This is a genomic window from Polyangium jinanense (assembly GCF_028435265.1).
Classification (GTDB): domain Bacteria; phylum Myxococcota_A; class Polyangia; order Polyangiales; family Polyangiaceae; genus Polyangium; species Polyangium jinanense.
On the sequence record NZ_JAGTJK010000020.1, the window covers coordinates 57,672 to 115,342 of the forward strand.

A 57,671-nucleotide genomic window follows, 5' to 3' on the forward strand; every position below is an offset into this window, starting at 1 on the left:
GACGCGACGTACTGCTTGTACGCGTTGATGGCCTGTTCGAGGTTGCCGGCCTCGGCGTGCGCGCGGGCGATGTTGAAGAGGACGTTCGGGTGCGGAAGGATCTCCTGCGCGCGCTCGAGCTCCTTGATGCCCTCGGGATAGTTGCCCTTGCTGATGAGCTCCATGCCGGCGCGGAAGTGCCGCCTCGCCTCGGTGCGCGCGTCGGCCATCGCGGGGCCCGCGGAGAGGGCGGTGGCGAAGGCGAGGGCGAGCGCGACGAGCACGCGCGTCGGGCGCGAGCGTCGTGGCTCCGTGGAGGAAGAGGGCGCGTCACGGTGGGCGGATGAGGGCTCGGACGACATGGCGGTTTCTCGGGGGCAAACCGCACTCTACACGAGCCGGCACCACGCCTCACCGCCATTTCAGCGAAGCGCGCGCGTCAGTAGGGATCACTTTTGTAGGGATCCGGCTTGTAGTTCGGATCCTTGTTCCCGCCGGTCTTCGTCGTCGTGACGGGCGCGGTGCGCACGGCGCCCGCGGTGGCGTCGAGCGTGACCTTCACCTTCTCCTCGACGACCGTGACCTTGATGGTCTTCGACTGGTAGCCCTTCTTCGACAGCGTGAGACTGTGCACGACGTCGGCCGCAGCGCCGGCGCCGCGGAACGTCACGTCGCAGGGCGTGCCGCCGCAGAGCGTCTCGCTGCCCTCCATGACGCTCGCGCCGGAAGGATCACTCTCGATGTGCACGACGCGATCGCCCGGACGCGCGGGCGCCTGCGGCGTGGTCTGCGTGGGCGTGGGCGGCGGCGTCGTCGCGGGCGAGGCGCTGCTCGCCGTCGTGTCGCCGGAGCCGCGCGTCTGCGTGAGCGTGATGATGATGCCCACGAAGCCGAGCACGAGGACGCCCGTGATCAACATGAACCGACGCTTGCCGCTCTGGCCGGAGAGCGCGTCGGGGTCGGGCAGGGACATCGGCTGCGAGGCCGTGAGCGGATCGCTGAGCGTGTTCGGGCCGCTGAACCCGAGCGCCGCGGGACGCGCGCCGGAGAGCGAGAGCGACGTCGAAGGGCCGCTGTCGCCGGGCGGACTTGAAAGCCTGCGCAGCGGGCCCGAGAGGCCGGTCGTGTCGCCGGGCGGGAAGCTGTCGAGGCTTCGCGGCCGGTGGAACGCGCCGGACTGCCCGTAGGCCTGGTACGGCCCCGTCATCATCTCCTCGACGCCGCCGCCGCAACGCTTCAGCGCGCTGAGCAGCTCGTCCATGGTCCCGAAGCGACGCTGCGGATCCTTCTCGAGACAGCGGAGGACAATCGCCTCCATCTCCTCGGAGATCGCGAGGTTCGGGTTGTAGTGGATCATCGGCGGCGGCAGGTCGTTCACGTGCGCCATGAGCGTGCCGACGCCGGGGCCCTTGTCGAAGGGCACCTTGCCGCAGAGCATCTCGTAGAGCATCACGCCGAGCGAGTAGATGTCGGTGCGTCCCGAGACCTCCGCGCCCACGATCTGCTCGGGCGCCATGTACTTCGGCGAACCCATGAACAGGCCTTGCTGCGTGAGGTCCTCCGCCTCGCCGGTCACGTCCTTGACGAGGCCGAAGTCGAGGACCTTGACGTTGTCCCGTTCGTCGCCGTGTTGCGTCAGGAGCACGTTGCCCGGCTTGAGATCGCGGTGCACGACGCCGATCTGGTGCGCCTCGCGCAGCGAGCGACAGATCTGCCGGGCGATGTGGCAGGTGCGGCCCTCGGGGAACGGGCCTTCCTCGCGCAGCACGCGGTGGAGCGTCTTGCCGTCGACGAACTCCATCGCGATGTAATAGATGTCGTCGCTCTGCCCGTAATCGAACACGGTGACGGTGTTCGGGTGCGTGAGCTTCGCGGCGATCGACGCTTCGAGGAAGAAGCGCTTGTGGAACTCCGGATCGCGGTCGCCCTCGTACTTCGGGGAGAGGACCTTGAGGGCGCAGATGCGTCCGAGCGGCGCTTGCTCGGCCCGGTACACCTTGCCCATGCCACCGCGGGCGATGACGCCGACGATCTTGAAGCGACCGTCGATGGTCATCCCGATGAGGGGATCCGGCGCGGCCCCCCTCGGGTCATCGACGCCCTCCGCCTGCTGGTCTTGTCGGGACGCGCCCATATGTGGAACCTGGGCCATCGGGTTTTGGATCCTCGGCGAGCGGCGGCCCCCTAAGGCACGCTCCGGTTGCGCGAAAAGTCTGCCGGTCGCGCGCTCTTGTGTCAATTGTGCTGACCACTCGCCCCGGTGAGGGGGCCCAGGTGATCAGCCGAGGGAGGTTCGTCCAGGGGGCGTCGGCGTCGACGGAACGACCTGCCCCGATGCAGGACCCGGGCCCGGCGGCGGCGTCGAAGGGTTGATGGGCGCGCGCGGCGCGGAAGCCGGCGCGTCGGCCGCGGTGAGATCCGGGAGCGGGATCGCCATCCCGACGCCGCTCGGCATGGCCGCGGCCTTGGGGATCATCGGGACCTGCGCGGAAGGCGGAGTCACGGCGAGCATCGCAGGCGTGCTCACCTTGCCCGGGGACAGCGGGCGCGTGTCGGAGCCCTCCACGAGCACACCGTCGACCTCCATCATGAGCGTCGCCGAGGTGACCACGATGTGCCGGCCGAGCCGCTTGACGAGCAGGACCGCGCGCGCGCCGGGCGACCAGCGCGGCAAGACACGCGCCTTGTCGGACTCCTCGTCGACGAGCCACCCGACGAGCTCCGAGCCCACGAGTTGCGACGACGTCGCGGCCACGAGCTTGCCGGCCTTCAGGCGATACCGGCTGTTCTTCGTCTCGAAGACCCGATCGCCGGACACGTCGGGGCGCAGCCTTCCCTCGAGGAAGGCGTCGATGCTCACGCGGACGACGCGATCGGTGTCGGGCTCGAGGAAGTTCATGGCGCCTCCCATGGGGGAACCCCGTCATGCCTCGATTATCACGCCCTGTCGCGGAGATACATCCCCCCGACGTGCAGATGCCGAGAGACCACGCCGGCCGCGTTCGGTCGCATGGTCTCCCGGGCTACCACCTGGAACGGGATCCGCAGGGGATCAGGGGACGCGGGCCACGACCGCGAGGACCGTGGTGTCGCTTCCGCGTTGACCGACCACCCAGATCCGATCCTCGTCGTCCGTGAAGAAGGGGAGCGACGTGCCGGCCGTGGCCGCCGAGAGGAACACGCCGGGCGTGCCCTCGGCCACGACGGCCCCGTTTTCCACGCGGTAGCGCTGCGCGACGACGTCGAGCGAGTCGAACGTCGTTCCATCGACGGGCTGGAACGCGAGCACGCCGGCGTCGTCGGCCCCGGGGCTGATCGCGGCGAGGCTGCCCGCATAACCCGGCAGCTTGAAGAGCGACGCGCCAGCGGTCGGCCCCGTGCCCCGCGCGACCTTCTCTGCCGCGTAGCCGCGCGCTTCTTGATCACCGCTCGCCTCCGACATCACCACGAACACGTTGCCCGCGTGATCCGCGGCGAGCGGTCCGGACGCGACGCCGAATGTATCGACTGCGATCGGCGCGCCGCACGTCGCGTCGCCATCGGGCACGAGCCTCGGCATCGACGCTACGGTGCCGCAGGCGTCCGCCGCGTAGAGCGCGTTCGTCTTCGTCGCGGCGTCGTTCACGGGCGAGATCCCCGTGTAGATCAGCCGCCCGAGCGTCCCGTCGCCCACGCCGACGCCCGCGTAGAACCCGTTCACCGGGTAACGCGTCGCGACGGTCGTGTCGTCGAGCAGGATGATCTCGCCCGTGAGATCGGAGGCCGTGTACGAGACGACCGTCCAGCCGAAGAAGGGCAGGTCGATCGCTTGAGCCCCAAGGAACGTCATCGCCGGGATCTTCGTGTCGACGTCGGCCTTCGTGATCGTGAGCTTGCCCGTGGCGCCCTCGGGCGGCGTGAGGCGCTCGATCGTCACGGAGCCGGGCGCGGGCGCGGCGCTCACCGCGACCGGGCCGCCGTGCCTGCCCCACGTCGAGGGCGAGCCAATGACCACGTCGGATTCGTACAGCCCGACGACGCAGAACCCCGTGTCCTTCACGGTGAAAAGATCCGCGTACGTCGCAGGGTCGAGGCACGCGCTGCTGCCGCCACCGCCCGCGCCGCCGCTGCCGCCGCTGCCGCCGCTGCCACCGCTTCCACCGGTGCCGCCGTTGCCGCCGCTCCCGTTCGAGTCGTCGCTGCACGCGACCATCATCAAGCTCGCGCCGATCGCGAGGGCGAGCGCGAGCCGCGCGCTCTTCCAGCGTTTTGATTCGTCGTTCATGTTCGTCTCCGCATGGGCGACACACCCGCGCCCTCGGGTCTCGTGGGCGGGATCGAGCGATCCCGCCGAAGAGCGGCGCCGGTGTGGGCATGGACGGAGAGACGCGGACGCGAGGGCCCCCGCGCCGCATGCTTCACCCCGGAGGCCGCGGTCGGGCCTCGACGCAGCAGGTTTCCTGGCTCCCGGATCGTCCTCGGGCGGACCTTCCCGCGCGTTCGCGCCTCCCCGGCTCGCACCAGGGAAGAGCTCTCCGCGCAGTGGATCTTCCGCCTTCGTCCCCGGCTACAGTGGCGGGGGCCGCGCCGGCGTTGGACCGGCTTCCCTGTTGTCCGGCGCGTGCGCCCGGCGAGCCTCGACTCGCCGCACGAACGCGCCCACTGCTCGAGATCGACGGGCCCCAGAATTTCCATCCCGGGGCCAGCACGGGGCGGCGTAGGCGATGAACGAGCGTGCAGTCAAGAAGAGGTTCATCGACCGGAGCGCTCGCTCACTCGCGGGCCTTTCGGGCGTGGGGAGGCGACCACGGGGGGGCCACAAACGGCGGCGGGAGGGGGGATGTAGGGGAGGGGCCACGGGCCGCCCGGGCCGCGCGGTGGGCCCGGACCGACCCCGAAACCCCGGAAAACGCTTGTCCGCGCGGGAAGGTACTCGTTCTTGAAAAGGACTCGTTGCGCTCTTGCCCGAGATGGACGACGCTTGTGGGAAACCAGCACCGTCCCGACCCACTGGGCAACGAGGCGGCTGACCCTCTTCTCGTCGTGACCAACAGAACTCCTCCCCCCCCGATCACTCCCGGAACGGTCATCAACGACCGATACGAAATCCGACAAAGCCTCGGCAAGGGTGGCATGGGCGAGGTCTTCCTCGCATTCGACCGATCGACGCAGCAAGAGGTCGCGCTGAAGGTCGTGCGCGAGGAATCGCGCATGCCTGGCGACGACGAGGCGCTGCGGCAAGAGCTTTTGCTCGCGCGATCGGTCGCCCATCCCAACGTTTGCAAGGTCTTCGATCTCGCCCCGAGCCTCTGGGGACCCATCCTCGTGATGGAGAAGATCGCCGGACAAACCCTCCACACGCACATCCGGAAGAAGAAAGCGCAAGGCGGCTACACCGCCGACGAGTTCCGGAAGATCGCGTCGGAGGTGTGCAGCGGCCTCGCGGCGATCCACGCGCAGGGGCTCGTGCACGGCGATCTCAAGCCGGGCAACGTGATGGTGAGCGAAGGCCGCACCGTCATCCTCGACTTCGGCTTCGCGCAGGAGCGCGCCCGCGCCTCGGCGCGCAGGCCCGGGGCGCCTCCGGACGGCGGCACGCCGAACTACATGTCGCCCGAGCGCCTGCGCAACGGCGGCGCCAGCGTCGACGACGACGTCTACGCCATGGTGCTCACGCTCTGGGAGATGTGGACCTGTCGCGTCCCCGAGCCGGGCTACAAGCCGCGCGCGCGGCCGATGCGCCAGCAGATCATGTTCGACGTGCCCGCGGGTCTCGCGACCGACGAGGTCAAGCAGATCTTCCGCGGCATGAACGAAGACCCGACGATGCGCCCCCAGGCGCGTCACCTTCGGTTCTTCAACCCGACGCAGCTCACGACGAGCCCGATCCAGCTCCCGCGCGAGCGCCTCGAGCCAGGGCCGCCGCCGGGCCGCGCCCAGACCGCCGCGTTCACGCCCGGCGCGCAGTCGCTGCTCATCACGTACGCGACGAACGCGCCGGAGATCGTCGGGCAGATCCTGCCCCTCGACAAACCGATCATGACCCTCGGGCGTCGCGCTGATCAGGATCTCGTGATCCCCGAGGCGACGGTGAGCGGCCAGCACGCGTTGCTCCGCTGCCAGTCGGGCTCGTGGACGATCGAGGACCTCGGCAGCACGAACGGCAGCTACGCGGAGTTCGGCTTCGAGCGCAAGAGCCAGATCACCTTCATGCACAACGGCGAGGTCCAGGTCGGCGAGTGCCGCCTGAAGCTCGTGAGCTTCGGCCCCGAGTCGCCCTCGCACAAGCGCGCGCGCCAGTACCTCGCGAAGCGCGACGGCCTCACGGGTCTGCTCGTGCGCGAGCACCTCATGAAGGCCATCGACGAGGACGGGCTCTTCGCCGAGTGGGCCGAGGTGAACGTGCAGGTCGCGCGTTACGAGCTGCGCGGCCCGAACCGGCAGGTGAGCGAGAGGCCGACGATCCTCGAGATGCTCGCGCTGCGCAAGGCTGCCCAGCGCGTCGTCGACCTGACGGAGATGCTCATGTTGAGCCTCACGCCCGTCGTCGCCGGCCGCACCGGGCCGCTCAAGTTCGTGGTGTCGATGGTCGGCCACTCCCTCGAAGAGGCCCGCCACGTCGTCGAGCAAGTCCTCTCCCAGGTGCAGGGCACGCTGCCGGATTCGCTCGAGCTCACCGCCACCATCGTCAAGGGCGAGCCGGGTCGACCGGCCCGGACCCTCCTCGACTAACCCCGTGTTCTCCCGGTGAAGAGCATCGGCCGACGATGATCAGGCCCCCGCTGTCGTCGAGCCCGCCGTCGCAGCCGTCCCCCTACCGCTACCTCGGTCGCGGCGGGGGCGAGCGACCCGTGCGCATGCAGATCATTTTCGCGCTCGTCGCGGGGATGATCCTCGTCGCCGTGCCCCTGTACCTCTGGCGCGGGCCGCGGCCCGACTCGATCCCCTCGGCGGATGCCGCCGTTGCGGACGCAGGCACGCCGGTCGACGCGAGCGCCCCGGTGTTCGTCGTCGACGCGGGCCCGCCGCCAGTCACCCTTTCCCCGTTCACCACGATTCGTTGCGAGAACCCGGGGCCCGGGAAGACCCCACCGGAGCGGTGCGATCACGTTACCTTCTTCGAGGACGGCCTCGCCCGCGCCATCCGCGAGAACACAGCGTGCGCGCCCACCGGAAAGTCGCAGACCACCGTGAGCTTCGTGCTGGAGATGGACTTCCGCACGAAGAAGACGAACCTCTTCGTCGGCAAGTCGTCGAGCATCAAGCGCGACAAAGCGAAGGAGCTGCTTCGCTGCGTCAAGCGCGCCATGCCGAAGCCCGACTGGCCCACGATCCCGCACCAGTACGTCCGCTACAAGGTGAACGTCGTCGCGACGTACCCGCCCGCGGACAAGCTCGGGCTCTAGCCCTCGCGGCGCTCCTCGTTTCGTCGCTCTCCTCGCCCCTCGCGGGGGCGGCCGAGGAGAGCGACGAAGCGCTGCCGCCGCCTTCGTATTCGCCGTACGAGCGCGAGACGATCAAGGCGGTCGTCGCGGCGCAGGGCAAGACGCTCGACGAGTCGCCCGAAGGCAAGACCATCGAGGCCGTCGACATCGTCACGCTCGACGTCATCGAGCAGCGCGATCCGGTCCCGAACTTCGTCAACATCTTCCACGCCACGACGCGCAAGTACGTCGTGCGCCGCGAGGTCCTCCTCGAACCGGGCCAGCCGTACAGGCAGGAGCTCGCCGACGAGACGGGGCGCAACCTCCGCAACATCCCGCAGTTCTCGCTCGTGCTCGTGTTCGCGGTGCGCGGCAGCAAGCCCGACCGCGTGCGGCTCGTCGTCGTCACGAAGGACGTCTGGAGCCTGCGCGTCGGCATGGGCTTTCGTATCGCCCGGGGTGGCTTCGAGTACCTGCTCGTCCAGCCGAGCGAAGAGAACCTCTTCGGCACGCACCACTCCGCGCTCGTGCAGGCGTACATCCAGCCCGAGACGTACGCCCTCGGCGCGCGCTACTCGATCCCGCGTGTCGGCGGCAGCCGCATTCTTCTCAAGGCCGAGGGCAACGTCGTGTGGAACCGCGAGAGCGGCAAACCCGAGGGCTCCTTCGGCGCGTTTCAGTACGGCCAGCCTCTCTACTCCACCCACGCCGAGTGGTCGTACATCGCGCAGATCAAGTGGCGCTACGAGATCGATCGCCGTTACGTCGGCGGCCGCCTCGCCACCTTCGACGCGAAGTCCACCGAGCAGGACGACGCGATCCCGTTCCGCTACCGCGCCGACGTGCTCGCGGGCTCGTACACACTCACGCGATCCTTCGGTCGTCGCACGAAGCACGACATCAGCGTGGGCGTCGAGGCGACCCGCCGCGTCTACCGGCAGGACGATCTCGCTCGGTATGCGCCCGACGCCGCGCGCGAGTTCGTCGACTTCGCCGTGCCGCGCAGCGACACGCGCATCGGCCCCTTCGCTCAGATCCGCGCCTACTCCACGCGCTTCATGCGCGTGCTCGACTTCAACACGCTCGGCTTGCAGGAGGACATCCGGCTCGGCCACGACCTCCTCCTGCGCGTCTATCCCGTCTTTGCCGGGATCGGATCGAGCCGCGATTTCTTCGGCGCCACGGCATCGGCGAGCTACACGGCGCCGATGGGGGACGGCATCGCGCGTATCTTCGCCGAGGGCATCGTCGAGGCGCAGCCCGACCGCATCGCCGACGCCTCGCTCGAAGCCGGCGCGCGCATCCAGACTCCGCGCACGGGCATCGGCCGGCTCGTCCTCGACGCGCGTATCCTTCGTCGCTTCCGCAACTACATGAACCGGCGCTCCGTGCTCGGCGGCGACACGCGGCTGCGTGGCTACACGACGCTCGCGTACATCGGCTCGGACGTGCTCACGTACAACCTCGAGTACCGCGCGCGCCCCTTCCAGCTCTTCTCGTTCCAGCTCGGCCCCGTCGCGTTCTTCGATGCCGGCGACGCGTTCGACGGGTTTGACGAGATGCGCATCAAGCACTCGGTCGGCGTGGGCGTGCGCGCCGTCTTCCCGCAGCTCGATCGCTCCGTCATGCGTGTCGACTGGGGGTTTCCCCTGACGCGCGCGTTCGCCCCCGAGGGCCCGTGGCCGGGTCAGTTCGTCGTCACGTTCCAGCAGGCGTTCCAGATGCCGCAGATCCCGCTGCGCACGACCGACTTCGACTTCTAGCGCTGCGCGGAAAGGGCCGATCGGATCCGCGCGACGTGCGCGTCGAACGACGCCCGAAGGGATGCCGGGACCGGCTCCTTCTCGAGCGCCTCCATGATGGCCCCGCGCGCGCGACCTGCGTGGATCGCGTGCCACGCTTGCTCCAGCGCGCGGCGGACGCGCGTCACGTCATCGACCGGCGCGTCCTTCTCCTTCGGCGTCCGCAGCGGCGCGTCGGCGCGTCGCGTGTGAAAGGCGATCGCGGCCTCCGAGCGCGCGCGATATCGCCCGGCCTCGAACGTCGCGACCTCGACGAACGCGGGCCGGATCGGATCGTCTTGCGGCATGGACACGCGTCCCACGAGATCGAGGTGTCCGTCCTCGTCGACGTCGGCGACCTCCGTCGGCGCGAGCGTCATCTCGACGTCGTATTGCGCCGATCCTGTCGGGAAGATCCGGTGCACCTCGAGCGTGCCGCCGCTGCCTCGCAGCACCACGTCGAGCGTTCCATCCCCGTTGAGATCCGTGAGCGCGCGAAACGCGCCGTCCTCGTAGCCGCCGCTCGCGCCGGGGACGAGTGCGGCAACGAGCTCCGTCGCGTGATCGGCTGCATCGCGCGGGCCCACGGCGAGCACCACGCCGTGCACCGTGGCAGCGCGCACGGCGAAGATCTTTCTTCCGAGGATGTCCACGCTTTCGTAGCCCCGGACGACCACGTCGCCGCCCCCGCGCGGCAGCTTGGCGCGGATCTCCGACGTTTTCTGCAGGCCGAGGGCCCTCGTCTCCTCGTCGATCGCGGAGAGTTTGACCTCGATGTCGGGCGGCGCAGCGAACGCCGTGAGGGGGGGCATTTCTCCGCCTCCCCAGGGTGAGACCCGGTGGTCCGAGGTGCACCCAGCGAAACCGATCGACGCCACGAGGACGAACAACCGCGCTGCCTTTTCTGCTACCGTTCGCCCTCGCATGCGCCTCTTGATCGCCGACAAGATGGACACCCAAGCGCTCGAGGAGCTCCGCATCCTGGGTGTCGAGATCATTTCCCGCCCGGAGCTTACCAAGGAGACGTTACCCGCGGCCCTCGAGGGCATCGGGATCCTCGTCGTTCGTTCGACCGAGGTGACGGCGCGCGCCATCGAGGCGGGTCGCCAGCTCAACCTCATCGTACGCGCGGGCGCCGGTGTGAACACGATCGACGTCGCCGCAGCGAGCGCGCGTGGCGTGTACGTCGCAAACTGTCCCGGCAAGAACGCGATCGCCGTCGCCGAGCTGACGATGGGCCTCGTGGTTGCGCTCGATCGACGCATCGTCGACGCCACGACGGATCTGCGCGCGGGCAAATGGGAGAAGACCCGCTACGCGCAAGCGGAAGGGCTCTACGGTCGACGCATCGGCGTCGCGGGGCTCGGCGCGGTCGGTCGCGAGGTCCTGCATCGCGCGCGTGGCTTTGGCCTCGAGCCGCATGCCTGGTCGCGCTCGCTCTCGCAGAACAAGGCGCAGCGACTCGATGTCGGGTTCGCCCGCAGCCTCGAAGAGCTCGCGGCGCGCTCGCACGTGCTCACGATTCACCTGCCGCTCGACAGCCGGACGCGCGGCATCGTTGGTCGCAACGTGCTCGAGGCGCTGCCGGACGGGGCCATCGTGGTGAACACCGCGCGCAGCGAGGTGATGGACTACGAGGCGCTCGAAGACGTGATCGCGAAGAAGGGATTGCGCGTTGGCCTCGACGTGTTCCCGAACGAGCCCGATCGCGGCACGGGCACGATCGAGCCTCGCATCTTCGGCCGGGGCCTCGTGTACGGGACGCCGCACATCGGCGCGTCGACCGAGCAGGCGCAGCGGGCGATCGCCATGGAGACCGCGCGCATCATTCGCGCCTTCATGACCGAGGAGACCGTGCCGAACGTGGTGAACATCTGCGCCACCTCGCCCGCTCGTTACGTGGTCGTGATTCGCATGCTCGACAAAGTGGGCGTCTTGGCGAACACGCTGAGCGTGCTCAAGCGTCACGGCATCAACATCGAGGAGATCTCGAACACCGTCTTCGACGGCGCGCTCGCGACGTGTACGAAGATGCGCGTCTCTGGACGGCCGAGTGATGCCTGCATGAAAGAAATCGCCGCGTTCGACGAGGTCCTGCACGTGGACGTGGTATCGTTGCCGAACCTCGCCTAGCGAGGTCACGCCTGCCCGACCGGAAGGCCGCTTTCCAGCGGATTTTCCTGGGCTTTTTGCTCCTGCGCGGTGGGCGTCCATGCCCCCTTGCGTATCCGCCCAGGTTCGTTTAGAGTCACCCCGACAAAACTAGGCGGATCCGCGGAGCCGGATTCCCAAGTTTGGGAATCGGCTCTTTTTTTTTCGCGTGGGCCTTCGCACGGCGATCGCGCGGGGCGAAGACGGTCCTCCGCCGCGCGGGGCCTCGCGCCCGTCCTCTCAGGCATGCAGCAAGCGTCGAACGAGCAAACCAGCAACAAGACCATCGATTTCGAACGCATCCGTGCGGCCGTTGGCCCCGTGCTTTCGAGCCACGGCGTGGTGCTCGTGGATGTCGAGTGGTTCACCGACCAGGGGACGTGGACCTTGCGCCTGACGATCGAGCGCGAGGGCCTGCAGGACTCGTCGGATCCGGCCGGCGGCGTATCACTCGACGACTGCGCCGACGTTTCGCGGGACGCCTCGACGGCGCTCGACGCGGAGGACGACGTGATCCCGCATCACTACAGCCTCGAGGTGTCCTCCCCAGGGCTCGAGCGGCGCTTGAAGAGCCTTTCGGATTTCCGGCGATTCCGCAGCAAATTGGTGCGTGTGAAGCTCGCCCGGCCGGCGCCCGACGGCCAGAGCCTCCTGCGCGGCGAGCTCGCGGAGGCGCCGGACGACAAGATCGCCGTCATCGTCGACGGCAAGCGGATCGAAGCGCCTTTCGCGGATGTCGTGGAGGCGCGTCTCGTGTTCGAGCTCGTGACGCAGCCGAAGAAGCAGAAGAAGAGCACGCGTGCGGGCAAGTCGAAGCAAAGCGGTAACCGGTAGTTGAGATCAGGAGAGCGAGCAGCCATGGCAACGATGGGAGCGACGCCCACCGTGGATACGAGCCTCGGGGCGATCCTCGAGCAGGTCGCGAAGGAGAAGGGCATCGACCGGAAGATCCTCGTCGAGACGATCGAGGCGGCGATCTTGAAGGCGGCCCAGAGCGTCTTCGGACCGACCCGTGAGCTCGAGGCGCGGTTCAACGAGGACAACGGCCAGGTCGATCTCTTCCAGTACATGACCGTCGTCGAGGACGTGGCCGAGCCCGAACGCGAGATTTCGCTCGCCGACGTGGAGAAGCACAAGCTCGACGCGACGCTCGGCGAGGAGCTCGGTTTTCAGGTCTTCTGGCGTCCCGAGGACGCGGAGAAGGCGCGCGAGCAGGACAAGGAGTTCGGGGACATCCTGAAGCTCAAGGCCGGGCGCACGACGTTCGGTCGCATCGCCGCGCAGACGGCGAAGCAGGTGCTCTTGCAGCGCGTCCGCGACGCTGAGCGCGACCTCATCTTCAACGAGTACAAGGACCGGAAGGGCGAGCTCATCCGGGGCATCGTTCGCCGCTTCGAGAAGGGCAACAACATCATCGTCGACATCGGCAAGACCGAAGGGATCTTGCCGTTCCGCGAGCAGACGCCGCGCGAGACGTACCGGCCGGGTGATCGCATCGTCGCCTACGTGAAGGACATCGATCGCGAGGCGCGCGGGCCGCAGGTGATCTTGTCTCGGTCCGATCCGCGCCTCGTGGAAAAACTCTTCGAGGCCGAAGTGCCCGAGATCTACGAGGGCATCGTGCGCATCGTCTCGGTCGCCCGCGAGCCGGGCGCGCGATCGAAGATCGCGGTGACCTCGCGCGACGCGGACGTCGATCCGGTGGGCGCGTGTGTCGGCATGAAGGGCTCGCGCGTACAGGCGGTCGTGCAGGAGCTGCGTGGCGAAAAGATCGACATCGTGCCGTTCGATCGGGATCCGGCGCGGTACGTCATCGCCGCGATCCAGCCGGCCGAGGTGCACAAGGTCATCGTCGACGAGGCGGACGGGCGCATGGAGCTCGTCGTGCCGGACGAGAAGCTCTCGCTCGCGATCGGCAGGAAGGGCCAGAACGTCCGGCTCGCCGCGCAGCTCACGAACTGGAAGCTCGACATCATCAGCGAGTCCAAGTTCAAGCAGATGGAGGAGGAGGCGATCCACGCGCTCCAGCAGATCGACGGCGTGTCCGAGTCGATCGCGAAGTCGATGTACCGGCTCGGCTTCCGAGCGCTCGAGGAGGTCAGCGAGGCGGCCGCGGAGGAGCTCGCGGCGATCCCCGGGCTCGGCGGCGCCGAGGTGGCCGAGCGGATCAAGGCGCAGGCCGACACGACGATGGAGCGGCTGCGTCAGGAGCGTATCCGGGCTGCGAGCCAGCGGACGGAGCCGCTTACGGATCGCGAGCGTTTGATGTTCATCCGCGGCGTCGGCGATCGGACCGTGGGCCTCCTCGAAGAGGCGGGCTACAAGACGGTGGAGGACATTCTCCGCGAGGACGAGGACCGGCTGGCGATCCGGACCGGCCTCGGCATCAAGAAGGCCCGGGCCATCCGGCAGGGGGCGCGGGACTTCGTGGAGAGCGAGCAGAAGGTGCTCGAGGCAGGCCGCGCAGACGCAAGGCGCGCCGCAGTGGCGGCTTCGACAAAGCAGGCGTAAGAGGGGCGCGGCCGTCCCTTCGTGGACGAGCCGCACCCAGAGAACGAAACGGACGATGGTGGAAGCACGGACAGACGCAGAGCGAGCGACGCCGCAGGCGGACCGAGAAGGTTCGTCGCGGGTGCGCACGTGTGTCGGCTGTGGAGAGCGGGTCGAAATCCCGCGCTCCGGGTCGGCTCCGTCCGTGCTCGTCCGTCTCGTGCTTGGTCCGGGCGGCGAGGTCGCGGTGGACGCGGCGGGCGGTGGCTTCGGCCGCGGCGCGCACGTGCACCCGAGGCCGTCCTGCGTGGAGAAGGCCGCGCAGCGGGGCCTCTCGCGCGCGGCGAAGGGCAAGGTGAGCCTGCTCTGGGACGAGGGGCCCGAGCAGCAGGGCGAGGAGACGGCGGCGTCGGAGGCGACGTCGTCGGGCAAGCTCGTCCCGCTCGACGCGAGCTCGCTCTCGCGGGCGATCGTGCGCGCGCTGGATCGGCGGGTGCAGGGGCTCGTGGTTGCGGCGGCCCGGGCGCGGAAGGTCGCGCTCGGGGCCGACGCGGTGACGGGCGCCGAGGAACGGGGGGAAGCGGATCTCCTCGTGGTCGCGACGGACGCGGCGGCGGGCTCGGAGCTCTCGGCCGTGCGCCGGGCGGTCTCCGAGGGGCGCGCGGTCGCCTGGGGGACGAAGAAGGTCTTGGCTACGTTGTGCTCTGCCGCTGCTTCGTCGAAGCGCGCGGAAGGGCTCGCCGTCATGGCGATCAAGGATGATCGGATCGCGGCGGCGCTCCGGGAGGCCGTGCAAGCGGCCTCCGCGCTCGTCGCGGCGCCGCTCGAGGGTGCGGCGGCGGGCCGCAAGCGCCATGATGCGAGGCGCCCCGGTGGTACCGGGCAGCAGTCCTCGGGAAGGTCCACGCCGAAGAATGCGGGCGGCGGGATCGATGAAGATGGGGCGCGGTCCGGTCAGGATCGTCGTGCGGACGGGTGAGTCGGGTTTGTCGTTACTGGAGCGAGGTGCATGAGCAAAGTTCGGGTGTACGAGGTCGCTAAACAGCTCAACATGGATCAGAAGACGCTGGTCGCGCTCTTCCAGTCCATGGGTATCGGCGACGTGCGCAACCACATGAGCGCGGTTGAGAGCGATGTGGTGGAGCGCGTGAAGCGCCATCTGGAGCGGCAAAAGGCGCCCGAGGTGGTCGAGGAACGGATCCGTCCGACGGTCGTGAAGCGCCGTGCGCGGGGCGCCGAAGGTGAGACCTCCGGCCCCGAGCCGACGACGACCCCCGCACGTGCCGCCGCTCCCAACGTCCCGCCCGCGCGCGCCTCCGCTCCATCCGCCGCTCCCGCCCCGACGAGCCCGACATCGACAGCGGCCGCGCCCGCGCCGAGGACCGCGCAAGCTCCGGCGCCGGTCGTCGAGGCGGCGAAGCCTGCTCCCGCGCCCGCTCCCGAGAAGCCCGCAGCGACGCAGATGGCGCCCGCCCAGCCGGTGGAACGTGAAGCGAAGGAGGCGCGCGAGGTTGCTCCGCCTGCGCCGCCCCCTGCTCCGGCCCCGGTCGCGGCAGCGGAGCCCCCGAAGCCCGTCGCCGTGGAGAAGGCCCCGGAGGCGCCCGCGCCGAAGCCCGTGGAGGCGGCACCCCCGCCGCCGGTCGAGGCTCCGAAGCCCGCGCCCGCGGTCGCGGCCGAGGCCCCGAAGGCCGCGGCAGCCCCGGCCGAGCCCGCGCCCGCCCCGAAGGCGGCCGAGCCCGAGCCGGCGCCGAAGGTCGCAGCGGAGCCGCCCAAGAAGGCCGAGGAGCCTGCCAAGCAGGTCGCCGCGCCTGCCGAGACGCCGAAGGCGCCGCCCGCGCCGCCGGCCGCTCCGGCAACGACGCCTGCGCCGAAGGCCGCGGAGCCTGCGCCGAAGGCGGCTGCCGAGCCGCCCAAGAAGGCCGAGGAGCCGGCAAAGCCCGCGCCCGAGGCGCCCAAACCGGCGGCGGCTCCGCAGGCGCAGCAGCCGCAGCGGGCCGGTGGGTCGTCGCAGCAGGGCCCGTCGAAGCCCACGACGCCGCCTCCGGCCACGACGCGCTCGCCCGCGCCGCAGCAGGGCCCGGGTCGCACGCCGCCGCCGAGCGCGCCGCCTCCGGCTCGCACGGCGCCTGCGTCGTCCGTGCCGCCGCCGCGCAAGCCGTCGGACACGCCGTCCTCGGTCCCGCCGCGTCCGTCGTCCCCGCCGAAGACGGGCATCGACGTGTGGCAGGGCCGCCCCGGCGTCCCGATGCCGGCCGCGCAGCGCACGAGCACGCCGCGCCGCACGACCTACGATCCGCGCGCCCAGGCGCCGCAGCCGGGCCGTCCCGGCACGGGCTTCGGCCCGCAGGCGGGTCGTCCGGGTCAGCCGGGCGGACCGCGCAGCGGCCCGCAGCGTCCTGGCATGGGCGGCTTCCGTCGTCCGGGCGGGCCTCCGATCCAGCAGCGGCGCGGCCCGGCGCAGGTCTCCACGCAGGAGATGGCCTCCCACAAGAAGGTCGTCAAAATCGAGGAGCAGGTCAGCCTGCAGGCGCTCGCCGGGAAGATGAGCGTGAAGTCGACCGATGTTCTCCTGAAGCTCCTCAGCATGGGGATGACGGGCGTGAACATCAACTCGACGCTTGACGCCGACACCGCGAAGATCATCGCGAGCGAGTTCGGCTGGAGCGTCGAGGACGTCGCGGTCAGCGAGACGCAGACGCTCGAGGACGCGACGCGCGTCGAGTCCGAGGCCGACCTCGACTTCGAGCTGCGTCCGCCGATCGTCACGGTCATGGGTCACGTCGACCACGGCAAGACGTCGTTGCTCGACCGGATCCGCAAGGCCAGCGTGGCCGAGGGCGAGGCGGGCGGCATCACGCAGCACATCGGCGCGTACCGCGTCGAGACGCCGCGTGGGACGATCGCGTTCCTCGACACGCCGGGTCACGAGGCGTTCACGGCGATGCGCGCCCGCGGCGCCTCGCTGACGGACATCGTCGTGCTCGTGGTCGCAGCGGACGACGGCGTCATGCCGCAGACCAAGGAGGCGATCTCGCACGCGCAGGCCGCGAAGGTGCCGATCATCGTCGCGGTGAACAAGATCGACAAGCCGGGCGCGGATCCCGACAAGATCAAGCGCGACCTCGCGAATCTCGGGCTTCAGCCGGAGGAGTGGGGCGGCCAGACGATGTTCATGCACGTGTCGGCGAAGACCGGGCAGAACATCGATCAGCTCCTCGAGTCGATCATCCTGCAGGCCGAGATCCTCGAGCTCAAGGCCTACGCGAAGCGTCGCGCGAGCGCGACGGTCATCGAGGCGCTGCTCGATCGCGGCCGCGGTCCGGTCGCGCGCGTCATGATCCAGGACGGCACCCTGCGCACGGGCGACATCATCATCGCCGGCAGCGTGTGGGGGAAGGTCCGGGCGATGACGGACGAGCTCGGCCGATCGGTCGGGAGCGCGGGTCCGGCGACGCCAGTCGAGGTGCTCGGTTTGAACGAGGTGCCGAGCGCGGGTGATCCGGTGCATGCGGTCAAGGACGCCAAGACGGCGGAGGAGATCGCGGAGACGCGTCGCAAGAAGGCGTCGAAGTCGCTCATCCCGCAGAGCTCGGCGGTGTCGCTCGAGACCCTCACCTCGCGCCTCGCGGAGAGCGATCAGCTCGAGCTGAAGCTCATCGTGAAGGGCGACGTGCAGGGCTCGGTCGAGGCCATCACCCACGCGCTCTCGAAGCTCTCGACGCAGAAGGTCAAGGTCACGATCGTGCACGCGGGCGTCGGTGGCATCACCGAGGGCGACGTGAACCTGGCGGTCGCCTCGAAGGCGATCATCGTCGGGTTCAACGTCCGGCCTGCGGGCAAGGCCGCGAGCCATGCCGAGACCGAGGGCGTCGAGATCCGGCTCTACAACATCATCTACAACGCGGTCGACGACATCCGGTCCGCGATGGAAGGCCTCTTGCCTGCCACCAAGGTCGAGAAGCAGCTCGGCCGGGCGGAGGTTCGTCAGGTCTTCCGCGTCGCGAAGATTGGCACCGTCGCCGGCTGCATGGTGACGAGCGGGCTCGTGAAGCGGACGGCGGAGGCGCGGCTCATCCGCGACAGCGTCGTCGTCTGGACGGGCAAGCTCTCGGGCCTGCGCCGCTTCAAGGACGACGCGAAAGAGGTGACCGAGGGGTTCGAGTGCGGCATCTCGCTCGAGAACTACCAGGACCTCAAGGAAAACGACGTCATCGAGTGCTTCGAGATCGAAGAGGTCAAGACGAAGCTCACCTGAGCTTCGGGGTGACCGCGGACCCGGGTAGCGCCGGCGAACGACGATGTTTGTTGGTGTGTTGAGGCTGAGGTTGGATGTGCCCGGGGCGCGGTCGCTCAAGGACAAGCGGAGCGTCGTCCGCTCGTTCAAGGAGCGGGTGCAAGCACGGCTGAAGGTGGCGGTCGCGGAGGTCGGGGTTCTCGACGATCCGCGGCACGCCACCCTCGGGGTCGCGGTCGTGTCGAACTCGCACACGGTCTGTGATCAGATGATCTCGAGCGTGGTGAGCATGGCCTCCACGCTGCCCGACGCGCTCCTCGCCGATCGGGCGAGCGAGATCGTGAGCTTCGGCGAAGGTGGTCGGGGCGTCGTGGGCGGGATCGAGCAGATGCTCGGGGATCTCGGCGACGACGACCACGACGACGACGAAGGGGAATCCGCGTGAGTGGACAAGGATTGCGGTCGGCTCGGGTGGCGGCGCGGGTTCGTGAGGAGCTCGCGGCGCTCTTGCGGGACATGGCGGATCCGCGCCTCTTCGGGGTGCTCATCTCGCGCGTGGAGATGACCGACGACCTGCAGACGGCGCGGGTCTTCGTGCGGAACGAGCTCGGCACGGCGCAGGGCGAAGCGGAGCGCCGGTCGATGCTGAAGGGGCTCGAGGCGGCCGGGGGACGGCTCCGGCGCGATGTCGGCAAGGCGGTCCAGCTTCGCCGGGCCCCGGACCTCAAGTTCATCTACGACACGGGCCAGGACAGCGCGTATCGCGTCGAGGAGATCTTGCACGAGATCCGGATGGACGACGCGAAGCGTGACAAGGGCTAACGAGGCGTTTTCGCGCGTCGAATGAATCTCACCGCAGCGGATGCCGTGGTATTCTCCGCGCCGTGAGCCTTTCGGCCGGCGCGATCGTCGGTACCAACGTGCGTCTGCTTCGTCCGCTCAAGCGCGGCGGAATGGGCAGCGTGTGGCTCGCAGAGCACCTGACGCTGCGCACGCAGGTCGCCGTGAAGTTCATGTCCGAGCGCCTCGCGCAGGACCCGGAGTACGTGGCTCGCTTCACGCGCGAGGCCATGGCGAGCGCGCAGATCAAGAGCCCGAACGTCGTTCAGGTCTTCGATCACGGCATCACGCCCGACGGCACGCCGTACATCGTGATGGAGCTGCTCGAAGGCGAAGACCTGCGCATGCGGCTCTCGAAGATCGGCACGATCGGCCTCGACGAGGCGGCGACGATCGTCGTGCACGTGGCGCGCGCTCTCTCGAAGGCGCACGCGCTCGGCATCGTTCATCGGGACATGAAGCCCGACAACGTCTTCCTGTGTGATCAGGACGGCGAGCTCTTCGTGAAACTGCTCGACTTCGGGATCGCGAAGCACGCGACGCCCGAGGGCGAAGGGCTCGACGGCATGACGGGCACGGGCGCGATGGTGGGCACACCGCACTACATGAGCCCCGAGCAGATCCTGAGCGCGCGGCGCGTGGATCATCGGGCGGATCTGTGGTCGGTCGGCGTCGTCCTGTATCGCGCGCTCACGGGGCACGTGCCGTTCCAGGGCGAGACGCTCGGCGCGGTGTGTATCGCGATCGAGCGCGGGAGCTTCGTGCCGCCGAGCCAGAGGCGACCCGGGCTCCTGCCCACGCTCGACGCGTGGTTCCTGCGGGCGCTCGCGCGGGATCCGGCGCAGCGGTTCCAGTCGGCCAAGGAGCTCGCGGATGCGTTCCTCGCGGCGCTCGTCGCGGGCGGGTATGCCGCGCCGGCGTCGCCGTTCCGGCTGGACACGAGCGCGGCTTCGCGAGCGGCCCCGACGGCGCAGCCGCCGGGCAGCTTGACACCGCTGCCGGGGAGCGGCGCGTCGACCTCGGGCGCAGCGTGGGTCTCGGGCGCGACGCCGCCGCCGATGATGAACACCGGACCTTCGGTCGCCACGCCTCCGCCGGGGCTGCCGGAGACGGCGCTGCCGACGGGCTCGGGGCGGTATGCGTCGTCCGGCGAGCCGCCGTGGGCCGCGAGCGGCGCGGCCGCAGCGCCGCCGCCGCTGCAGACGTTTCATGGCTCGTCGGTCACGCATGCCGAGTGGAAGAGCTCTTCGCGACGACGCGCGCTGGTCACGGTCGTGTCGGGCGCGCTCGGGGTCGTCGTGCTCATCCTGATCGTGATCGTCGTGCTCACGAAGGGCGATGGGACCGAAGGTGAAAACGCGGCGGCCGCGCTCCCGACCGACGTGACGACGACGAAGGCGGCTGCGCAAGCCGCGCCTCCGGCACCCACGCCGGAGCCCGTCGCGACACCTGCTGCGACGCCGGCCGCGACCCCGGCCGCGACGCCGACCGAGACCGCGGAGGCGCCGCCGGCGACCTCGGCGAAGGCGTCCGTGGCGCCCGTCAAGCCGACCTCGACTTCGACCTCCACCTCCACGGGGAAAACGAAACGTGATCGTGGGTTCTGAAAGGGCACGCGGGCGAGCGCGGAGGACGCTCGTCGCGTGGCTCCTCGGCTTCACGACGATCGTGGCGGCAAACGCCGTCGCGCTCGCGCAATCGAAGACGGAGCGCGACATGGCGCGCGCGCTCATGGACGAGGGCGACGCGAAGGTCGAGAAGAAGGATTTCGCCGGCGCGCTGCGCGCTTATCGCGCGGCGCACGCGATCATGGGCGTGCCGTCGACGGGCATCGAGGTCGCGCGCACCGAGGAGAAGCTCGGGCACCTCGTCGAGGCGCACAAGGCCGCGCTCGAGGTCACGCGTTTGCCCGAGAAGCCCGGCGAGCCGAAGCCGTTCACCGAGGCGCGCGAGGCCGCGAAGAAACTCGCGGCGGAGATCGAGCCGCGCATCCCGATGCTCACGGTCGTCGTGCGAGGCGTGCCCGAGAGCGCGCCGGTCGAGGTGAAGATCGACGGCGTGCTCGTGCCGAGCGAGGCCGCGCGCGCGGCGCAGCCGGTGAACCCGGGCAAGCATGAGGTCTCGGCGGCGGCGACGGGGCTCCCGCCCGTGTCGAAGGAGATCGAGATCGCGGAGGCGCAGCGGCAAAAGGTCACGCTCGCGCTCGGCGACGCGGCGGCGTCGGATGACGTCCACGAGCCCGGCCGGCGTGTCTCGCCGCTCGTCTACGTGGGCTTTGGCGTGGGCGGCGCAGGGCTCATCGCGGGCGCGGTGACCGGGGCTCTCTCGCTCTCGCGCGCGGGCACCGTGGGAGAGCTCTGCCCCGCGGGGACGTGCCCGACGCAGGCTGCGCTCGACGAAGCTACGCCGGTGAACGACTCCGCGAAGACGCTCGCCAACGTCTCCAACGTCGCGTTCGCACTCGCGGTCGTCGGCATCGGCGTCGGCGTCGCGGGGATCTTCCTTTCGGGCGGCGAGCCCAAGAAGAGCCCCGAAACGACCTCGATCCGGCTGAACATCGGGCCGACTGGGATCGGACTCGTCGGCCGCTTCTGAGCGTCGCCTTCAGCGCAGGAAACGAAGCGCGAGCAGCACGCCGGCCGCGACGAGAGCGAGGGCCGCGACGATCACGAGGATCGCCATCTGCTGCTTGCCCTGCTCGATCTCGACGGGCTTGGTCTGCGTCGCGGCAGCTGCGCCACGCATCGCGCCGCTCGTCGATGCTGCCGCGGGGCGCCTTCGCCAGGGCACGGGCGCGCGCAGCGGGCGCACGCCGCCGGGGACGCCGCCAGGGACGGCGCCGGGGCCCGGCGGAGGAACCGAGATGCGCTCCTCGGGCAGCGGCGCGGGCGGGTGCAGCGGCGCGGCGGCGGGGAGGTTACCGCGTCGCTCGGGCACGGCGGCGGGCTCGGCCGCGCGCGGCGGGATGTTCGACGTGCGCTCCGGGCGAGCGGGCAGGGCGGAGATGCGATCGGGGCGCGTAGGCAGGGCCGAGGTGCGATCCGTGCGACCGGGCAGGACGGAGACGCGACCCTCGCGGCCCGGGACGATCGAAGGTCGATCGGGGTTCCGGCCGGGCAGGGCGGAGATCCGATCCGCGCGGCCCGTTCCGCCGGACGAGGTGGGCCGCTCGGAGCCCGTGCGCGTGGGGGCTGCGGGGTGCTCCGAGGGGACGCGGTTCGCGGCGGGGTGCTCGGACGGGCTGCGGGCTTGCGTGGGCTCCTCGGCGCGCGGGCCCGAGGGGAACGTCGCGTCGAGGATGGGATCCGGCGGCAGCGCGGACGTGTCGCTCGGCGGCTTCGGCGCGCGCATCGCCGAGGTGAGCGTCGCGTCGAGGACGGGATCCGGCGGGAACGAGGAAACCTCTTGGGACGTCGCGGGCTGCGAGGTGACCGCCTCCGGCCGTGCGAGCGTCGGCGGTTCGGAGGACCGATGCGGGATGTTCTCCAGCGTCTTCGGCGGCTCGCTGATGGTCGCAGACGGCTTGGCTTCCCACGCGGGCGCAGGTGCAGCCTCGGGCAGCGGCAGCGGCGGCACCGCGCTCTTCCGCTGCCCGCGCATGAACGGCATCGGCCGCACCAGGCGACGTGTCGGCGTGTCGGGCGCGTCGTCATCGTCGTCCGGCATCGCCTTGGGCAGCGCGTCTTTCGGCAGCGTGTCCACGCGCATCGTCGCCGGCTCGTCGTCCACGACCGGCTCCGGCTCCTTCTTCACGACCGGCACCGTCGGCATCACGTCCGTCGTGTCCCAGCGCGGGCGGATGTTGCTCGAGGAGAGACCGTCCGCGACACGCTCGAGTTCCGCGGCGAACGTTCGCGCCGTGGCGAAGCGATCCGCGGGCTCCTTCGCGAGTGCCTTCAGCACGATCGCATCGAGCCCGGCCGGCAGCGCTTGCGTCGCGTACCGCGAGGGTGACTCCGGCACCTGGAACGCGTGCGCGCGCGTCAGCTCCAGCAGCGTCGTGATGTGATCGAACGGCCCGCGCCCTGCGAGCAGCGTGTAGAGCACCATGCCCACGGCGTAGAGATCCGCGCGACCGTCGACGGGACGACCGCGCGCTTGTTCCGGCGAGAAGAAGCGCGGCGTGCCCATCGCCACGCCTTCGGCCGTGGGGAACGCGAGTGGCAGGGGCGTGCTGTCCCCCGCCACGCCGATCACCTTGGCGACGCCGAAATCGAGCACCTTCACCAGGCGGCGTTCACCGTTCGGCGCGTCGCACAGGAACAGGTTGTCGAGCTTCACGTCGCGATGCACGACGCCCGCGTCGTGCGCGGCGGCGAGGCCTGCGAGCGCCTGACGCACGACGTCGATCGCCTCGGCCACCGGGAAGAACGTCCGCTGCTCGAGCTCCTCGCGCAGGTTCCGCCCGTGGAGACGCTCCATCACGAGGAACGTCCGTCCTTCGGCCGTCTGCCCGAAGTCGGTCACCTGCACCAGGTTCGGGTGCGTGAGCTTCGCCAGCGCTTGCGCCTCGATCCGCATCCGGTCGACGTAGTCGGGACGGTTCGCGTGCCGCTCTTGCAGGAGCTTCACGACCACGCGTTTGCCGAGCGCCACGTGCTCGGCCTCCACCACGTCGCCCATGCCTCCGCGGCCGAGCGGCGCGATGAAGCGGTACGGCGTTCCGTCGAGCAGCGTGGGTTTGTAGCCCTGGGGAGCGGCCGGAGGATCCGACGGGCCGATGGGGTTGTGGGCCGAAGTCACGGTCTCCGGCGATACTACTTCGTTCTGGCCCGAGCGGGTGGGGAGAGTCCGTGCTCGTTTTGTGACACGGACGGCTAGGTCACGAGCGCCTGGACGGCCGCGGCGACACCGAGCAGCGCGGCGAACGCGATCCACACGAGCCCCGGGCCCCAGATCTGCGCCGACGCGTTTCGCCGCGCGCGTTCGGGATCCCGCGGATCGTAGAGCACGGGCACCTCCGCGCCGATCCGCGCCTCGTCACCGGCCTTGCGCGTCCGCTCGATCACCTCGACGTCGAGCCCGTCCTCCGTTCGGAAACGAAGCCGCGGCGGTGGATCGTCGTCGTCTGGCTCGGCGGATGTGTTTACGACGACGCGCGCCGTCGCGATCTTGCCCACGCGCACGAGCCGAGCGGCGCGCACGATCTCGACGAGACCCGCGAGCGCCGAGATCCCTGCTGCGAGGGAGATGCCGACGGGCGAGAACACGGGCGAGAGCTTACCCGAGGTCCTTGATCACGGCCTCTGCTGCGTTGTGGCCCGCGGCGCCGATCACCGCGCCGGCCGGGTGCGCGCCGGCGCTCGCGAGGTAGAGGCCGGGGACGCCGAAGCGATACGGCATGCGCTCGGAAAAACCGTAGCTGTTGTCCACGTGGTGGATGTGTCCGTACGTGATGCCGAAATGTCGCTCGATTCCCTTCGGCGACAGCGCGAACGTGTCCTCCACGAGATCACTCGTGCCGGGCGCGAAGCGATCGCAGATCGAGAGCAGATGCTTCACGTAGCCCGGCAGCGCGTCGTCCCAGGCGCGGCCGCCTTCGAGCTCGTAAGGCACCCATTGCACGAAGAGCGCGGCGTTGTGTCGTCCCTCCGCGTCGCGCAGCGAGCCGTCGACGGCCGTGTGGATGTACCACTCCATCGACGGGAACTCCGGCAGACGCCCGGCCATCGCGTCGGCGTGGGTTTTTCGGAGCGACGCGAGCACCTCGTCCTCGTCGGGCAGGAGATGGATCGTCGAGCCGTACTGCCCACGATCCTCGGGCAAACACGTGAACGTCGGCAGCTCTCGCAGCGCCATGTTCACCTTCATGGTCGTGCCCGGCCGCTGCACTTCGTCGAGGCGCTGCGACAGCGCCGCCGACAGATGCTCTTTCCCCACGAGCCCGCGCGTCCGGTAGGGATCCGCGTTCGACACCACGACCTTCGTCGCGATCCGCGAACCGTCCTCCAGGATCACGCCGCTCACCGCGCCGTCCGTCACCTCGATCGACGCGACCTTCGCGCCTTCGCGAATCACCGCGCCCTCGTCGCGCGCCTTCGCCGCGAGTGTCTGCGACACCGTGCCCATGCCCCCTTCGACGACCATCCACGTCCCATCGGCGCCGGGCAGGCGGCACATGTTGTGGACGAGGAAGTTCATGCCCGTACCGGGCGAGTCGTAGCCGCCCGAGAGCCCGGAAAAGCCGTCGGTCACGGCGTACATCGCCTTGATGAGATCGCTCTGGAACCCGAACCGATCGAGGTAGTCGCTCACGGGCCCGCGACAGAGATCGACGAACGCCTTGCGCAGCGCGGGCCGCACGTACCGCTCGGCCGTCTCCTCCAGCGAGAGCGGCTCTTCGAGCCACGTCTTTGCGATGTCGTCACGGATCGCCGCGAGCTCCTCGTTCAGCGCGACGTTCGCGTTCCAGTCCGCCTCCGAGAAAAACTCCGAGATTTGCCGGCGCATCGACGCCGTGTCGGATCCGAAGAGCAGGTATCGGTTGCCCCGCGTGGGAAGGAAGTAATGCGGATCGCGCCGCTTCATGGGCAGATCAACGCCGAGCTTCGCGAGCAGCTCCGGCGGGATCAGGCCGAGCAGATACGCGCCGGTCGAAACGCCGAGCTTCGGAGCGCGGGAAAACGGGAATTCGGTTTTCGTGGCGCCGCCGAGGGTGGGTTTTTCTTCCAGGACCAGAACCCGGAGCTTCTTCCGAGCGAGCAGGATGGCCGCCGCGAGTCCGTTGTGCCCGGCCCCCACGATCACGACGTCGGCGCGCTGTTCCATGCGGGTTTCGTTAGCCCGCGTGCTCCCGTTTGTCCACGCATCACGGGGCGCGGAGCCCTGGATCCAGCCAGGGAAAACCTTTCTGACGATGGGGCCACGCTCGGACAAGCCGAGCTACGCCCCCAAACCCCCGTTACGCACAGCGTCGAAGCGTTCGCCGCCGTTTACCGGGGCTTCCTGAAACCGTTAATGTCGCGCCATGGCAGGCGAACGCGACGACGAAGGCCAGGGCGACGACGAAACGAAAGACCCGGCCGAGGCCGAAGCGCCCAGCGAATCCGACGCTTCCACGAGCACGGAGAAGGGCGAAGCGGAGGACGTGCCTTCGCGTGAGGAGGACGCGCAAACGCACGCGGAGCCGAAACCTGCAGGCGCCGCGTGGGGCCTGCCGTTCGTGCGAATCGAGCGAGCGCTCACGTGGTTCGAATCGCGCCTGCTCTTCGTGGTGCTGCTCGCGCTCGTGTTCTCGCTGGTCGCGTGGATCTCGCTGCGCGGCCTGGCCGCGCCGGTGCAAGCGGACAACGCCGCCGGGACCGTGTTTCGCGGGCTGCTCGGCGCAGCGATCCTCGGCGCGCTGGCGCGGTTCGGGACGGCGCGCGCGAAGGTCGATAGCGAGAGGAAGCGCGCGATCGTGACGATCGCGGCGATGGCGATCGGCGCGGGCATCGCGCCGGCGTGGCGCAAGATCGGCGTGGATCACTTCGACGCGATCCTGAACTGGCTCCAGGAGGGCTCGGCGCTCACGCTCGTCGGCGGCCTGCGCGGCGTGGCCACGCGCCTCACGCTGCTCGTCGCGCTCATCGGCGGGTCGCTCGCGGCGGCGCGCTCGAAGCACATCAACATCGACGTCGTGCTGCGCTTCATGCAGCCGAAGCTCCGCCCCTTCGTGCACATCGCGGGCGCTCTCGCGACGGCCGCCGTCTGCTTCACCGCGGGCTTCGGCTTTCTCGACTACATCTCGATCGAGGGCTTCGGCCAGCCCAAGGACGCGCCGATCGCGGAGAAGGTCTCGGGCATCGCGCGCACCTCGTCGCTGCACGTCTTCGTCCTGCGCAAGCAGCTCGCGCTCGATCTGCGGGCCATGCCCGCCGTCGTCTTCAAGGGCGCCCGCTGGGACGATCCTTCGCGCATGAACGGTCGCGCGTGGAACACCTGGCTCGACGAGGCGGGCTTCGCCGATCGCTTCACCGCGGAGGAGCTCGCGAGCATGAAGGCTCCGCCGGGCGCCGAAGAAGAGCCGCGTGTGGCCATCGTGAACCTGCCCGGCGAGAGCGCGCGTGGCGTGCTCGTGCACGACATGAACCTCATGTGGGTCGTGGGGCTCTGGATGATCGGCCTGCGCGTGCTGCTCCGCGCGCTGTTCGTCGCGTCCGGCCACGCCTCCGTCGAGTCCGACGCCGACGAGCGGGACGAGGACGACGCGCCAGATGCATCCGCGGCGGCAGGGGAGGGGGCGCGATGAAACTCTGGGCGATCGTCATCTTCCTCCTCACGCTCGTGGGGATGCCGCTCTTCGCCGTGATGGGCGGCATCTCCATCCTGTCGTGGCTCGGCTCGGATCTGCCCGATCAACGCTTCGTCCGGTTCATCGCGGCGAACGTGCTCGAAGACAGGTTCTCGAACACGCCCATCCTCGCCACGATCCCGCTCTTCACGTTCGTCGGCTACTTGATGGCCGAGTCGAAGACGCCCGATCGCATCGTCCGCGCCGCCTCGGCGGTGCTCGGTTGGATGCCTGGGGGGCTCGCGATCGTGTGCACCGTGGCGAGCGCGTTCTTCGCGACGCTCACGGGCGGCAGCGGCGTCACCATCGTCGCGATCGGCGGCCTGCTCTATCCGGCGCTTCGCCGGCAGGGTTATTCGGAGAAGTTCACGCTCGGCCTCGTCACGACGGCAGGGGCGATGGGCCTGCTGTTCTTCCCGAGCCCGCTCGTCATGATCTACGCCTTCGTCGCGGGCGTGGACGTCACGCGCGCCTACAAGGCGACGCTGCCTCCGGGCCTCCTCTTGATGGTGCTGCTCTGCGGCTACGCGTTCTACGAGGGCAAGCGGTCGGGCATCCCGCGATCGAAGTTTGACCTCAAAGAAGCCGGCTCCGCGGTATGGGCCGTGAAGTGGGAGCTCGCGACCCCGCTGCTCGTCGGCCTCGGCCTGGCGACGGGGCTCATGGAGCTCGACGAGAGCGCCGGCGCGGCCGTGATCTACACGCTGATCGTCGAGGTCTTCGTCTACAAGGATCTGACCCTGCGCAAGGTCGTGAAGGTCGCGCGCGACGCGATGACGCTCTCCGGCGCGATCATCCTCATCCTCGCGATGGCCACGGCCATGACGAACTACATCATCCAGGAGCGCATCCCGCAGGCGATCCTCGAATGGTTCACCGCGCGCGGCATGACCGAGGCCTGGCAGTTCATCCTGGTCTTGAACCTCTTCGTCTTCGTGCTCGCCATGCTGATGGAGCCGTTTGGCGCGCTGCTCGTGGCGATACCGCTGCTCATCCCGCTCGCCGCGACGTTCCACATCAACCCATTCCACCTCGCGGTCATGTTCCTGCTCAACCTCGAGATCGCGTACGTGACGCCGCCGATGGGGTTGAACCTCTTCATCGCGAGCTTCCGCTTCTCGCGTCCGATCGTCGATGTCTACCGCGTCGTCCTACCCTTCGTCGCAGTGCTGACGATCGGCCTCGGCGTCGTGATCGTCATGCCATCCATGTCGAGCTTCACGATCGCGGGCGACGTCGCGCATGCGCGGGCGCAGGCCGCGAAAGACGGAGTCGCGCCGCGCGAGGCATGGCTGCTCGAATGCGTGCAGGAGGACACGAACAACCTCAAGCCGTGCAGCAAGGAAGACATCGCGAAGTGGGGCGCGGACGGGCAGGGGATCGCAGCAGCGAAGCAACCCGAGACGCCGAAGCCCAAGGGCGACGTCATTCCCGCAGTGGACAGCGGCGCGGACGCAGGCGCAGACGCAGGCGCGGACGAGATGGATGCGCTGCTGAAGGAGATGCTCGGCGGCGGCGCAGACGCAGGAGCGCCCGACGCGGAGGCGCCGAAAGCCGCGGACGAGATGGACGATCTGCTGAAGGAGATGCTCGAAGCGGGGAAGGACGGAGGCTAGCGTCTCATCGCAAGCCGTTGCGCCGGGGCGCTGCCCCGGACCCCGCGGGGGCTGTCCGCCCCTCGACCCGGACCAGGCACGGCCTGGACCGAGGGTGGAAGAACTGCGCATCGCGCAGTTCTTCCAACGGGCCCGGTGCGGCCAGCAGGGTCGTCGTTGGTCTTGACCTGGCCTGTTCGATGAACTGCGCATCGCGCAGTTCATCGACCCCGGGTCCAGCGCTTGCGCTGGTCCGGGTCCGGGGTGGACAACCCCTGGTCGGGTCCGGGGTGAAACCCCGGCGCTACGCTGCCGAGCGCCCTCTTAGAACCCGCACTCGCGCATGCGCACCTTGCCGAGGTAACGCACGGCGCGGCGCTTCGCGACCACGTTTGCCAGGCGCTGCTCGGGGAAGACGTCGCCGGCTTCGACGACCTCGGTCAGGGCTTTCACGTAGCTCTCCTTGTCGCCTTTGAAGCAATGGTATTTCGCGGCGTACTGCACCTGCGTCAGGAGCATCTTGCCGCCGTGGATCGCGAGTGACTGATCGAAGTGCTTCTTTGCCTCGTCGAGCTCGGCCATCGCGGTGCGGGCGTGATAGGCGCCGAGGATCGTGTGACCGCTGCCGGCCATGTACTTCGGATCCAGCGCCACGGATCGCTCCATGAGTGCGACGCCGATGAACAGATCTCCGACGGCCGCGGGGTCGTCCTTCAGGATGTTCGTCTTGCTGATCCACGCGTAGCCGGCCCAGAAGAGGGCAGGGGCGTCGCGCTCGGGATCCGTGAACTGCGCGGTGTAGGCGCGCATCGTGTCGTCGTTCTTGCGCGCACCCTCGAAGCCCGGGTGATACATCTCGAGGAGCTCGAGGCCGTACCGTAGGCCGCGATCGTAGGCCGCAGACGCGCGGTTTCTCAGGTGCAGATAGCGCGGACCTTCGAGCCCCTCCTCGTCCTCGGCTTGCTCGAGCTCGTCCTCGATGAAGGCGAATGTGGCGCTCGTATAGGTCTTGACGAGTGCGAAGAGTGCGTCCTCGTTGTCGGGGGCGAGATAGTGCATGCCCTCGAACTGGCCGATGCCGTTGAACGCGACGACCTTTGCGACCTCGTAGTCGGTCAACGTATCGATCGCGGCCGAGGCTGTGGCTGTGGCTTCGATCTGGCCTTCGAGGAACATCTTCTTGATGCACCCCGTGCTGGTGAGCGAGAGGGCGGAGAGCGCGAGGACGGAGAGGGTTTGGAGGGGACGCACGACGCGGATGGTACGTCGTGTTCCCGACGCAATTCAATCGACCTACCGCGGGAACGCCGCTGCGTTTCCTCCGTCGACCGTGATGACGCAGCCTGTCGTTGCCTCGGCCGTGGCGAGATAAACGAAGGCCTGCGCCACGTCGGCTGCGGTGGTTTCGCGGCGGAGCAGGTTTGCCCGGAAATATTCATCCACGCCGACACCGCGGGCGCGGGCGCGGGCTTCGAGCATGCCGCCGCCAAAGATGCCTGTGCGGATGCGATCGGCGTTCACCGCGTTCGAGCGGATCCCGTAGGGCGCGAGATCCACGGCGTACTGCCGCGTGAGCGCGACGAGTGCGGCCTTGGGGATCGCGTATGGGCCGAAATCGGGGCCCTGGTTGAATGCGCTCTTCGATGCGTTGAAGAGGAGCACGCCGCCCGAGCCTTGCTGGATCAGGACGTCAGAGGCGAACCGCGCGACGTTCTGGTGCCCGAGTAAGTTCACCTCCAGCGAGGCGCGTAGCGCGCTGTCGCCCTGTTCCCCGTGGATCGGCCCCTCGAACGCTGCGCCTGCGTTCGACACGACCACGTCGAGCCCGCCGAAGCGCAGCGTCGCCTTGCGGATCGCCACGCGCACGTCGTCCTTCGAGGTCACGTCGCAGGGGAGCAGGAACACCCGATCGCTGTGCGCTTCGACGAGTGACTGCGCGGCGCGCTCGAGGGCCTCCTCGTCTCGATCCGTGAGCGCCACGTGCGCGCCCGCGGCGAGCAGCGCGCGTGCTGTGGCGAAGCCGATGCCCGAGGCCGCGCCTGTCACGAACGCGACGTGCCGATCGAGGGGTTTGCCCGCGCCCGCGCTCTTCTTCAGCTTCGCCTGTTCGAGGCTCCAGTACTCCACGTCGAAGATGTCGAGCTCGCTCGCGGGCTCGTAGCCGGCGTTCGCCGTGGCCTGCTCGATCACGCCCGTCGTGTGCTCGTAGATGTCGGCCGTGATCTCGGCGTCCTTGCGCGTCTTGCCCGCGGTGAACGCGCCGAGGCCCTCGATGAGCAGCACGCGTGGCCATGGGTCGAGCTCGCGCCTCTCGCCGGGGCGCGCAGCCGAGCAGCGGCGGAAGTAGGCCCTGTACTGCTCGGCGTACTCGGAGATCGCCGCGTCGAGTGTGGCCTTCGTCTTGTGCCGATCGTCGGGCGAGAGCGGCGGCAAGAGCAGCGGCTTCGGCTTCGTGCGCAGCACGTGATCGGGCGTGGCTGGGCCGAGCTGCGTGATCTCGTCGAGGTCGTTGCGGTCGCAGAACGAGACCATCTGCGGCGTCATGCGGAACGAGCAGATCCAGCGCTCACCGGAGGCGCGAGCGAGGGCGCCGCGAATCATCGGCGCGAGGCGCGCGCAGGCGTCGGGCGAGGGGCTCGAGATCGTGCGCCGCGAGAGGGCCGTAGCCTCTTCGATCCAGTGCTCGGCGCGCGTCACGTTCGCGATCATGCGCTCGTAGCTCTCCATCGCGGTCTCGCCCCAGGTGAAGATCCCGTGCTTGTCGAGGATCATCACGTTCGGCTCGCGGCCCGCGCGGGTGAGCGCGCGCCACAGATCCGCGACCTTCTTCGCGAGCGCGAAGCCGGGCATCACGTACGGGATGAAGAGCACGCGATCGCCGAAGACCTCGCGCACGAGCTGGTTCGATCCCGGCTGATCGACGATGTCGAGCACGGCGTCGGCGTGCGTGTGATCGATGTACTTGAAGGGCAGGTAGGCGTGGAGGAGGGCCTCGACGGAGGGCGTCGGCGCGCTCGGCTCGAGCATGTGCGAGCGGAGGAGCGAGACCATCTGCTCGTCGGTCATGCTCGGCAGCTCGCAGAGCCGCCGGAGCTGCGCGAGCCGGCAGGCGGGGAAGCCGTCGGGCTCGATCGCGCCGAGATCCCAGCCGCTGCCTTTCACGTAGAGCACCTCGGTCGTGTCGCCGACGAGCTCGGTCACCCGCGTCTTGACGGAGGTGTTGCCGCCGCCGTGCAGGACGAGATCGGGGTCCTGGCCGAGCAGGCGCGACGTGTAGACGCGCAGGGCCAGATCCTCGCCCCAGCGAGGGCCGTACGTCTCGACGAACTGGGCGGCTTCTGCGGCGCGGTACCGTGATTCCACGCCGCGTTCATACCACGGGAGGCAGGCGGCGCCGGGCCCGATCGAAAGGACAAACCGCGGCGCGCCGTGGAGGAAACGCCGCGGCCGTCTGCCGTCAGTACCGGTAGTTCTCGGGCTTGAAGGGGCCCTCGACGGGCACGCCGATGTAGTCGGCTTGATCCTTCGTGAGCCGCGTGAGCTCGACGCCGAGCTTGGCGAGGTGCAGCGCGGCGACCTTCTCGTCGAGCTTCTTCGGGAGCAGGTGCACGCCGAGCGGATACTTCTCGGTCCAGAGCGCGATCTGGGCGAGGACCTGGTTCGAGAACGAGGTCGACATCACGAACGACGGGTGGCCCGTGGCGCAGCCGAGGTTCACCAGCCGGCCGCGCGCGAGCACGATGAGCCGCTTGCCGTCGGGGAAGATGAAGTGGTCGACCTGCGGCTTGATGTTCTCCTCTTTGATCTCGGGGTTCGACTCGAGCCACGCGATCTGGATCTCGGAGTCGAAGTGGCCGATGTTGCAGAGGATCGCCTCGTCCTTCATCCGCAGCATGTGCTCGCCGCGGACGACGTCCTTGCAGCCCGTCGCCGTGACGAAGATGTCACCGACGTGCGCGACCGCCTCGAGCGTGCGCACCTCGTAGCCCTCCATCGCGGCCTGGAGCGCGCAGATCGGGTCGATCTCCGTCACGATGACGCGCGCGCCGAGCCCACGCAGCGACTGCGCGCAGCCCTTGCCGACGTCGCCGTAGCCGCAGACGACCGCGACCTTGCCCGCGAACATCACGTCCGTCGCGCGCTTGATGCCGTCGCCGAGCGACTCGCGGCAGCCGTAGAGGTTGTCGAACTTCGACTTCGTGACCGAGTTGTTCACGTTGAACGACGGCACGCGGAGCAGGCCCTTGCGGTGCATGTCGTAGAGCCGGTTCACGCCCGTCGTGGTCTCCTCGCTGATGCCGCGGACCGGATCGGGGCCTTCGAAGAGCTGCGGGTACTTCTCGTGGACCATCGTGGTCAGGTCCCCGCCGTCGTCGAGGATCATGTTCGGGCCTTTGCCGCCCTCGAACGCGTAGAGCTGCTGCTCGATGCACCAGTCGTACTCTTCGAGCGTCTCGCCCTTCCAGGCGAAGACGGGCACGCCCGTCGCCGCGATCGCGGCGGCCGCGTGATCCTGCGTCGAGTAGATGTTGCAGCTCGTCCAGGTCACCTCGGCGCCGAGCTCGCGCAGCGTCTCGATCAGGACCGCGGTCTGGATGGTCATGTGCAGGCAGCCTGCGATGCGGGCGCCGGCGAGGGGCTTCTGCTTGCCGTACTCGGCGCGCAGCGCCATGAGGCCGGGCATCTCCTTCTCGGCGATGCGGATCTCCTTGCGGCCCCAGTCGGCGAGGCTGAGATCGGCGACCTTGAAGCGGGGTTTTTCGCTCATCGTGTCCTCTTGCTGTTCTCGGCGGTCCCTTGCATTTCCTCGCTGTGCCGACCGACCAGTAGCTGCCAGACGAGGTGCCTGTCCGGGCCGTCTCCCTGCCAAGCGCGCGGGAGACGGCGAATCGTCACGTCCGCGAGACCCGCGTCCACGGCCATCCGCCGTAGGGTCTCGGGATCGAAGCCTTGCCAGAGATCGGCCTCCTGCTCGCAGAGGGCCTGATCGTCGTGCGCCTCGTAGTCGAGGACGCACACCGCGCCGCCGCTCGGGCGCGCGAGGTTCTTGAGCGCGGCCATCGCGCGCGCGGGCTTCGGCGCGTGATGCAAGACGCGCGCTGCGAAGACCACGTCCGCGCCGCCGGTGTCGCCGGCCTTCGACATGACGCGGTTGCGCAGCTCGGGCGCGTCGTATTCGCCCTGTACGAGATCCACGTTCGCGAGCTCGCGCCGCCGGATGCGCTCCTCTGCGAGCGCGAGCTGCGCCTCGGCGCGGTCCACCGCGATGACACGTTCGAAGAGCGGCGAGAGCACTTCGAGCAGCGCGCCGTCGCCTGTGCCCACGTCAACCGCGAGGGCTCGATGCGGGAGGAGCGGCGCGATCGCGGCGAGATACGCGCCCAATTCGAGCGGCGGCCCGGATCGCACGGGTCTACCGCCGCGCGCGAAAAACTCGCGGGTCGCGGCGTCGCGGCCGGCGATCACCTCGCCGATCCGTTCCAACGTCCCGTCGGCCTCGCAGGCCGCGGTCCCGGCCCGCACCGCGTCGGCCACGACCGGATCCGTCGCGGCTCCCGGCGAGAGCCGAAGCAGCGTCCACGTGCCTTGCTTGCGCGCGAGGAGCAGGCCCGCGTCCCTGAGCGCCGCCGCGTGCCGCGAAATCTTCGGCTGACCTTCCCGGAGCAGCTCCGACAGCTCCCCGACGCCGAGCTCCTCGGCTGCGGCCAGCGCGAGCAACCGCGGGCGCACCGGATCGGCGAGGAGCCGGTAGAGCTCCCACCGACTCGCGGCGTCCGAGGGCAGACGCCCGCTCGGGCCCGTCGGGTCGTGCATCACGTTTCTTGCTATATGCGTTCATGCGCATGCATGCAAGAATGATCCGTCCCGACCTCCCGCTTCAATAATCACTTCAATAACGACGCCCGCTTCCGACCCTGTCACGCCTCCGTTTTGGTGCGTTATCCCCCGAATCCCTTGACCGCCCGCTCCATCCGCCCCTCTTCCGCGCGGCTGAGCAGGCCCACCGCGACCGTGCTCATTCGCTCGGGACGGAATATCCGCTGGGCGGCATCTCGTACATCGGTGACCGTGACGCTCGCGAGCTCCTCGTGCCTCGCCATCGGCGTCCGCGCGATGCCCGCGAACGCGGCGAGGCCGTAGAAGCTCGCCACGGCCTCGGCGTCGTCGAGCATCGCCTCGACGGACCAGAGGTGACGGTTCTTCGCTTTGTCGAGCTCCTCGGGCGTGGGCCCGTGCGACGCGAGCTCGTGGACGAGGGCAAAAATCTCCTTCAGCACCACGGTCGCGCGCTCGTGCGCCGCGCCCGCGGCGATGTCGACGACGCCGTCGTCCTCGTACGCCTCGAACATGCCCGAGACGTCGTAACAGAGGCCGAGCCGATCGCAGATGCGCTCGTAGAGGCGCGTCGACATGCCGTCGTCGAGCACGCGCAGGAGCATCTCCACGCTCGGCTCGAGTTTGTCCTTCTCGCTCACCGCGCGGAACGCGACGCGCAGCTCCGTCTGGCTCGACTGGTTCTCGATGAACGAAAAGCGCGGCTTCTTCTGGCCGTTCGGCGGAGGCGCCGCTTGGATGCGGCTGCCCTTGGGCATCGCCGTGAAGGCGCGCTCCGCGGCCTTGAGCACGCGATCCGGATCGAGGTTGCCCGCGAGGCAGAGGACCGCGTTCGACGCCGTGTAATGCCGCACGTGGTGGGCGCGCAGCATCGACGCGTCGAAGAGCGCGAGCGTGTCGAGCCCGCCCGTGATCGTGTAGCCGAGCGGGTGATCCTGGTACATCAGGGCCCGCGCGAGGTTGTCCGCGTCGATGATCCGGCCGTCGTCGTCGAGATCCTCGAGGATCTCCTCCCGCACGATCCCACGCTCGATCTCGAGGTCCGAGAAGCGCGGATCCGTCGTCACCTCACCGAGCAGCGAGATCACCTGCTCGAAGTTCCGCGGCGGCACGGAGATGCTCATCACGCCGTGATCCACGTAGGTCGCGGCGTAGAGCGTGCCGCCGAGCCGCTCGAACGCGAGGGCCTGCGCGTGGGCCGAAGGAAGGTCCTTCGTCCCCCGGAAAACCATGTGCTCTAGGAAGTGCGAGATCCCGTTCGTCTTGGAAGTCTCGAAGCGGGATCCCGTGCGCAGGAAGAGAGCTGCGACCGCCCGGTGCACGCTCGGTTGCGGCACGATGACGAGAGGCAGCCCGTTCGGGAGGACGAGGTCTTGGTGGATCAGCATCCGCCCTCACGAATGATGCATCCGGACCGGTTCCGCTACTCTCCGAGGTCCTCAGTGGCTTCCTTGGAGGGCTTCGCTTCCGTCGTGAACTCCGCGCCGCCGAACTTGATCTCCGTCCCGAGCGTGTTGCGAAGGCGCGAGATGTAAGCGACGAGCGCGTCCTCCTGCTTCTCCTCGAGGAGCCGGGCCATGAACATCGGGCGATCCTTCTCCCAGTCTTCCTTCGCGGCGGGCTTCTTCTCCTTCAGGACCATCACGGCGTAGCCGTTGAAGAGCTGGACGATCTCGTCCGCGGCGTCGCCCGGCTTCTCCAGCTTGAAGGCCGTCGTCGCGGCGGTGGAGCCCGGCATCATGCCCGGGATGGGGCTACCCGAAGAGTTGAACGGGAGGCTCGACTCGACGACGGGGCGCTGCGGATGCTTGCGCACGGGCGAATCGTCCGCGGCCTCATCCTTCTTCGCCTCGTCCTTCTTGTCGTCCTTCTTCTTGTCGTCCTTCTTGGCCTTGTCGTCCTTCTTGGCGAGCTTCGCTTCGAGCTCAGAGACGTAGGTATCGACGGCCTGGTCGAGCGTCTTGCCGCCCTTCACCGCGGCGAGGATCGCCTTCGCGGCCTCGGCCGTCAGGCGCTCGGTCTCGAACTTGAGATAGAGGTCCTCATCGACCTCGGCGCGGCCCACGGCCTCGGCTTCGAGGTCCTTCGCAACCTTGTCGACGAGCACGAGGTGATACCCGAACTCGCTCTCGACGACGTCCGTCACCTTGCCCGGCTCGGCCTTGAGCATCGCGTCCTCGAAGGGTTTCACCATTTTGCCCTTCGTCACACAGCCGAGCAGGCCGCCGCGCTCCGCGCTGCCATCCTCGCTCATCGCGCGCGCCACATCGGCAAAACTCTCGCCCTTGTCGAGCCGCGCCTTCGCCTCGTCGATCTTCGTCTTGGCCTTCGCCTTCGCGTCAGCGGGATCGGCGTTGTCCTGATCGATCTTGGCGAGGATGTGGCGCGTCACGCGACACTCGGGCAGGTACGAGGACTTGCGCGAGTTCCACTGGCGCTCCTCCTCCTCCTTGTTCAGCGCGACCCACGCGTCGATCGCCTTCTGCGACTTGTCGGCCACGAGATCCGCGAAGAAGCGTTTGTCGAGGCGGACGTAGGAGACGGTGGCCGTCGACTTGTCCTGGTTGTACCGCGCGAACGCCTCGGCCTCGCCCACGACCGCGCGCGAACGGACGAGATCGCGCATGCGCGCCGCGATGATCTCTTCCTTCTGGTACTCGCGGAAGTCCTGCGGGCTCATCTTGGCGACCATGCGGACCTCACGCTCGTATGCTTTGAGGTCGAACTTTCCGGTCTGCCTATTTTTGACGTTCAGGTAGCGCGTCATGCCGAGGCCCCTGTACGAGGGGCCGCGGGGATCGATGACGCGGCCGTCGGGCATGGTGATGGGCGCGAGCGGCATCGAGACGTGCATCCGACCCGAGGTGAGCGCCTCGTTGAGCTCGTCGTCCGAGACGGTGATCCCGAGCCGCTTCGCGTCCTCGTTCAAGAGCTGCCGCTCGACCAGGCCCTCGGCCGTGATCTTGCGGAAGTTCAACTGGCGCAACACCTCGGCGTCGGCACGCGGGGCGAGCATGCGGTACGAGGCCCAGTAATGGCCCGACGAGACGCAGGCCCCGCGGATCTCCACGGCGCACCTCGCAGACTCGACCATCTGTTGCCCTGCATTCGGCCGGAACTGGACGATGAAGACGAGGGCGATGGCGATGACGGCGAAGCCGCCCAGGATGCTTGTCAACTTGTTCACGTGCTCGAGCTCCGCATCCGGCGTGGCGAGGTCAGAAGCCTCGCAGGGATCAACCGAGGCCCCGGCATAGCACGACTTCACGAGAGAGGCGCTGCGGGAAAGGGCTCCTTTGGCCACGTCGAACGGCTCGACCGCCCGGCGCGTGATGAGTAAGCTCCCGGTCCCATGGCCACACCGAAAAACATGCTGCCGGATTGCGGGCTCTACCTGACGTCGCAGCCGCTTCCGGGCAACGAGCAGAAGGTCCCTGCCAACACGATCGTGTATTTCCACAATCACTCGGACAGCGGCCTTCCTCAGATCATCACGCCCGACCACAACATCCACAACCGCTGGCATTTCCACGGCCCCGGCATCGAGTTCCGCGGCCTCAACTGGGCGGGCACGTTGAAGAAGCTCACGCCCGAAGGCTTTTACACGCTGCGCCGCGAGCTCACCTTCGACGGCGGATCCTGGCCGAAGGGCGCGATCGTCCAGCTCGGCTACACCCGCGAGGGCGACCCGATCCTGTTCATCGGCCGCGTCCGCTCCCGCCTCGACGAGAACGACCTCTTCTTCTCGGACAAGGGCCTCAAGCTGAAGCGCGATCAGCTCAACGTCCTCGAGCCCGCCCCGGTCTACCAGGAGCCCGACGACGGCTCGAGCGGCCACGCCCCGAACGCCACGCATTGAGCCCTGGGCGAACCGAAACGTAAGTACCGTACGTAGGCTGACAACACGAGGCTCGCTGCTACGCTTCCGAGCCTCGTGAAACGCCGCTCTTTGACGCCGACCTCGTGCGCTCCTCCCTCCATGGCCGGGTTTTACCGGCGTGCCTCGGCGCGGAGGCCGTTCTCTGAGCGGGTGGTGTTCCGCCGCGGGGAGAGGGAGGTGCACGGCTTCGCGCTCAACATCAGCCTGGGCGGGTTGCGCGCGATCCTCGACGAATCCGTGGGGCTCGGCGAGTGCTTCGAGGTGGGCCTCGGCGACGAGGGGTCGCGATCCGGCCGGGTCGTCTGGATCCAGGAGGAGCTCGGCGGCGCGATCGTCGGCCTCGCGTTCCTCGACGCGAAGGCGGCGACGCGCGAGGCCGAGGCGCCTCTTGACGTTTCTTCACGAAGTTGCGAGCCTTGGGCCCGGTCCAAATAATCTGGGGGGCCCGGAACGATCGGACGATGCCGACGCCGGCCGAAGTCAAAAAAGCTTTGATTGCCGCAGGGTTCGAGGTGTACCGCACGCGCGGTGACGTCGTGCACGTCGCCGAGCGCGCGCGGGAGAACCTCATCATGGACTCGGGCGTACGCGTGCATTCCAGCGAGGTCGCGGTGGGCCTCGTGCTGCGCGCGCAACGCAGCGATTTCCCACACGACCCGGACGACGCGATGTTCGAGCGCGCGCGTGGGCTCGGCGTCGCTGCGCGGGAGCGCGGATTCAGCGAGGTCGGGACGCAGATCACGCGCCTGCCGGATCCGAGCGACGAGGAGCGCACGCTCGATAGCTGGTTCGAGGTCTCCTTCGAGAAGCGCGTCGCGGGGCTCGACGAGGCGATGGCCGAGGTCGGCTTCGCGCTCTCGCTCGAGAAGGCGGCGTCGCGGTCGTAGTGCGCTACGACGACGGCGTGAGCGACGACGAGGACGACGACGTCGAGCTCGAGGCCCAGCCCGAGCGCTCAGGGAGGCGTGGGCGCGCGCGGAAACTGCTCGGACCGGACGGGCCGCTCGCGCGGGCGTTCGAGGGCTACGAGGATCGCGAAGGGCAGCTCGCGATGGCCGACGCGGTCGAGCGATCGCTCGAAGAAGATCGCGTGCTGCTCTGCGAGGCGGGCACGGGCACGGGCAAGACGCTCGCGTACCTGGTCCCGGCGATCCTGAGCGGCCGCAAGGTCGTGATCTCCACGGCGACGAAGGCGCTCGAAGAGCAGATTTTTGCCAAGGATCTGCCACTCGTTGCCGAGTACCTCGGGCTTCGCGTGTCGGCGGCGCTCGTGAAGGGGCTCGGCAATTACCTCTGCTTGCGGCGCTTCGACGAGCTGCGAACGAGCCCCGAGTCGCACCACGACGCGGGCGTCTCGCGCTCGCTGCCCGTCGTGGAGGCGTGGGCGCGGGAGACCGAGGTCGGCGATCTCGCGGAGCTCGTCACGCTCGCGGAGTCGGATCCGATCCGGCGCGAGGTGTGCTCGTCGAGCGAGACGCGCATCGGCTCGGCGTGTCCGTTCTTCGAAAAATGCTTCGTCACGCGCATGAAACGCGAGGCCGAGGAGGCGCGCGTGCTCGTGGTGAATCACCACCTCTTCTTCGCGGATCTCTCGCTCAAGCTCGGCCGCGGCAATGTCCCCGGTGCGGGCGCGCTGCCGCCTTACGACGCGGTGATCTTCGACGAAGCGCACGAGCTCGAGGACATCGCGACCGAGTTTTTCGGCACCCGCATTTCCGGGTCGCGCGTCGACTCGATGCTGCGCGACGCCGATCGCGCCTTCATCGCGAGCGGGCTCGCCGATCGAATCCTCGGGCGAGGGGAGGGGACCGCGATCGTGGCGCTCGTGCGCGAGGCGGCGGATCGGTTCTTCGCGGCGGTCGCGAAGGTCGGGGGCGAAGCCGCGCGCGAGGGGCGCGTGGAGCTCAAGCGCGAGGTGTGGGCAGGCGAGCTCGTCGATGCGTATCACCACTTCGACGAGGCGCTCGAAGCGCTCGGAGGCTACGCGTCGGCGCACGCGATCACGGAGGCGGTCGGGCTCGTGGGCACGCGCGCGGAGACGCTCCGCGCGGACGCAGCGAAGATCGTGGACGGCAAATCGGGCCAGGTGACGTGGGTCGAGGTGCGCGCGCGATCCGTGTCCGTGGGCGTGTCGGCCGTGGACGTCGGCTGGCTCTTCCGCGAAGGCGTTTTCGAGCGCATCGGCGGCGTGGTGCTGACGAGCGCGACGATGACCGCAAAAGCGGGAGATTTTCGCTTCCTGCGCACGCGCCTCGGCCTCGACGAGCGCGTCACGGTGCCGGTCGACGAGCTCGTCGTGCCTTCGCCGTTCGACTACGCGTCGCGCGCACTGCTCTACACGCCGCGGGATCTGCCGGAGGTCTCGGATCCGGCGTTCCTCACGGCGTCGGCGGATCGGATCGTGGAGCTCGTGAACATCGTGGGGGGCGGCGCCTTCGTTCTTTGCACCTCAAACCGTTCCATGGTCGCGCTCGGTCGCACGCTCGCGGGAAGGGTGCCAGGGCCGCTCATGGTGCAGGGGCAGGCGCCGAAGCGGATGTTGCTCTCGAAGTTCCGCGCCGCGCATCACGCGGTGCTCGTGGCCACGATGAGCTTCTGGGAAGGCGTGGACGTGCCGGGCGACGCGCTCCGGCTCGTGGTGATCGACAAGATCCCGTTCGCCGTGCCGACGGATCCCGTGGTGGTCGCGCGATCACAGGCGATCGAACAGGCGGGGCACTCGCCGTTCGCGACGTACACCGTGCCGCAAGCGGCGATCACGCTGAAGCAAGGGTTCGGCCGGCTGATCCGGACGCGGCAGGATCGCGGGATCGTGGCGATCCTCGATCGACGGGTGCGGACGCGCGGCTATGGCGCGCTCCTGCTCGACGGGCTGCCGCCAGCCGCGCGCACCGAGCGCATCGACGAGGTGAAAGCTTTCTGGTCGAGGCTGCTCGCGGAAGACGACGCGGCTGGCCACTGAGGTCCGGCTCATCGGGGAGCCGCTGCGCTGGGGCGTTGCCCCAGGCCCCACCAGGGGCTGTCCGCCCCTGGACCCGGACCAGCCAGGGGCTGGACCCGGGGTCGATGAACTGCGCAACGCGCAGTTCATCGAACAGGCCGAGGCAAGACCGGCGACGGGCCTGCCAGTCAAAACCGCAGCATTGACGTGTCTGCTCGACGAGGGGGACAGCGCTGCCGTCTTGGTTGGCAACGTGGTTCGTGGTCTTGCCACGGGCCCGTCCGAGAAACCGCGCATCGCGCGGTTTCTCGGCCTTCGGTCCAGGCCGTGCCTGGTCCGGGGTGCAGGGGGCGGACAACCCCCTGCCGGGGTCCGGGGCAGCGCCCCGGCGCGGCGGCTTTCGATTAGAGCGCGCTGAAGGTGCGGTGCCCGAGCGTGATGCCGAGCGAGGAGACGCCTGAGGCGACGTTCGTGAAGCGCACGTGGCTCCAGTTGTTCGGCGCGGGGATCTCGAAGCCGTTCAAGGCGTAGATCGAGCTCTTCTCCCAGCGGATGAGGCTGAAGTCGTCGATGAAGATGCGCGCCTCGCCCATCGCCGGCGGCGACGTCCGGAAGTAGAAGCGCGCGCTCGTCGCGTTCGAGGCGGCCGTGACGTTCACGACGAACTGCGTCCAGCCGTATGTGCTTGCGGCCTTCGTGTACGAATCGGTCGTGCTCACGATCGCGCCGCTGTCGCTGTACATGCGCGTCGTGAGCGTGAAGGGGCCTGCGTTATCGCCGCGGATGAAGCCCGTGATCGTCAGCTTCGAGCCGCCGGGAAAGGAGACGCGGTTGTTGTTGTAGACCGTGATCTCCGACGAGTTCGATGAGTTCCGGAGCATCACGAGCGCGCCCATCCCGCTGCGCACGACGCTGTTTTCCACGTAGCGGACCGTGCTCTGGTCCCACGCTTGCCCCTCGCTGAAATCGCCGTCCACGTCGAGGTCCTCGAAATCCCCGTTGATGAGCAGCTCGCGGCCCCATTCGACCGTCGCGCTTGCACTCGACTTCACGTACGAGAGCGAGTCTGAAGGCGCACTTCGCGTGAACGCGATGGGCCCGGTCGCCTGGCTCGTCACGGCCGCGTTCAGCGCCTGGTTCGTCGTCGTCGTCGTGTACTGCGAGGCCGATCGAAGCGCGACGATGCGGTGCCCTGCGGGGAACACGACCGCGCCCGAGAGCCCGTCCGCGATGTTCTGGCCGGCCGGACTCTTCGGCAGGTACGTCGACAGGTGCCCGAAATGCCGACCCATCCGCGCGAGCCCATCGCCCGCGACGAGCTTCGGCACGTAGCCCTCGATGCTGATCGGGATGAGATCCAGCCGCGCGACGTCGAAGCCGCCGCCCGCGAGCACGTCGACGTCCGCGACTGCGAGCAAGGACTGGAACGTCTCGTGGACGTCCTGATCGAAGACGAAGTTGCCGAGGGACATCAGCACGAACTTCGGCGTCCCGCCCACGTTCACGAGGCCGATGCCCTGCGCCGTGTGCGTGTGGTGGGCGACGACGATCCCTGCGCCCCGGTTCGCGAGCGAGATGAACTTCGAGCGCATCGAGTTCGACGGGAACTCGCTGTACTCCACGCCGCCGTGGATCATGGGGATCGCGAAGCGCTCCGGCGTCTCGTCGTCGATGAACGTGTTCATGTTCGTGGACGACGCTTCGAGCGCGCCGGCCTTTTCCGGATCGCGCGCGACGAGCAGGTAGTCGAGCTCCGCCGATCCGTCGGAGACGAGCTCGCTGAAGCCGAGCAGCGAGAGCGGCACGCTGTTGAACGTGCGGAAGATCGTGGTGCCCTCGGCGTTCGTCTCGTTCGAGCCCACGCCGCACCAGTCGAGCCCCGCGTTCGAGACGTGGAGCATTGAGTCGGTCACGCCGGTCGTGAGGTAGTCGAAGATGTGGTTGTTCGCGAGGCTGACGCCGTCGATGCCCGCGTACGTGAGGCCCGCGAGCGTCTCGGGGTACGAGAAGAACGTGTAGTCCTTGTACGGATGCGGGGTGGTGGTGTCCGAGGTGACCGGGGACTCGAGGTTGACGACCGTGTAGTCCGCGGAGGCGAGGGCGTCGCGCACGTACGTGTAGAGGGCCTGCGCGTCGGCGGCGCGGCTCGCGGGCCGGATGAGGTCACCTGCCTCGCCTTCGACGCCGTCGGCGTCGAGGTCCGTGAAGCGGCGGCCCATCATGGTGTCGCCGCCGAAGATCAGGCGCACACGGCCCGTCTTCGTCGGGTTCATGGAGATCGTGCCGGTGCTCGTGATCGTCTCGCTCGTCGGCCGGTGCAGGTCGACGGGGACGATCTCGCTGTAATGGCCGGAGGCGGTGATCTTGAGCAGAACGTTCCGGCGCTTGAGGCCCGTGATCGTGAAGCCGCCGGACGCGTTCGTGGTCGCCGTCTTGTTCGCGTTCGCCACGCCGTCGCCCCAGGCGAGGACGGTTACGGTGGCGCCCGAGATGGCCTGGCCCGAGCGGTTTTTGATCGTGCCGCTCAGGCTGATGAGGGTCTGCTCGTACGTCGTGTCGAACGTGGTCTCGTTTGTGTCGAACACGTAAGGCTGCGCGTGCGCCACCGCCGGCGCGAAGGCGCTCGCGACGCCGAGCCATACGAGCCCTGCCCGAAGGTGTTTACCGGTGATGCGGGTCTCAGCCATGGTCCGCTCCGTGCCGTCCTAGAGGGGTCGAACAGGGACCGGAGAGCGCTCGCGAGGATGGAAGGGCCGGGTTCGACGCGAGCGCTCGCGGGCCCCGATAGGAAATTTCAGTCTTTTCCGGCTGGACCGAGCCCGTCAATCGTTCGCGCCGCGAACCCTCGTGGAGAGGGCGCGCACGCTACGACCGCACGCGAACGGGTGTCCGTCTCCGCAGCGGGGGAGGAATTTTGTGGACATTCTGCACGGCGAAGGGACGGAGCTCAGGCGCGGAGCGTGGCGCCGAAGCGGGCGTGGACGGTCTCGACGACGGACTTGTGCCGCCGGTCGACTTCCTCGTCGGTGAGCGTGCGGGCCTTCTCGGGGTCGGTGGCGGCGCGCGGGTCGCGGTAGATGACGTGGAAGGCGAGGGAGCGATGGCCCGCGGGGATGCTGCCGCCGCGGAAGAGGTCGAAGACCTCCACCGACTCGCAAAGGTCGCCGCCGGCCTCGCGGATGGCCGCGCCGACCGCGCCGGCCTCGACCTCGTCGGAGACGACGAGCGCGATGTCGCGCGTCGCCGCGGGCAGGGTCGGGATCGGGCGGTACTGCGGGCGCGCAGCGCCGACCTCGGCGAGGGCGCGGAGATCGAGCTCGACGACGACCGCGGAGCCGCCGAGGTCGAGCTTGTCGACGACGTCGGGGTGCAGGACACCGAACGCGCCCACGACGCGGCCCTTCACGAGGACGTGCCCCGCGGCGCGCGGGTGCAGGTACGGCGCGCGGGTCGCCTCGGGCTGGTGCGCGACCTCGGCCTTCTCGTGGGTGACGCGCTCGACGATCTCGAGGGCCACGCCCTTTGCGTCGTACACGTCGACCTCGACCGGCTTTTGCAGCGGCGAGCGACGGTACCCGGCGAGCACTGCGGCGAACGAGGGAGCCTCGTCGGCGAGCGGCGCGCGCGCGGGATCGGCGAGGAACCGCGCGCCGACCGTGAAGAGCCGGGCGTCGGGCACGCCGTGCCTGCGGGCGCGTCGCACCGCTTCGAGCAGGCCCGGGAGCAGCGACGTGCGCATCACGGCGCGGTCCTGCGTGAGCGGGTTCAAGAGGCGGAACGGCGCGGGCGGCAGGCCGAGCGCCTCGATCTCCTCGGGAGAAACGAAGCCGTACGTGATCGCCTCCGACAAACCGACGGAGACGGCCGCGCCGCGCACGCGGAGCGAGAGGTCGAAGGCGTGGCGCGGAGGCTGCGGGCGCAGGGCCGGGAGCACCGTCGGCACGGTGCCGAGGCCACGCACGCGCACGACCTCCTCGACGAGATCCGCCTCGCCGGCGATGTCGGGCCGGTGCGAGGGCGGGATGACGTCGGCGTACGCTTGTTCGCCTTCGCCGTGCGTGCCGCGGACCTCGAAGCCGAGACGCGTGAGGATGTCCGTCGCCTCGGGGAGCGGGACGTCCGTGCCGAGCAGCGCGTTCATGCGCGCGGCGCGCAGGCGCACGGGCTCGCGCGCCGGGATCTTCGCGCCTGCGAGGATCGGCTCGCGTGCCGCCGCGCCGCCCGCGAGCTCTGTGAGCAGCGTCGTCGCGTAGGCGAGGGCGTCTTCGAGCGATCCGTGATCGACGCCGCGCTCGAAGCGATGGCTCGACTCGGTGTGCATGCCGTGTCGGCGCGCGGTGCGCCGCACGCCGCGTGGCGCGAAGTAGGCGCATTCGAGGAGCACACGCGTGGTGTTCGCGTGGATCTCGCTGTTCGCGCCGCCCATGATGCCCGCGAGCGCGGTCGGCCCCTCGGCGTCCGCGATGACGAGGTCGTCCACGTCGAGCTTGCGCGCCTCACCATCGAGCGTCTTGAGCGGCTCGCCCGGCGTGGCTCGGCGCACGATGATCTGGCCGCCGCGCACGTCGTTCAGATCGAACGCGTGCATCGGCTGCCCGTACTCGAGCAGCACGAGGTTCGTCACGTCGACGACGTTCGAGATCGAACGAACGCCCAGGCTCTCCAGCCGGTAGCGCAGCCACGTGGGCGAGGGACCGATCGTCACGCCGAGCACGAGGCCCGCGCCGTACCGCGGGCAACGCTCGGTGTCGTCGATCCGCACGGACACGTGGCGCGACACCGTCTCGCCTTCGGCGAACCGCGCGGGCGCCTTCGGTGTCGGCCGCTTCCACGGCAGGTTGAACAGCGCCGCGACCTCGCGGGCGATGCCGATGTGGCCGAGCGCGTCCGGACGGTTGGGGGTCAAACCAAGGTGGAGGATGTAATCGTGCACCTCGGGCATCGCCTCGCGCAGCGGCGTGCCGGGTGCGGCGAGGCCTTTCGGCAGGATCAGGATCCCCGCGTCCTCTTCCTTGCTCGCGACCGCCGAGAGCCCGAGCTCGCGCTCGGAGCAGAGCATGCCCTCGCTCACGATGCCGCCGATCTCGCGCGGCGTGAGCGTCATGTTCACGGCCGGCAGGTGCGCGCCGAGGGGCGCGAAGGCCACGAGGCCGCCCGGCTCGGGCACGTTCGGCGCGCCGCAGACGATGCGCTGCTCGGCGCCGCCGCGGTTGATCGTGACGAGCTTGAGCTTCGCCCGCGACGGGTGCGGCTCGGCGGCGAGCACCTCGGCCACGACGAGCGTCTTCGTGCCCTCGCCGAACTCGGTGATCGCCTCGACCTCGATCCCGGCGTGCGTCAGACGCCGCCCGATCTCCTCGGGCGAAGCATCGAGACCGGGGATGAGCTCGCGAATCCAGCGGTAAGAGGCTTTCATGACCCCTGCGGCCTAAAACGCATGCCCCCAAGATTCAAGCGTTCTCGGTCGACAAAAGCCGAAGGCCCCCTTGGGGGAGGGGGCCTTCGTGCGTTTCGTGTGTCCTGGGCCTACAGGCGCCGGGTCACTCGAGCTCGGGGGGCGCGTCGTGGCCGTGGCCGTCGTCCCCCGCGTGCTCGTCCTTCTTTTCGTCCTTCTTGTCGGACTTCTCGAACTTGGCGCGATCCGCCGCGGCCCAGTCACCGGACCACGACGAGATCACATAGACCGTGCCGTCCCCGCCCTCTTTCTGGGCGAAGCGGCTCGATCCCTTGCTCGTCTTGCCGACCTTGACCGTGATGTCGCCGGCGTTGTCCTTGAGCTTGATCTGGACCACGCCGCCGTTCGTCTCGGCCGCGTCGAGGCCGGCGTCCGATTTCTCGTCACCGAAATCCTCGGCCGTCAGGGACTTGTATGCGCGCAGCATGTCCTTGACCTTGGCCTCGTCGAATTTTTCCCATTTCTTGATGGGCTTCTCGAGCTTCTTGTCTTTGTCGCGTGGCGCGAAGGACCCGGACCACTTCTCGTCGTTCTTCGAGAAGCTGAACTGGCCGTTCGCGTTGGTCACGGACACCTGGATCACGTTCGCGTCCTCGAACTTGAGGATCGACGTCTCGCGCCAGTTCTTGACCTCACGCGTGTAGAGGAAGTTCGAGTAGCCGCCGACCACCCACACGCCGTCCTTGCCGCCGACGCGCGCGAGCTGGCCGCGAGAGCCGCTCTTGCCGAAGTAGGCGTCGAAGATCTTGCCGTCGCCCTTGTAGGCGAGGACGTGGACGCCCTTCTCGTCGTCGAGCTCGTACTGCTTGTAGGTGCCCGTGCCGCGGTCGATGCTCTCCTTGACCTTGATCTCCTTCAAGTTGTCGAGGAGCGACCGCACGTTCGATGCGTTCGCCTTGGCGGACACGGGGGCCACGAGCTCCCATGCGTCGCCCTTCTTCTCCAGCGTGACGCTGGATTTGTCGGCGTTCTTGATCTCGATCTTGGTGATCGCTTCGACGTCGTCCTTCGAGGGGGCAAGCGTCGGGAAGTCGGCCGTCGCCGCGGTCGCGGAGTGGGCCGACATCTCCTTCTGCTTCGTCTGCCTCGTGGCGTAGAGGCCGCCGCCGAGGGCCGCGAGGACGCCGATCGCCACGTAGATCTTGTGCTCGGTCTTCATGGGTCTCCTTCGTCTTCGTCGTCAGTCGAGTCGGATGGAACCCCGCGCGTTCTCACGCCGCCACCAGCGGAAGAGGCCGAACGCCGCGAAGAGCAAGGGTCCGAAGAGCGTGAGCGACCACTGCACCCGCGTCTGCGTCTTCTTGCGCTCGAGGCGATAGTCCTCGGCCTTCTTCGTCGCCGTCGCCTCGTCGTCCGTCGCGTCGATCTTCGGCGCCTCGATGTTCGCGTACGTGAGCTTCGGCTCCTGGAGGAGCTTCGCGCTCGTCGCGATGAGATCGGAGTCGCCGCTCATCCAGTCGAGGACGTTCTTGAACGCGAGGATCGTCGCCGTCAGGTAGTTCTGGGCGTACGGCATCGAGAGCATCTGCAGATCCTCGTCGCCGCCCATGCCGCCCATCATCATCATCTGCGGAGGCATCGGGGGCGCGTTGCCCGAGCGCGCGTAGGGGTTCGCGAGGAACTGCGAGGCGCTGATCACGAGCAGGCGGCTCTTGTCTTTCGACTCGGCCGGCGTCTCGATGCCCTCACCCGCGCCGCCGAACGCGCTCTTGATCTTGCCCTCGAGCGCGACGGCCATCGCGCGCTGGCCGTACTCGCCCTTGGGCTTGGCCTGCGCGGAGAACTTGAGGTCGATCGCGTCGGAGGTGTCGATCGTGGTGCGCGGCGTGGAGCGAGCGACCACCTTCATCTGCGCGCCCGGCTGCTTCTCCGGGTGCGGGACGAGCGTCGAGGGGAAGGGGAACGCGAGCTCCTCGATGCGGAAGAAGCCGGCGAACGACGAGTCGAGCGTCTGCTCGGCCTCGCTGAGGCCGTCGACGTGCTGCGCGTGCGCCATGCCGTAGCCAATGATGCCGATGACCTGGCCGGTCTGCGTCGGGACCGCGATACGGACGGGACGACCCCAGTCCATGATCGCTTCCTTCTTCATCTCGACGCCGTAGCCGTCGAGCAGTTTGTCCAGGCCATGGAGGTTCAGCTCGGCCTTCATCGCCGCGTCGGAAGCCTTGAGGTTCACGGCGCCCGCGATCACCACGACCGACTTGTTCCCCTCCATGAGGAACTGATCGATGCGGCGGAGCTCCTTCTCCGTGTAGTCCTTGGCGGGCTGCGTGATGATGATGCCCGCGAGCTCCTTGTTGATCTCGGCGTCGCCGTTCTGCAGGTCGACTTCCTCGATCTTGTAGAAGGGCAGCGCCTGGTCGAGGATCCCCTTCATCGAGGGGCCGCCGCCGCGGCCGGGCTGCGCCGCCACGAGGTTCGTGTCGGTCAGCTTGATCTCGTCCTTGCCCGTGATGACGCCGTACTTCTGGTAGACGTTGTCGGCGCGGTCGCGGAGCTCCCGGATCTTGTTGGTGATCCAGAATTCGAGGCCCTGCGACTGATCCGCGGACAGTATCGGGATCGCCTCTTTTTCGCTGCCGTACTTGAAGGCGATGCCCATGAAGCCGCGCGTGATCGTGGCCTGATCCTGGCCCGTCTCGCTGCCCTCACCGAAGGCCGCTTCCTGCAGGCCCGCTTCCTTCGCGGCCGTGCGCTGCTCCTCGGTCTTCGGCTCGATGAGCGTGTACTTGAACTTGCCGTTCGAGCCGCGCTCGTACTCGTTCATCAGGTCGACGAGATCCTGGATGAAGGCCTCCTGCTTGGGGCCGCCGCGCGTCACGTAGACGTCGACCTGCAGGTCTTGCTTGAGGCCCTCGGAGACGAGGCGCGCCGAGCCCTTCGACAGGGTGAACCGCTCGTTCTTCGTCACGTCGACGCGCTTGTTCTGGATGAACGCGATGACGTTCACGACGACGAGGATCGCCGCGACGAGGACGAGATAAACGCCGGTAGCCGCTCTGGCCTTGGTCTTGCGTTCCATGGCCTTCCTCCTATGCCCACTTCCGGCGCTCGAGCGCGCGGAACGCCGCCATCAGGCAGCCGACCGCGATCGAGGCGAAATAGACGATGTCACGGGTGTTGATCATGCCCTTCGCGAAGGGCACGAGGCGGGTGTCGAAGCTGATGAACGAGATGGCTTCGCGCAGCCAGGGCGTCGGCATCTTGTCCGCCACGCTGCCGACCATGTGAAGCGCGAAGAGCACCACGAAGGTGATGAAGAACGCGACCGTCTGGCTCTCCGCGAGCGCCGAGATCAGAAGGCCGATCGAGACGGCCGCCGCGCTGTAGAGCAGAAGGCCGAGGTAACCCGAGTAGACCGGGCCCATGTCGAGCGGGCCGAGATCCCAGGGCTTCCAGAACATGAGCAGCGGGTAGAGCAGCGTCGAGGCGACGAGCAGGAGCACGAGCCCCCACGCCCCGAGGAACTTGCCCAGGATCACCTCGTGATCCTTCACGGGCAGGGTGATCAGCATCTCGAGCGTACCCGAGCGCTTCTCCTCCGCGAGGAGGCGCATCGTCACGACGGGGATGATCAGGAACGACAAACCCCGCGGCGCCTGCGCGAAGATCTGCACGAGCGAGGCCCGGTCCTGCTGCCAGAAGCCGCCCCCGAACTCGAAGAACACGAAGCCCAGAAGGATCAGCCCGAGGCAGATCACGACGTAGGCCAGCGTCGAGTCGAAGTTCGAGCGGAACTCGCGCTTCGCGATGATGAATGTGGTGCCCATCGGCGTTCAGCCCTTCTTCTTCTTGTCGTCCTCGTCGGACTCGTCTTCGTCCTCGTCCTCGTCGGACGCGTCCTCGTCGGACTCGTCTTCGGCGGACTCGTCCTCGTCCTCGTCCTCGTCCTCTTCGGCGCCAGCCGCTTCGGCCTCGTCCTCGTCGTCCTCGACGATGGGACGGCCGCGATCGCGACGCTCGTCGTTCTTCGTGAGCGCCTTGAACACGTCCTCGAGCTTCTGCGCCTCACGACGCATCTCGAGGAGCAGCCAGCCCTTCGAGACCATGAGCTGGAAGATCTCCGCGCGGATGTCGCCGTCCTGCGCGCCCGCGAGCTGGAAGCTGTGCGCGCGATCGTCCGTCGGCAGCTCCACCACGCTCGTCACGCCGGGCAGCTTCTCGAGAGCCGCCTGCACTTCCTCGGCGCTCGGCGCCTTCTTCGCGGGGCTTCCCTCGAAGATGCGCTTCTCGTGCACCTGGACCACGTAACGAACGCGGCCGCTCTTCGCGCGGATCTCCTCGAGCGGGCCGTCGGCGACGATGCGCCCCTTCGAGACGATGATCGCGCGGGCACAGGCCTGCTCGACCTCGGAGAGGTTGTGGGTCGACAGGAGGATCGTGCGCTCCTTACCGATCTCCTGGATGTACTTGATGACCTCGGCCTTCTCGTTCGGGTCGAGGTCGCTCGTCGGCTCGTCGAGGATGAGAATCGGCGGGTCGTGCACGAGCGCCTGGGCGAGGCCGACGCGCTGCCGATAGCCGTGCGACAGGTCGCGGATGTCCTTGCCGAGGCTCGTCGCGAGGCCGCAGACCTCGACGATGTTCTTCATGCGCTTCTTGAACGTGGACGTCTCGAGCCCACGCATGTCCGCGACGAAGCTCAGGTACTCCCAGACGTTCATTTCCCCGTAGAGGGGCGCGCGCTGGGGCAGGTAGCCGATCTTCTTCCGGACCTCGAGGGGATCGTCGAATACGTCGTAGCCATGCACCCGCGCCGTCCCGCCGGTGGCGGAAATGAAGCAGGTGAGGATGCGCATCGTCGTGGACTTGCCGGCGCCGTTCGGGCCGAGAAAGCCCACCACCTCCCCGCGGTGGACCTCGAAGCTCACCTTGTCGAGCGCGCGAAACGCCCCGTATCGCTTGGTGAGCCCATTGGCCTCGATCATCACGTCGGTAGACAATCCGACCTCCTTCGGTAGAGCGCGCACCTAAGCGCCCTTTGTCGCTGCACGGTAAAACCAGGTGAGGGTCCGCCAGAGCCGCACGGCGGCGCCCCTCGGCTCGGGAACACGCGATCTTTCGATCTAGCCCGAGCGAACGGCGCGCATCCTAGCGGTGGGCGGATCCGTGTCAACGCCATGGTGACGTCGATCGCGCGGCCCAAACCCCCATCGAACGGCTTTATTCCCGGTCGCATGTCCAGATGTATGTAGTTCTGCATACTTGATCCGGGCAGCGGACGCGGAAGGGACGAGGTGAGGGAAAGGGGCGGCGGGGCTGGAAGACGCGGGCGGCGCGGAAGCGGCGAGGAGGGCGGAGGGAGCCGGGACGGCGGGACGCACGGGCGAGGGGAAGGGGGCGGTGGTAGGGTCGGGACATCTTTCTTCGGCGCAGGGAGCGGCGAGCAGGAGGTTCCTTCATGTCCCTTCGAAAGCAGTGGTCTTTTCTGGGTACGAGCGCGGCGTGCGCGCTCGGGCTTTGTGTCGTCCTCTCCGCGGCGTGTCGCGCGGAGGAGAACAACAACCCCTCGGGCGGCGACGGCGGCAGCGGCGCGCAGGGCCCGGCGGGGCCGGGGCCCGGCGGCGCGGGCGGCACCGGCGGCGCGGGCGGCGCAGGCGGCGCGGGTGGCTCCGGCGGCGGCGCGACCTGCGACGGCAAGGAGGTCACGATCGAGCAGATCACGAACTCCAAGGCGAGCGGCGCGGTCGGGAAGGGGACGCCCGTGAAGGTGAAGGGCGCCGTCGCCATGAGCCACAAGTTCCTCGTCTCGCAGAGCAACGCCGGAAACTGCCTCTGGGGCGTGTTCGTGTCGGCGCCGGGCCTCGCGGAGACGAAGGAGTACTCCGGGGTGATGGTGCTGAGCTACGGCGTGCCCGCGTCGATCCCGCCCGGCGGAAACAAGGCGTACTGCCCGAAGCTCTCGAACTATTTCGAAGGAGAGCCGCTGCCGGGTGACGCGATCCCGGACGACGTGAAGCCGGGCGACGTGCTCGACATCACAGGCGTGGCCGATTCGTTCCTCCTGGCGGCCTGCGCGAACGAGATGAACGGGAGCAAGGTGCCGCAGACGCAGATCGCCTTCACGTGCGCGGTGGAGCGGACGGGGACGGCGCCCGTGCCGGCGCCGCATGCGTTCACGGATGCGGCGGAGGTGGCGAAGCTTGGCTCGCCGACGGACGCGGACTTCCACGTCAGGTGGGGTGGCGTGAAGGTGCGGGTTTCGAACGTGAAACCGGTACCCCAGCCAAACCCGGCGCCGATGGGGATGGGCGAGGTCGTGGTCGGCGACTTCGGCGTGATCAAGCTGCAGGACTCGAACGTCGAGGTCGGCGACAAGATCTATTACCGCGGCTACGAGCAAAACGATTGCTACGCGGCGCCGGTGTTCGCGGACGTCAATATGACGTTCAATGCGATCGATGGCTTCAGCTACCTCAGCTATTGCACCTGGGGCCTGCAGCCGAACGCCAAATGCACCGATTTCGATCCGAAGAGCGAGGACTGCGGTAGCTTGACCTGCCAGTAGCCCGACGTGGTCCGAGCCGCCCTCGGCGCGCGCATCGCCGCCGAGGAGCGGCGCGGATCTCTTCCGCCTGTGACCCGATTCCGAGTACGCTCGGGGCATCATGGCCGCCCGCCGTACGATCGCCGCGACAAGGCCGAGCCCCTCGCTCCAGGCGCTCCTCGGCCTGTCCGGACTGCTCGCGCGCGGGAAGGCCGGCGGGCTGCTCTCCGAGGCGCTCGCGCTCGTCCTCGAAGGCGTGGGCGCCCAGCGCGGCGCCGCGTACGAGGCCACCGAGGACGGTCTCGAGCTCGTGGCCGACGTCGGGCTGCCCGCGACGCTGCGCGCCTACATCAGCACATTCCCGAGCTCCGAGGTGGCCTGGTTTCCAGCACAGACGGCCGTCAAGAAAAGGCGCGTGGCCACGGAGACGGACGCCGCCCCGGCGCTCGCCGGGCGGATCGATCCCGAGCTCGTGAACGTCTCCGGCTGGGGGACGATCCTCGCCGCGCCGATCATGATTGGCCGGGACGTGCTCGGCGCGCTGGTCGTCGCCGCGCCGTCGCCGGAGATGCTCTCGCCCGAGGCGACGTTCGTGCTGGAGACGGCGGCCAACATGCTCGCGTTGTCTTTGGCGCACGAGAAGGCGCGCGATCGCGCGGCGATCCTCGCCGAGGAGGCGAAGCCCCGCGCGGGCACGCACGAGCGGCGCGGCGCGGACGCGAAGCTCGCGCGGCTGGCGATCCTGGGCTCGCTCGCGGCAGGGTTCGCCGACGAGATGCGCTGGCCGCTGTCGTCGCTGGGCACGCAGCTCGAGGAGCAAGAAAAGCTCATCGGCCACCTGCGCGTGAGGTTCCCCGGCGTGGCCTCGGCGCTCGACGATCTGGCGCGGATTCAAGACGAAGCGACGACGGCGCTCAAGTTCGCGCGGACGGCGGGGACACGGCTGCTCTCGGCGCTGGAGGAGTCGAACGCGGAGCCCGTGGACCTCGAGGATCTGGCGCACGAAGCGGCGGCGCTCGTCGAGCCCACGGCGCGCGGGCGCCACGTGGATTTGCTGGTGACGGCCGTGCACGGGTCGTCGCCGGTCGTGGTGGGGAAGCGGAGTGATCTCGGTCAGCTCCTGCTCGCGCTCCTGACGAACGGCGTGGAGGCCTGCGCGGTCGCCGCCGATGCGAACACGAAGGCCGGCGAGGAGCGGCAAAAGCCGCTCGTGTGCGTGACCATCACGCGCGACAAGGAGCTGGTCGTGATGCGCGTCGAGGACTCGGGGCCGGGCATCCCGCCCGATGTGCGGGCCCAGATTTTTGATCCACTCTTCTCGACGAAAAAGGAGTCGATCGGGCTCGGGCTGACGCTGGCGCGGCAGGTCGCAGTAGCGCACGGCGGGACGGTGGAGCTCGATCGGTCGGATCTCGGCGGCGCGCTCGTCAAGGTCGTGCTGCCGGCCGCGCCGGCGGGCGTCTCGGTGACGCGGGACCACCCGCCGCCGCCCTCGCGACGGAAACCCTTGATGCCTTCGTCGCCCCCGGACAACCCCTCCACGGCCCGCGACGGCTGGACGTCTGCCCCCAAGGCCGTCGAGCAAAGGACGTCCCGGAGGCCCGTCCGCGCGCCGCTCCCGGTCGGAAACGCGCTCATGGTCGCCGCGGATACGGACGTGTGCGCGCCCACGCAACGGGTGCCGCGGACGCCTTCCGGAACGCAGGCGGCGCAGACGCCGAAGGTCCCGGCGGCGGTGACGTCGCACGGGTCGAGGACGACGCCGCGCGTGACCATCGTTTCGTCGCCGAGACCACGCGACTCGTCGCAGATCACGACGCAGAAGCTGCCGCCGAAGGTCGCGCGCGCGAGCACGACGCCGGGCGGGACCGTGGTGCCGACCGCGCGGGTGCCCGAAGCGCCACGAAAGGCGCCGCGATCGCGCCGGTCGAAAGAATCGCCTCAATAACCCCAGACGTATTCGGCGCGGAGGAAGGCGCCGATCATCTGGTCGACGCCGCCCTTCGGGCCGAGGAGGAGCACACCGTAACGGCCCGACGCGCCAATCGTAAAACTGCGGTTGACCTGGTAGTCGAGGCCAAACGGAAGGGAGAGGCCGAGGCGGCCGCTCGTGCAGCCCGTCTCGCCGGCCGCGCCGCAAGGGTCGAAGGCCGAGACGGCATACCCGCCGACCATGACGCCCACCCACGGGACCCAGCGCAGGACATCGACGACGTATCCAACGCCAACGCCGCCGCCGGCGAGGAGGACGGGCGGAGAGCCGGGGGCGAAGCTGCCGTCGACCTGGACCATGAGGTTGAAGGCGTCCGTGAGGCCGTACGTGCCGTGCAGGGCGACGCCGACGCCGTGGAGCGAGGTCGCCGTGGTGGGAATGCTCCCGCCGGGCAGGACGAGGGAATACCCGAGCCCGCCGCCGACGTGCCACTGCCGCTCGTAGGCCTCGGCCGCGGGCGCGAAGGCCACAATCGAGAGGATCGAAGCAAGGAGCAAGGGCGCGCGGGTCCGTCGCATCGGACAGAGCGATAGCACCTTTTACAGGTCGAGGTGCCGCGCGAGCTCGATCCGTGTCGGATCCGAGGCGACGCCGCGCAGGAATCGATAACGCGCCTCCCAGCGCGCCGCGGCCTCGGCGTCGCCACGCATGCGCGCGGCGTCGGCCCGGGCGAAGGCATAAGAGCGGAGCGAGAAGCGGCGCGTGTCGAAGGCGGAGACCGCGTCGAGCCAGACCTCGATGTCCCCCTCGGAAGGCTGGAGCAAGCGTCCTGCGAGCGCGAGGTGCACGCCGAGCCAGGGCGGGGCGTCGCCGCGATCCCGGAGCGCCGCCCAGCGTCCCGCGCGGCGGAGCAGGGGATCCGCGGCCGCGAGGCCGACCCAGCCGTCGAGCGCGCGCGCGACCCGCGCCGATTGCGCGACCGCGTTGCCGGCCCGATACGGTTCGAGCGGGTTGCCGAAGCCGATCCACGTGAGCGCCGCACCCGCCTCGACGTCCGCCCACGATGGCGGCGGCGCGGTCCTCGCGCCGAGCGCCGCGAGCTGCCAGCGCGCCCGCGCCGCGAGGAGCACGTCGCGGCAAGCCTCGGCCCGCGCCTCCGCGCGTTCGGCCGACGTCCGTGCCTCCTCGCGCTTGCCGAGCGCCATCGCAAGCTCGGCCCGCTGGAGCGCGACCGCGGCGGGGATCCTCGGATCCGAGGCGATTTTCCCCTTGAGCTCGTCCTTCGCCGGTGCGTCGTCCACGGCGAGCTCCGCGAATGCCTTCTCGCGATCACCGGCCAGCCGGAACACGTTCGACCGCACGAGCGCGCGCCCGTGCGACCCGAGGCCGAGCGCGGTCGCGGCCTCGTCGGCGGCGTTCGCTCCACCCACGGCGTCACCTTCCCGCGCGAGGGCCATCGCCGCTTCGAGCCAGAGCGCGCCCCGCGTCGCGACGAGCGCCTCCGCGGTCGCGCCGCGCGAGCCTTCCTTGGGCGCGCGGAGCTTCGCTTCGAGGCCGAGCACGCCGCGCGCCGCCGCGACAAACGCCGCCCCCGGGACCACCGGCGGCGGCTCCGCGTCGCCGAACTCGGGACGCCGCTCGGCGAGCCACTCGGTCGCGGTCCACGCGATCGGCGCTGCGAGCGGATCCTCGTCGTCACGCGCCCGCGAGAGCCGAGCGATCTCGTCCGCGTTGAGATCCGCGCCCGCCGCGATCACCGCCGCGAGCAGCGCGATCCGCGCGCCCGGCCCGCGTGGACCACTTGAAAGGAGCGACCTCGCGGCCGCGATGGCCGATTGCACGGGCTCGGTCGCCTCGCCGTTCGCGTGCGACGTCGCGAGGCGGAGCCGCAGGAGCGCGCGTTGCTCCACCGCGTCCGCGCCGCCCGCCTGCGGCTTGTCCGGCATCGGCGGCGGCGACGCTCCGGCGCGCGCGGCGCACGCGACGAGGAGCGCGCGGACCTCGCCGAAATCCCGCGTCATTCCCTCGTACCGTCGCGATGCACGATCATCCTGCACGAACGGCAGCATCTCGAACCCGCGCTTCGGATCGTCGCCGAGGCCCATGCAGAGCACCGTGGCGATCGCCGTGCGGTGATCGTGATCGCGCGGATCGTAGTCGGCGTATCTCCTCGCGAGCGCCTCGGCGCGCTTCGGATCGGCTTCGAGCAGCGCCGCGCGCATCGCCGCGATCCGCACGCGGAAGTCGAGCCACATCTCGCCGCGCCCGAGCAGCGTGCGGCGATCGCCCACGGCGTCCGCTTCCCGCCCGACATCCGGCGCGCCGGCCGAGCGGCCGAGCTCGTCGAACGCGACGCGCTGCGAGCCGTCCTTCACGACCGCCGCTTCGAGATCGA

At 69.1% G+C, this 57,671-nt stretch carries 42 protein-coding genes and 1 riboswitch (2 of these 43 cut by a window edge); of the genes, 20 read left to right on the forward strand and 22 right to left on the reverse strand.

The window, feature by feature from the left end; translation table 11 throughout:
- From KEG38_RS29900 to KEG38_RS29915, 4 genes are all read right to left on the reverse strand, one after another.
- Positions 1-341: the 5' end (the start) of a TonB-dependent receptor domain-containing protein gene (locus tag KEG38_RS29900; RefSeq protein WP_272423319.1), read on the reverse strand. 2,293 nt of this gene lie to the left of the window's left edge; 341 of the gene's 2,634 nt are visible here — the first part of the coding sequence; the start codon lies at positions 339-341; its stop codon lies beyond the left edge, outside the window.
- A 77-nt stretch (positions 342-418) separates the two neighbouring features.
- On the reverse strand, positions 419-2,035 hold the full coding sequence (locus KEG38_RS29905; protein ID WP_272423320.1) for a serine/threonine protein kinase: 1,617 nt from the start codon (positions 2,033-2,035) through the stop codon (positions 419-421).
- A 222-nt stretch (positions 2,036-2,257) separates the two neighbouring features.
- Positions 2,258-2,878 carry a hypothetical protein gene (locus KEG38_RS29910; RefSeq protein WP_272423321.1) on the reverse strand — a complete coding sequence of 207 codons (621 nt, stop codon included), beginning with the start codon at positions 2,876-2,878 and terminating at the stop codon, positions 2,258-2,260.
- 153 nt (positions 2,879-3,031) lie between these two features.
- Positions 3,032-4,243 (reverse strand): hypothetical protein, encoded by a 1,212-nt coding sequence (locus tag KEG38_RS29915; protein ID WP_272423322.1) that lies wholly within the window; start codon positions 4,241-4,243, stop codon positions 3,032-3,034.
- Positions 4,244-4,411: 168 nt separating this feature from the next.
- Positions 4,412-4,567, reverse strand: a riboswitch (cobalamin riboswitch).
- Positions 4,568-5,001: 434 nt separating this feature from the next.
- Between KEG38_RS29915 and KEG38_RS29920 the strand changes: the two genes are divergently transcribed.
- Genes KEG38_RS29920 through KEG38_RS56085 form a run of 3 tightly spaced genes read left to right on the forward strand, consistent with a single transcriptional unit; the run spans position 5,002 to position 9,145 of the window.
- A complete protein-coding gene (locus KEG38_RS29920; protein ID WP_272423323.1) occupies positions 5,002-6,690 on the forward strand; it encodes an FHA domain-containing serine/threonine-protein kinase in 1,689 nt (562 codons plus the stop codon).
- Between the two features lie 35 nt (positions 6,691-6,725).
- Positions 6,726-7,364: a hypothetical protein gene (locus KEG38_RS29925; RefSeq protein ID WP_272423324.1), complete on the forward strand. Its 639-nt coding sequence runs from the start codon at positions 6,726-6,728 to the stop codon at positions 7,362-7,364.
- Entirely contained in the window at positions 7,280-9,145 is a 1,866-nt protein-coding gene (locus KEG38_RS56085; RefSeq protein ID WP_372518199.1) for a BamA/TamA family outer membrane protein, read from the forward strand. The genes KEG38_RS29925 and KEG38_RS56085 overlap by 85 nt, the downstream gene beginning before the upstream one ends.
- Here KEG38_RS56085 and KEG38_RS29930 read toward each other — a convergent pair.
- A complete protein-coding gene (locus KEG38_RS29930; protein ID WP_272423325.1) occupies positions 9,142-9,975 on the reverse strand; it encodes an FG-GAP repeat domain-containing protein in 834 nt (277 codons plus the stop codon). The two genes, KEG38_RS56085 and KEG38_RS29930, sit on opposite strands and share 4 nt — an antisense overlap.
- A 112-nt stretch (positions 9,976-10,087) precedes the next feature.
- Between KEG38_RS29930 and KEG38_RS29935 the strand changes: the two genes are divergently transcribed.
- The 9 genes from KEG38_RS29935 (at position 10,088) to KEG38_RS29975 (ending at position 21,473) form a co-directional block, all read left to right on the forward strand.
- Complete coding sequence (locus KEG38_RS29935; protein WP_272423326.1) at positions 10,088-11,296, forward strand: phosphoglycerate dehydrogenase; 1,209 nt, start codon at positions 10,088-10,090, stop codon at positions 11,294-11,296.
- Between the two features lie 264 nt (positions 11,297-11,560).
- Positions 11,561-12,148, forward strand: coding sequence for a ribosome maturation factor RimP (gene rimP, locus KEG38_RS29940; RefSeq protein ID WP_272423327.1), 588 nt, complete (start codon positions 11,561-11,563; stop codon positions 12,146-12,148).
- A 24-nt stretch (positions 12,149-12,172) separates the two neighbouring features.
- Positions 12,173-13,825, forward strand: coding sequence for a transcription termination factor NusA (nusA, locus tag KEG38_RS29945; RefSeq protein ID WP_272423328.1), 1,653 nt, complete (start codon positions 12,173-12,175; stop codon positions 13,823-13,825).
- A 55-nt stretch (positions 13,826-13,880) separates the two neighbouring features.
- Positions 13,881-14,783 (forward strand): YlxR family protein, encoded by a 903-nt coding sequence (locus KEG38_RS29950; RefSeq protein WP_272423329.1) that lies wholly within the window; start codon positions 13,881-13,883, stop codon positions 14,781-14,783.
- 30 nt (positions 14,784-14,813) lie between these two features.
- Positions 14,814-18,059, forward strand: a complete 3,246-nt coding sequence (gene infB / locus KEG38_RS29955; protein ID WP_272423330.1) for a translation initiation factor IF-2 — start codon at positions 14,814-14,816, stop codon at positions 18,057-18,059.
- A gap of 43 nt (positions 18,060-18,102) precedes the next feature.
- Complete coding sequence (locus KEG38_RS29960) at positions 18,103-18,483, forward strand: DUF503 domain-containing protein (protein ID WP_272423331.1); 381 nt, start codon at positions 18,103-18,105, stop codon at positions 18,481-18,483.
- Positions 18,480-18,860, forward strand: a complete 381-nt coding sequence (gene rbfA, locus KEG38_RS29965) for a 30S ribosome-binding factor RbfA (protein ID WP_272423332.1) — start codon at positions 18,480-18,482, stop codon at positions 18,858-18,860. Before KEG38_RS29960 ends, rbfA begins: the two co-directional genes overlap by 4 nt.
- A 62-nt stretch (positions 18,861-18,922) precedes the next feature.
- The gene (locus KEG38_RS29970; RefSeq protein WP_272423333.1) at positions 18,923-20,485 is read left to right on the forward strand and encodes a serine/threonine-protein kinase; all 1,563 of its coding nucleotides are present in this window, start codon (positions 18,923-18,925) and stop codon (positions 20,483-20,485) included.
- The gene (locus KEG38_RS29975) at positions 20,475-21,473 is read left to right on the forward strand and encodes a hypothetical protein (RefSeq protein WP_272423334.1); all 999 of its coding nucleotides are present in this window, start codon (positions 20,475-20,477) and stop codon (positions 21,471-21,473) included. Before KEG38_RS29970 ends, KEG38_RS29975 begins: the two co-directional genes overlap by 11 nt.
- 9 nt (positions 21,474-21,482) lie before the next feature.
- Here KEG38_RS29975 and KEG38_RS29980 read toward each other — a convergent pair whose 3' ends face one another.
- From KEG38_RS29980 to KEG38_RS29990, 3 genes are all read right to left on the reverse strand, one after another.
- Positions 21,483-23,621 carry a serine/threonine-protein kinase gene (locus tag KEG38_RS29980; RefSeq protein WP_272423335.1) on the reverse strand — a complete coding sequence of 713 codons (2,139 nt, stop codon included), beginning with the start codon at positions 23,619-23,621 and terminating at the stop codon, positions 21,483-21,485.
- 74 nt (positions 23,622-23,695) lie between these two features.
- Positions 23,696-24,088, reverse strand: coding sequence for a DUF3592 domain-containing protein (locus KEG38_RS29985; RefSeq protein WP_272423336.1), 393 nt, complete (start codon positions 24,086-24,088; stop codon positions 23,696-23,698).
- 10 nt (positions 24,089-24,098) lie between these two features.
- Complete coding sequence (locus KEG38_RS29990; RefSeq protein ID WP_272423337.1) at positions 24,099-25,646, reverse strand: phytoene desaturase family protein; 1,548 nt, start codon at positions 25,644-25,646, stop codon at positions 24,099-24,101.
- A gap of 199 nt (positions 25,647-25,845) precedes the next feature.
- Between KEG38_RS29990 and KEG38_RS29995 the strand changes: the two genes are divergently transcribed.
- Together KEG38_RS29995 and KEG38_RS30000 are read left to right on the forward strand one after the other, a co-directional pair.
- Positions 25,846-27,108 (forward strand): TRAP transporter small permease subunit, encoded by a 1,263-nt coding sequence (locus KEG38_RS29995; RefSeq protein WP_272423338.1) that lies wholly within the window; start codon positions 25,846-25,848, stop codon positions 27,106-27,108.
- A complete protein-coding gene (locus KEG38_RS30000) occupies positions 27,105-28,766 on the forward strand; it encodes a TRAP transporter large permease (RefSeq protein ID WP_272423339.1) in 1,662 nt (553 codons plus the stop codon). The genes KEG38_RS29995 and KEG38_RS30000 overlap by 4 nt, the downstream gene beginning before the upstream one ends.
- Before the next feature lie 303 nt (positions 28,767-29,069).
- On the opposite strand, the gene KEG38_RS30005 is transcribed toward KEG38_RS30000, so the two are convergent.
- The 6 genes from KEG38_RS30005 to KEG38_RS30030 form a co-directional block, all read right to left on the reverse strand.
- Entirely contained in the window at positions 29,070-29,996 is a 927-nt protein-coding gene (locus KEG38_RS30005) for a TRAP transporter TatT component family protein (protein WP_272423340.1), read from the reverse strand.
- A 42-nt stretch (positions 29,997-30,038) separates the two neighbouring features.
- On the reverse strand, positions 30,039-32,108 hold the full coding sequence (locus KEG38_RS30010; protein WP_272423341.1) for a bifunctional aldolase/short-chain dehydrogenase: 2,070 nt from the start codon (positions 32,106-32,108) through the stop codon (positions 30,039-30,041).
- A 94-nt stretch (positions 32,109-32,202) separates the two neighbouring features.
- Positions 32,203-33,513: an adenosylhomocysteinase gene (gene ahcY / locus KEG38_RS30015; protein ID WP_272423342.1), complete on the reverse strand. Its 1,311-nt coding sequence runs from the start codon at positions 33,511-33,513 to the stop codon at positions 32,203-32,205.
- On the reverse strand, positions 33,510-34,559 hold the full coding sequence (locus tag KEG38_RS30020; RefSeq protein ID WP_272423343.1) for a methyltransferase: 1,050 nt from the start codon (positions 34,557-34,559) through the stop codon (positions 33,510-33,512). Before KEG38_RS30020 ends, ahcY begins: the two co-directional genes overlap by 4 nt.
- 125 nt (positions 34,560-34,684) lie before the next feature.
- Complete coding sequence (locus tag KEG38_RS30025; protein WP_272423344.1) at positions 34,685-35,968, reverse strand: M16 family metallopeptidase; 1,284 nt, start codon at positions 35,966-35,968, stop codon at positions 34,685-34,687.
- A gap of 35 nt (positions 35,969-36,003) precedes the next feature.
- On the reverse strand, positions 36,004-37,767 hold the full coding sequence (locus tag KEG38_RS30030; protein ID WP_272423345.1) for a peptidylprolyl isomerase: 1,764 nt from the start codon (positions 37,765-37,767) through the stop codon (positions 36,004-36,006).
- 165 nt (positions 37,768-37,932) lie between these two features.
- Here KEG38_RS30030 and KEG38_RS30035 point away from each other — a divergent pair, with 165 nt between their 5' ends.
- The 4 genes from KEG38_RS30035 to KEG38_RS30050 all read left to right on the forward strand — a co-directional run bounded on the left by KEG38_RS30035 (position 37,933) and on the right by KEG38_RS30050 (position 41,422).
- The gene (locus tag KEG38_RS30035; RefSeq protein ID WP_272423346.1) at positions 37,933-38,439 is read left to right on the forward strand and encodes a hypothetical protein; all 507 of its coding nucleotides are present in this window, start codon (positions 37,933-37,935) and stop codon (positions 38,437-38,439) included.
- 75 nt (positions 38,440-38,514) lie between these two features.
- Entirely contained in the window at positions 38,515-38,895 is a 381-nt protein-coding gene (locus KEG38_RS30040) for a PilZ domain-containing protein (RefSeq protein WP_272423347.1), read from the forward strand.
- Between the two features lie 26 nt (positions 38,896-38,921).
- On the forward strand, positions 38,922-39,347 hold the full coding sequence (locus KEG38_RS30045) for a hypothetical protein (protein WP_272423348.1): 426 nt from the start codon (positions 38,922-38,924) through the stop codon (positions 39,345-39,347).
- A gap of 17 nt (positions 39,348-39,364) precedes the next feature.
- A complete protein-coding gene (locus KEG38_RS30050) occupies positions 39,365-41,422 on the forward strand; it encodes an ATP-dependent DNA helicase (protein WP_272423349.1) in 2,058 nt (685 codons plus the stop codon).
- Between the two features lie 383 nt (positions 41,423-41,805).
- Here KEG38_RS30050 and KEG38_RS30055 read toward each other — a convergent pair whose 3' ends face one another.
- From KEG38_RS30055 to KEG38_RS30080, 6 genes are all read right to left on the reverse strand, one after another.
- Complete coding sequence (locus KEG38_RS30055) at positions 41,806-44,088, reverse strand: CapA family protein (protein ID WP_272423350.1); 2,283 nt, start codon at positions 44,086-44,088, stop codon at positions 41,806-41,808.
- 260 nt (positions 44,089-44,348) lie between these two features.
- A complete protein-coding gene (gene pheT / locus KEG38_RS30060) occupies positions 44,349-46,817 on the reverse strand; it encodes a phenylalanine--tRNA ligase subunit beta (protein ID WP_272423351.1) in 2,469 nt (822 codons plus the stop codon).
- A gap of 124 nt (positions 46,818-46,941) precedes the next feature.
- The gene (locus tag KEG38_RS30065) at positions 46,942-48,015 is read right to left on the reverse strand and encodes a DUF4340 domain-containing protein (RefSeq protein ID WP_272423352.1); all 1,074 of its coding nucleotides are present in this window, start codon (positions 48,013-48,015) and stop codon (positions 46,942-46,944) included.
- Between the two features lie 21 nt (positions 48,016-48,036).
- Positions 48,037-49,878 carry a GldG family protein gene (locus KEG38_RS30070; protein WP_272423353.1) on the reverse strand — a complete coding sequence of 614 codons (1,842 nt, stop codon included), beginning with the start codon at positions 49,876-49,878 and terminating at the stop codon, positions 48,037-48,039.
- A gap of 10 nt (positions 49,879-49,888) precedes the next feature.
- Positions 49,889-50,626, reverse strand: a complete 738-nt coding sequence (locus tag KEG38_RS30075) for an ABC transporter permease (protein ID WP_272423354.1) — start codon at positions 50,624-50,626, stop codon at positions 49,889-49,891.
- Positions 50,627-50,632: 6 nt separating this feature from the next.
- Entirely contained in the window at positions 50,633-51,799 is a 1,167-nt protein-coding gene (locus tag KEG38_RS30080) for an ATP-binding cassette domain-containing protein (protein ID WP_272423355.1), read from the reverse strand.
- A 458-nt stretch (positions 51,800-52,257) separates the two neighbouring features.
- Here KEG38_RS30080 and KEG38_RS30085 point away from each other — a divergent pair, with 458 nt between their 5' ends.
- Both KEG38_RS30085 and KEG38_RS30090 read left to right on the forward strand, forming a co-directional pair.
- On the forward strand, positions 52,258-53,364 hold the full coding sequence (locus KEG38_RS30085) for a hypothetical protein (RefSeq protein WP_272423356.1): 1,107 nt from the start codon (positions 52,258-52,260) through the stop codon (positions 53,362-53,364).
- 100 nt (positions 53,365-53,464) lie between these two features.
- The gene (locus tag KEG38_RS30090; RefSeq protein WP_272423357.1) at positions 53,465-55,291 is read left to right on the forward strand and encodes a GAF domain-containing sensor histidine kinase; all 1,827 of its coding nucleotides are present in this window, start codon (positions 53,465-53,467) and stop codon (positions 55,289-55,291) included.
- On the opposite strand, the gene KEG38_RS30095 is transcribed toward KEG38_RS30090, so the two are convergent.
- The gene (locus KEG38_RS30095; RefSeq protein WP_272423358.1) at positions 55,285-55,854 is read right to left on the reverse strand and encodes a hypothetical protein; all 570 of its coding nucleotides are present in this window, start codon (positions 55,852-55,854) and stop codon (positions 55,285-55,287) included. The two genes, KEG38_RS30090 and KEG38_RS30095, sit on opposite strands and share 7 nt — an antisense overlap.
- Positions 55,855-55,875: 21 nt before the next feature.
- Positions 55,876-57,671, reverse strand: partial view of an amino acid adenylation domain-containing protein gene (locus KEG38_RS30100; RefSeq protein WP_272423359.1) — the 3' portion only. Its footprint extends 355 nt past the window's final position; 1,796 of the gene's 2,151 nt are visible here — the last part of the coding sequence; its start codon lies beyond the right edge, outside the window; it ends in the stop codon at positions 55,876-55,878.

Coding starts and splice junctions, on each gene's coding strand:
- KEG38_RS29990 (WP_272423337.1), bottom strand. CDS start 25,646: ATGGAACAGCGCGCCGACGTCGTGATCGTGGGGGCCGGGCACAACGGA.
- KEG38_RS30065 (WP_272423352.1), bottom strand. CDS start 48,015: ATGAAGACCGAGCACAAGATCTACGTGGCGATCGGCGTCCTCGCGGCC.
- KEG38_RS29995 (WP_272423338.1), top strand. CDS start 25,846: ATGGCAGGCGAACGCGACGACGAAGGCCAGGGCGACGACGAAACGAAA.
- KEG38_RS30055 (WP_272423350.1), bottom strand. CDS start 44,088: ATGGCTGAGACCCGCATCACCGGTAAACACCTTCGGGCAGGGCTCGTA.
- KEG38_RS30075 (WP_272423354.1), bottom strand. CDS start 50,626: ATGGGCACCACATTCATCATCGCGAAGCGCGAGTTCCGCTCGAACTTC.
- KEG38_RS30095 (WP_272423358.1), bottom strand. CDS start 55,854: ATGCGACGGACCCGCGCGCCCTTGCTCCTTGCTTCGATCCTCTCGATT.
- KEG38_RS30025 (WP_272423344.1), bottom strand. CDS start 35,968: ATGCTGATCCACCAAGACCTCGTCCTCCCGAACGGGCTGCCTCTCGTC.
- KEG38_RS29960 (WP_272423331.1), top strand. CDS start 18,103: ATGTTTGTTGGTGTGTTGAGGCTGAGGTTGGATGTGCCCGGGGCGCGG.
- infB (WP_272423330.1), top strand. CDS start 14,814: ATGAGCAAAGTTCGGGTGTACGAGGTCGCTAAACAGCTCAACATGGAT.
- KEG38_RS29925 (WP_272423324.1), top strand. CDS start 6,726: ATGATCAGGCCCCCGCTGTCGTCGAGCCCGCCGTCGCAGCCGTCCCCC.
- KEG38_RS30045 (WP_272423348.1), top strand. CDS start 38,922: ATGCCGACGCCGGCCGAAGTCAAAAAAGCTTTGATTGCCGCAGGGTTC.
- KEG38_RS30000 (WP_272423339.1), top strand. CDS start 27,105: ATGAAACTCTGGGCGATCGTCATCTTCCTCCTCACGCTCGTGGGGATG.
- KEG38_RS29950 (WP_272423329.1), top strand. CDS start 13,881: ATGGTGGAAGCACGGACAGACGCAGAGCGAGCGACGCCGCAGGCGGAC.
- KEG38_RS29935 (WP_272423326.1), top strand. CDS start 10,088: ATGCGCCTCTTGATCGCCGACAAGATGGACACCCAAGCGCTCGAGGAG.
- pheT (WP_272423351.1), bottom strand. CDS start 46,817: ATGAAAGCCTCTTACCGCTGGATTCGCGAGCTCATCCCCGGTCTCGAT.
- KEG38_RS29915 (WP_272423322.1), bottom strand. CDS start 4,243: ATGAACGACGAATCAAAACGCTGGAAGAGCGCGCGGCTCGCGCTCGCC.
- KEG38_RS30085 (WP_272423356.1), top strand. CDS start 52,258: ATGTCCCTTCGAAAGCAGTGGTCTTTTCTGGGTACGAGCGCGGCGTGC.
- KEG38_RS29905 (WP_272423320.1), bottom strand. CDS start 2,035: ATGACCATCGACGGTCGCTTCAAGATCGTCGGCGTCATCGCCCGCGGT.
- KEG38_RS30070 (WP_272423353.1), bottom strand. CDS start 49,878: ATGGAACGCAAGACCAAGGCCAGAGCGGCTACCGGCGTTTATCTCGTC.
- nusA (WP_272423328.1), top strand. CDS start 12,173: ATGGCAACGATGGGAGCGACGCCCACCGTGGATACGAGCCTCGGGGCG.
- KEG38_RS30090 (WP_272423357.1), top strand. CDS start 53,465: ATGGCCGCCCGCCGTACGATCGCCGCGACAAGGCCGAGCCCCTCGCTC.
- KEG38_RS30035 (WP_272423346.1), top strand. CDS start 37,933: ATGGCCACACCGAAAAACATGCTGCCGGATTGCGGGCTCTACCTGACG.
- rimP (WP_272423327.1), top strand. CDS start 11,561: ATGCAGCAAGCGTCGAACGAGCAAACCAGCAACAAGACCATCGATTTC.
- ahcY (WP_272423342.1), bottom strand. CDS start 33,513: ATGAGCGAAAAACCCCGCTTCAAGGTCGCCGATCTCAGCCTCGCCGAC.
- KEG38_RS29930 (WP_272423325.1), bottom strand. CDS start 9,975: ATGCCCCCCCTCACGGCGTTCGCTGCGCCGCCCGACATCGAGGTCAAA.
- KEG38_RS30020 (WP_272423343.1), bottom strand. CDS start 34,559: ATGCACGACCCGACGGGCCCGAGCGGGCGTCTGCCCTCGGACGCCGCG.
- KEG38_RS29910 (WP_272423321.1), bottom strand. CDS start 2,878: ATGAACTTCCTCGAGCCCGACACCGATCGCGTCGTCCGCGTGAGCATC.